Here is a 55,461-nt window from a genome sequence, read left to right on the forward strand (position 1 = left end):
GAGCGCCCAAAACGGGCCTGTCGCGGTGAAAATCATCCCGCTTTTGGCCTATTTTTGAGCAATTTTTCTGCATTATGAAAACCGAGTCGATTGGGCTGGAAAAGCGGATTCTGAAATCGGCTTGATCAGACCTTCCCTAGATCATGTAGGGCGCTTGTCAATAAAATTATTGCTTGAAATCAACCACTTACACGGTATACTAATATTCCATAAATGCTAATTTATGCTATATAAATCGCATTAGAGTTCACTTCAGACTCAGCATAAGGCGAGTGCTGTGGTGATTGAGCACAGACAATCACAGTCAAGGGGCCACCACTCAACACTTTCGTGGTGATTGAAATCGAAGTAGGCCCGCAGCAGCATCAATTTGCCAACTTTAGTTCCGATGCCTACCAGCATCGATTGAATAGGCGATTAAAATGGAACTAAAGTCGGCTAGAACTTATATAATCTAGATTAAGATGTGTCTGTTAGCTATTGAAATAAAAGCACATACCACATTGTGAAATTATCCGCGTTTAGTTCTGCGCACTCCTCCGGCGCTAGAATTCAAAAGCAAGCTTCGGGGTGCGCCCGGCCACGGCCGGCGCTATCGTGGCCCTACCCAAACGACCGGACCCGGATCATGACCCTCACATCACACACCGCACGCGGGAGGCAGCCAGCCGACCGACGCGAGGCGCGCGCCACGCTGGACGATCCGCGCTGGGCGCAGGTCTTGGCGCGCGACCCCAAAGCTGACGACCATTTCTTTTATTCCGTCGACACCACCGGCGTGTTCTGCCGGCCGTCCTGCGGCGCCCGCACGCCGCGCCCCGAACATGTCCGGTTTCACAATAGCGCGGCCGCCGCCCTGGCCGCCGGTTTCCGGCCTTGCCGGCGCTGTCGCCCGGACTTACCGCCTTTGGCCGACCGCCAGGCGGCCCTGGTGGCCGGGCTGTGCCGCCGGATCGAGGCCTCGGAATCCCCCCTCACACTGCAGGCGCTGGCCAAGTCCAGCAGTCTGAGCCCCCACTACTTGCATCGGGTCTTCAAGGCCGTCACGGGCCTCACGCCCAGGGCCTATGGCGCGAACTGTCGTGCGCGGCGACTGCGCGAGGCCCTGTCCCCAGGGCGAGCCGGACCCTCGGTGACCGAGGCGATCTACGAGGCCGGCTACCCGTCCGGCAGCCGTTTTTATGAGGAATCGGACCGGGTATTGGGCATGGCGCCGCGCACGTACCGGGCGGGGGGCGCAGGCGTGACGATCCGTTTTGCCATCGGCCAATGCAGCCTGGGGGCGATCCTGGTGGCCGCCACGGATCGCGGCCTGTGCGCCATTCTGATCGGCGACGAGCCCGAGCCGCTGCTGCGCGACCTCGAGGACATGTTCCCCCGCGCCGATCTGCTGGGTGGCGACGCCGATTTTGAGCATCTGGTGGCGCGCGTGGTCGGGTTCGTCGAGGCGCCGCGCCTGGGCCTGGATCTGCCGCTGGATATCCAAGGGACGGTGTTCCAGCAGCGGGTCTGGGCCGCGCTGCGGGACATTCCGCCGGGATGCACGCTCAGCTATGCGGATCTGGCCCGCAAAATCGGCATGCCCGCCGCCGTGCGCGCCGCCGCCCGGGCCTGCGCGAGCAATCGCCTGGCGGTGGCGATTCCCTGCCATCGGGTTTTGCGCCAGGATGGGGGGCTGGCGGGCTATCGCTGGGGCGTGGACCGCAAACGCATCCTGCTGGAACGCGAACACGAGGAGGATGCCGCGTGAAAGGCCGTCGATTGTCATGCACCTTGCGCCTGCCGCCGGATTTTCGCGCCCAGGAGGTGCTGGCATTCCATCGGCGTGATCGCGAAGGCCTGGCCGAACGGGTCGAGGGCGACTGCATGCGCAAGGGCCTGGTCTGGCATGGTGAACCGGCTTGCCTGTCGCTGCGCCTCGCGGGCGGACGGGCGACGGCCGAATTGGCCGTGGACGGCGATGTTCACGGGTCCGCGGACGAATCCGCGCGGTTCGCGGCCATGCTGCGCCGCTTGCTGGGCCTGGACCAGGATATCGACGCCTTCGAGGCCCTATACCTCAGCCATCCCCTGATCGGCCCCCTGCTCGCGCCGCGGCGAGGTTTGCGCGTGCCCATGGCGGCCACGCCGTTCGAGGCGCTGACCTGGGCAATCACCGGCCAACAGATCAGCGTGGCGGTGGCCATTTCCCTGCGCCGCAAGCTCGTGCGGGCGGTCGACATCCGCCACTCCTCGGGCCTGTGGTGCCATCCTGATGCCACCGCGGCCGCCGCGCTGGACGAGGATATCCTGCGGGCCGCGAGTTTTTCGGCGGCCAAGGCTCGGACCTTGTCGACCTTGTCCCGTGCCGTCGCCGACGGCTCGCTACCGTTGGAAGACTGGCTGCGGGACCTGCCGATCGAGGCGATTCGCAGCGGCCTCCTGGCGATCAAGGGCATCGGCCCCTGGACCGTGGATTACGCGCTGCTGCGCGGCTTTGGCTGGCTGGACGGGTCGCTGCACGGCGACGTCGCCGTGCGGCGCGGCATTCAGGCCTTGCTCGGTGCCCCCGAGCGCATTGGCGAAGCCCAAGCCCGCGAATGGCTGCTGCCGTTCGCCCCCTGGCGGGCGCTGCTGGCGGCGCATCTGTGGGCGGCACAGTCCGACGCGGGCTATTGAAGCGGTTCGTCGCCTCGTTTCGCGGCGCCACCCGCCGGCCGCCTCCGTCGTTCGCACATGAGAATCGGCCGGGCGCTAAATCTGCTCGAAGCGGTCGTAGTGCCGTTGCGTGCGGACGTCCTCGTGCGTGACCTCGTCCACGCGCGCCATGGGTGGCCCCTGAAGCAGCCATGACAGCATCCGGTCCAGGGCGTCGTGCTCGCCCTGCAACAGGGCCTCGACGCGCCCGTCGTCCAGATTGCGCACCCAGCCGCCCAGTCTGAGCAGATGGGCCTGGCGCACCGTCGCCGCGCGAAAGCCCACGCCTTGAACCTTGCCACGGACCAGAACAGAGAGCGTTTCGACCTCGAGATGGGAAGACAGCGATTTCATGGGCGACATTCTATCCGCTTTGGCGCTGGGCGCGCAGCCGCCCCTCCCTGCATCAAAATCTGGTCATGCAAAGGGTTTTGCGCGAAATCGGTCATAAGGACATTACCCAACAATCGTTCCCGGGCTTGGTCGCTCCACCTAGAATGACGCGAATCGATTCATTTCCCGCCGCGCAAGGCCCGAGGCAATCATGAGCGCCAGCATATCCCCCATTCGCAAACATACCATCGCCATCGTCGGCGCGGGAACAGGTGGGATCTCGGTCGCCGCACGCCTGCGGCGCGCGCGGCCCGATCTGGACATCGCGATCATCGATCCGGCGCTCAATCACGACTATCAGCCCGCATGGACCCTGGTCGGCGGCGGTGCCTATCGGGCCGAGGACACCCGCCGGCCGCTGCGCGACTGCCTGCCTCTGGGCGTCCACCACATCGCACAGGCCGTGACGGCGCTGCTGCCCGACGAGCGGCGAGCCGAACTGGCGGACGGCTCCGCGCTGAGCTACGAGTACCTCGTGGTCGCCGCCGGCATCCAGTTGAACTGGGACGCCATCGAAGGCCTGAGCGAGGCCCTGGGCAAGGATGGCGTCACCAGCAACTATCGCTATGACCTGGCCCCCTATACCTGGGAACTGGTGCAGCGGTTCCGGGGCGGCACGGCGGTGTTCACGCAGCCCGCGGGCGCGGTGAAATGCCCCGGCGCCCCGCAAAAGGCCCTGTATCTCGCCGCCGACCATTTCCGCCGCAATGGCATCGGGGCCGTCCGTCTGCAGTTCCGCACGGCGGGTGCCGCGGTGTTCGGCGTGCCCTTTTATGCCCAGGCCCTGGACAGGATCATGGCCTCCTATGGCGCCCAGCCGCATTTCGGACAAAACCTGATCCAGGTCCGCGGGCCGGAAAGGATCGCCATCTTCGAGTCGATGATCGATGGCCGTGTCGTGCGCGAAGAGGTGTCCTACGATCTGTTGCACGTGGTGCCGCCGCAGAGCGCGCCCGATTTCATTCGCCGCAGTCCGCTGGCCGATGCCAGCGGCTGGCTGGACGTCGACAGACACACGCTGCGGCATGTCCGTTATTCGAACGTGTTCGGCCTGGGGGACTGCACTTCGACGCCCAATAGCAAGACCGCCGCGGCCATCAAGGGCCAGGCTCCCGTCCTGGTCGGCAACCTGCTGCGGGCGCTGCGCGGCGCGGGCAACACCGAAAGTTACGACGGTTATGCCGCGTGCCCGCTGACGACATCGGTGGGCAAGGTCCTGCTGGCCGAGTTCACCTATGGCGGCGCGATCACGCCGAGTTTTCCCGTCGATCCGCGCGTTCCACGCCGTGTGTATTGGTGGCTGAAGCGCTCGTTCATGCCGTGGTTCTACTGGAACATCCTGCTCAAGGGTCGCAGCCTGCCCGTCACGCACCGCGGCCGGGATTTTCCGGTCGGCATACCCTCCTCCATCCAACCCTGAGCGCCGCTGCCCGCGCGCGCAGGTGGTATCGTATGACGATCATTTCCCAATTTCCCAGAAGAAAGGACGTCGCGACATGGGCAGCATCGCATTGGTGACCGGCGCATCGGCCGGCTTCGGCACGGCCATATCCCGGAAGTTCGTCGAACTCGGCTATACGGTGATTGGCGCCGCCCGGCGCGCCGACAGACTCGAGGCGCTGCGCGCTGAGCTCGGCGCCGCGTTCCATCCGCTCGAACTGGATGTCAGCGACACCGGGTCGGTCGACCGCGCTTTCGAGTGGATTCAGGCCGGCTTTCCCCATCTCGACCTGCTGGTGAACAACGCGGGCCTGGCGCTGGGCGTGGCGCCCGCCCAGGAAGCGCGGATGGAGGACTGGGAGCGCATGATCGCGACCAACGTCCTGGGCCTGTCCCGAGTGACGCGAAAGGCCCTGCCAGGCATGGTCGAGCGCGACAGCGGTCACATCATCAACATCGGCTCGGTGGCTGGCAATTACGCGTATCCGGGCGGCAATGTCTACGGCGCCACCAAGGCCTTCGTGCGACAGCTCAGCCTGAACCTGCGCGCCGATCTGTGGGGGACACGGGTGCGTGTCACCAATATCGAGCCGGGGCTGTGCGGCGGCACCGAGTTCTCGGTCGTTCGCCTCGAAGGCGATGCCGAGCGCGCGGCCGCCGTCTACGAGGGCGTACAGTCCATCAGCGCCGAGGACATCGCCGAAACCGTGGCCTGGGCGGCGCTGCGCCCCGCGCACGTGAACATCAACAGCATCGAGCTGATGCCCGTGGCCCAGAGCTTTGCCGGGATGAAGATCCACCGGCAGAGCTGAAAAGACCCGACCCTCTCGGACGGGGGACGGGACGACGGTCGGCTTCAGCCTTTGAGCAGCATCACGGTCAGCGAGATCGGCTCGATGTTGCTCGTCCCTTTAAAAGGCCCGTCGTAGGCTGAAATCAGGAATAGCGTGGCGCCGAACCCCAGGGAAAACAGGCCCATCGACACGTACATCGGACGCTTGTGGGCCATGTGCAGCTCGGCCATCACGCAGGCCGAGACGAACAACAGCATCAGGACCGCGAACCACTTGGTGATGCTGACATGCTGGTGCGAGACGATCAGGCGCTGGTTGCGCGCCCGCTCGATCTCGAGGACGTAGCGCCGCAGCTCCTGGGCGGCGCGGCGCTGGCTGAATTCCTGAACGCTGCCTTCAACACTCACCGAGGTGACGACCAGGGCTTCGAGGAGGCTTTCGGCCGTATCGCTCGCCTGGCCTCTGGCCATCAGGGGCCATTCCTCCTCAACAACCTCGCGGATGTAGCGGTTGATGTCGGACAGGACCGCCTCGCGGGCCTCAGGGGCGAGGAAGCGCGCGATGCGCAAGGTGTCCGAGACCGCGATCGCCTCTTGTTCGACCGCATTGCGCCCCTTGGCATCGGTCTGCCAGACGTCGGCCGCGACAAAGGCGATCACCATTCCCGTAGGCAGCAAAATGCCCGAGAGCATGGTGCTGACGAGGTTCGCCCCGTGGCGCTCGGGCCAGATCCTGCGCAGCAGCCGCATCAGGCCAATCGAGCAGGCACCGATGACGCCAACCTCGACGACCGAGAGGACAAAGAGCGCCCAATCGGGCAGTTGATAAACGAACTCGAATAAAGGCATGGCTGGTCTCTCTTGACGCCCATGCGCCCTAAAGAATTTCCTGGATTCTCTCGAGGGGGCGGCACAGGCGAGTGCCCTTTTCGGTGACGACGAACGGGCGGTTCAGGAGCACTGGGTGCTGTTCGATCGCGGCCAGCAATTGCTCGTCGGACAGCGCGGGGGCGTCCAGGCCGAGGTCCTGGTAGACGGGCTCCTTGGCGCGCATGGCCTCGCGCACCGTGAGGCCGGCGGCGCGGATCAGCGCGCGCAGCTCATCCCCCACAGGCGGGGTCTTGAGATACTCGATGATTTCGACGGGCTGGCCACTGGATTCGATGGCCTGCAGGGCGCTGCGCGACGTGCCGCAACGTGGGTTGTGGTAGATTTTGATCATCTGGGTGGTCACTGGCATCTCGCATGACGGGATGCGTCATTATCCACGATCATTCCAGATTGATGAACAAGGAATATCCCTCCATGATGGATCACTATGACTGGACGACGCCCGATGGGCACAGGATCACGCCGATCACTCCCGATCAGGGGGGCGCCGAGCCGCGAGGCCGCGCGCCGGCCCCTGTTCGGCCAGAGCACCGGGAGCACGCAATGAAGGCACCGCATCGGTTCGCCGCGCGGGGGCGCGGCATCCTGGGTGCGGCGGCCTGCGCGCTGCTGCTCGCGGCCTGCGCGACGCCCAGCGACCGGATCTCGTTGATCCCCTCCGAGCTCGACCAGCAGACCAGCAAGGACGGCCTGTTCACGCAAAAGGTCGCATGGACCCATACCCGCCCGGGCTGCAAGGGCGAGTGTCCCAAGCTGGTCGTCGACTCGCTGGCCTTTCCGGGGCATCGCATGCTGACCGAGCTGGTCGACCACGCGCTGGTGACCATGACGTGGCTGGATCAGGACGAGCCCGTCCCCTACTTCACCATTGCCGAGTACGAGCCCTATTTCTGGAAGACCGCCGGTCCGCGCGACGAGACCTGGCTGCAGGCGCGTACGCGTTACCGCAATCGGCACATCACCGTCGTCGAGCTGAATGCGGGCCAGTATCGCACCGGCATGGCCCACGGAATCTCGGGGATCCAGTTTCTGAATTGGGACAATGACACGCGCAAGGCGCTTGCGTTGGACGACCTGCTGGCGCCGGGCGCGCGTCCCGCCTTCGATGAGGCCTTGCGCCGGGCGCATGCCCGTTGGCTGCAGGACAATCCAGCCGCACGCGAGGATCCCCAGAACTACAGCCGCCTCTGGCCGTTTCGTGCCACGGACAATGTCGCCATCACCGACCTGGGAGTCGTGGCCAAGTACCAGTCCTACCAGATCGCGCCCTATTCGTCGGGTCACCCAGAGCTGCTGATCCCCTACGCCGAGTTGCGGGGCATCCTGCGCCCACGCTACCTGCCGGCCGCCTGAGCGGCCAGGCGGGCGTGCGAGCGCCCTCCCCTTATTGGCCCGCCGGCGTGTCCTCGAAGCGGTCCAGGTCGAAGTAGCGGGAAAAAGAACTCTTGTCCTCTGCCCGCGGCTTGGAGGATTTGGCCGGCGGCTTCGCGGCGGCGGACGTGGCGGCATCGCCCGACTGGCGGCGCGCGGCGGCCTCCTGGTCCAGGGTCTGGAGCTTGGCGGCCAGCGCGCTGTGCTTGCCCCTGAGCGCCCAGTCCGCCGCCGTCTCACGCTGGGTATTGAACATGGTGGCGTCCGCCCCATGCTCGAGCAGCAGGCGCACCATGGGTTCGTTGCCCGACAGGGCGGCCATCATCAGGGGTGTGGTGCCGTCCGGTCCCGGCGCGTTGACGATGGCGCCCCGCTGGATCAGCAGGCGTGCGGTGTCCATCCGCGCCTTGGAGGCGGCGTAGTGCAAGGGTGTCCAGCCCAGGCGGTTGACCTGCGCGCCTGCGTCGATCAGCCCGGCCGCCCGCTCGGTCTGGCCCAGGATGCACAAGTACATCAAGGGTGTTTCATCGTAGGCGTTGGGTTGATCGATTTCGACCCCGCGCGCGATGCGCAAGAGATCGAATACCTTCCACGATTGGTCGCGAGCCGCTTGCGTCAGGGCCGGATTGCCGATGGCATTGAGGGCCGCGGGGTCGGTGCCCCGCTGCAGCATGGTCTGCACGGTCGAGAGATCGTCGCGGCGGATGGCCGACCACCAGTCGGCCGTCGGTTGGGCCGCGCGTGCCGCCCAGCCGATGGCCAGCAGGCACAACAGGAGGCTCCACGCCGCCAAAGATGAAATGCGATGGGGTGTTGGCGCGCTGCGCGCCTGTGTCTTGGTCATGAGAGCTCCTCGCAATCAAGTCGTGCGCCCAATTTTGCTGAACAAGGCAAAGAAATTATCGGTGCTCGCCTGGGCGATCGTGCTCGCCGGCACGCCACGCAGTTGAGCGATCTTCTCGGCCACGTGCACCACCTTGGACGGGTCGTTCTGCTTGCCGCGATACGGCACAGGGGCCAGGTAGGGGGAATCCGTCTCGATCAGCATGCGATCGAGCGGCACCTTGCGCGCCACGTCCTGCAAGGCGGTGGCGCTCTTGAAGGTCACGATGCCCGAGAATGAAATATAAAACCCCAGCGCCATGGCCGCCTGCGCCACCTCCCAGGATTCCGTGAAACAGTGCATGACACCCGTGTGGGCGCCCTCCTCGCGCATGAGGCGCAAGGTGTCCTCGGCCGCCGAGCGGGTGTGGATGATCAGTGGCAGCCCGGTCTCGAGGCTGGCGCGGATATGGGTGCGAAAACGGTCCCGCTGCCAGTCCAGGGGCTCGGCCAGGCGGTAATAGTCCAGGCCCGTTTCGCCGATGGCGACGACCTTGGGATGCGCCGCCCGCTCGAGCAGGTCCTGCAGGCTCGGCTCGGCCCCGTCGTCGTCCTCGGCGTCGTTGTCGGGGTGTACGCCCACCGAGGCGTGGAGGTTGGGCCGATCCTCGACCAGGGCCATCAGGCCGGGCCAATCCCGCAGGTTCACGCTGACGACCAGTGCGTGGCCAACGTCGGCGGCGCGCATGTCGTCCAGGATCGAGGGCAGACGGCCCGCCAGGTCGGGAAAATTCAAATGGCAGTGCGAATCGACATACATGGGAAGGTTCCGTGCATCAGGCGCCAATCGGGGCGGGGGCGCAGGCCTTGAGCAGCAGGGCCACCGCGTGATCGGCGAGGAAACGGGGGTTGAGCGCATGGCCCGAGAGCCGGCGCTGGCGGGCGAGCCAGTGCGCCGCCTCGGCGAGGCGGCGGGCATCCAGACGTGCGGCCAAGGGCTCGATGCGGGCCGCCTGGGCTGGAAAATACCGTGAAGGGCCGCCACCCGCCCTCAAGGCCAGGTCGACCAGCAGGCGCTGGAAGCCATCGACCCAGTCGGCGATCTCCTCGTCGGCGAGCGCATCGGCGAGATCGCCCGCCGTGCCGCGCCCTTCGCACAGCGCGAGGAAGCTCTCGAGCCAGGCCGGACAGGCCGGTCCGCCGGCGCGCGCGCGTTCGAGCGCCCGCAAAGGCGCCCCGCCGCAGGCCGACAGCCAGGCGTCGGCCGGCTCGACCCCCTGCGACTCGAGCCAGGCCCGCGCCGCGCCAGCGTCGGGCACCGGCAGCGGAAATCGGCGGCAGCGCGACACCAGCGTGGGCAACAGGCGGTCGGGCGCCTGGCCAGCCAGCAGGAATATGGTGTGCTCGGGAGGCTCTTCGAGGATTTTGAGAAGGGTATTGGCCGAGATGACGTTCAGGGCCTCGGCCGGGTACAAGACCGCCACGCGCCACCCGCCCCGGTGAGTCGCGGTGTTGAACCAGGGCAACAGTCCGCGGACCTGCTCGACACGAATCTCGCGCGAGGGTTGTTTTTTCTTGCCTTCGGCGGAGGGTTCGGCATCGGCGCCCCAGCCTTCGGCGAGCGCGGTCGCCTCGGGCCGGATCCGCCGCAGATCGGGATGATTGCCCGCAACCACCCAGCCGCAGGCCTGACAGGCGCCGCAGGCCAGACCGTCAGTGGGTGTCTCGCACAATAGCGCAGCCGCGCCGGCCAGGGCGAATTCGATCTGGCCCACGCCGCGCAGCCCGTGGATCAGCCACGCGTGGGCGTAGCGTTCGCGGTCGGCCAGCCACGCGCGCGCCGCCGTCACCTGCCAGGGCAGGAATCCACCGTCATGGCTCGGCGTGTTCACAAGCCCCCCGGGTCGCGGCCGTGCGATGCCAGCAGTGCGCGCAGCTCAGCGGCCAGGACGCCGCGGGTGTGGTCGATGCTCTGGGTCGAGTCGATAACCGTAAAGCGTTCGGGATGCGCGGCGACGCGTGCATGGTAGGCGGCGCGAGTACGCTCGAAGAAGGCGGCGCCCTCGCGCTCGAACCGGTCCGGCGCATCGCGCCCCTCGTCCAGGCGCTGGCGCGCGACCGCCAGCGGAACGTCGAACAGAAAGGTGCGATCGGGGGCGAACTCCCCCTGAACCCAGGCTTCGAGCGCCGCGATCGGGGCCGGCCCCAGGCCGCGCCCACCTCCTTGGTAAGCGTAGGTCGCGTCGGTGAAGCGGTCGCACAGCACCCACTGGCCACGCTCGAGCGCCGGCAGGATCACGGTGCGCAGGTGCTCGTTGCGGGCGGCGAACATCAGCAGGGTTTCGGTGCGCAAGTCCATGGGCTCGCGCAGCACCAGCTCGCGCAGGGCCTCGCCCAGCGCGGTGCCGCCGGGCTCGCGCGTGCAGACCAGTTCGATTCCCGCGCGGCGCAGGGCATCGGCCATCCATTGGACATGCGTGCTCTTGCCCGCGCCGTCCAGGCCTTCCAGCGTCAAGAAGCAGGCATTGCGGCGGTCGTCGCTCATTTGCGTTTCAGAATATATGTGCCCACGGCCCGGTTGTGGGCGGACAGATTGGTGGAAAACTCGCTGGTGCCATCGCCGCGCGACACGAAGTACAGGTAATCATGGCTTTCGGGATGCAGGGTCGCCGCCAGGGCCGCCTTGCCGGGGCTGGCGATCGGCGTCGGGGGCAGCCCGGGGCGGGTATAGGTGTTCCAGGGCGTGTCGCGTTCGAGGTCTTTTTTTCGGATTTTTCCCTGGTAGGCGTCCGCCATGCCGTAGATCACCGTGGGATCGGTCTGCAGCGGCATCCCCAGGCGCAGGCGGTTGACGAACACGCCCGCGATCCGGCCGCGATCGGCATCGTGTCCGGTTTCCTTTTCGACGATCGAGGCAAGGATCAGGGCCTCGTAGGGTGTGCTCAGGGGCAGGCCCGGGTCGCGCCCCGCCCAGGCGCGGTCGAGGGCTTGGCGGCCGGCCAGCACGGCCCGGCGCAGGATGTCGAAATCGCTGGTGCCCGGCGAAAAGACATAGGTATCTGGATAGAACAGCCCCTCGAGGGATTTCTCGTCCAGATCAAGCCGGTGCAGCAGGTCGGCGTCCGAGACCCCGTCCAGGGTCTGACGCACGTTGGGATCAGTGCGCAGGGCCGCCCGGATCTGGGCGTAGGTCCACCCCTCGGGGAAGGTCAGCCGGACTTGCGTCATGTCGCCGTTGGCCATGCGCTCGAGCAGGCGCCAGGGCGTGTCCCCACGGCGCGCCTCATAGGCGCCCGCCTTGAGCTGCTTGTCCAGGCCGCTTAGGCGGGCCAGCGCCACGAAGGCGTCGGACTGGATCTCGATGCCCGCGTCCCGCATGGTCTGAGCGATCTGGCGCGGCGTGCTGCCCGAATCCACGACGTAATCGGCCACCTCGCCCGCCATGGGCACCGCCTGGCGCCAGCCCCAGTAGGCCGATCCGAGCAGGCCCGCGGCAATCGCCGCCAGCAACAGGACCAGTCCCCAGAGGAACACGCGTTTGATGGTTCTCATGGGCGCCAGTTTAACCGAGCCCACCGGAGGCGATGCGCGGAATTGCAGTCATGCCCCGCCCACGCGTCCGGGTTCGCATGCGGTCTCGCGGCGGGACGGCTATCATGGGAACTGTATCGCCCATCCCATGTGTTCAATGAGTGAAATATCGATGTCCGAGTTATCCCGCCCGGCCTGCTCCCGACTGGACGACCTTGCGATTCTCGCCCTCGAGGGGCCCGACGCCGAGGCGTTCCTGCACAGCCAGATCACCAATGCCGTCCAGGGCCTGCCCGATGACCACGCGCGGCTCGCCGCCTACTGCTCGGCGCAAGGCCGCATGCTGGTCAATCTGGTGGTGTGGCGCGCGGGGCCCGAGGCCTTTCGCCTGATGCTGGCACGCGATCTGGCCGAGACCGTCGCGCGGCGCCTGAGCATGTTCGTGTTGCGCGCCAAGGTGCGCATTTGGCGCGAGGACGGGCTTCATGTCCACGGCTGCACAGACTCGGACGACGCCCCCGTCATGGCCCCTTGGATGCGCTGCCAGGACGCCGATGGCGACTGGATTGCCGCACCCTCGCATGACGCCCGGGCCCGGGCCTGGCGGGTGTCCGATCGGCCCCTGAGCGTCGATCCGGACGGCGGCGCATGGCATGCGGCCGACCTGGCGGCGGGCCTGCCCTGGATCCGCGCGGCCACCCAGGATCTGTTCCTGCCGACCGCGCTCGACATGGATTTGAACGGCGGCATCGACTTCGGCAAAGGCTGCTACCCAGGCCAGGAGGTCATCGCACGGGCGCATTACCGGGGCGCGGTCAAGCGGCGCATGGCCTATGGCACCGCAACCTGGCCCGAGGGGCATCCCCTGCCCCAGCCGGGCGACGACCTGTTCGAGGCCGGCGGCGGCGAACGGCCCGTGGGGCGCGTGATTGATCTGGCGAGGGTCGCGGACACTGTCCACGCCGCCGTCGAAATCACCTTGTCGGACTGGCCGGCGACGCGTTATGCCCTGGCCTCGCCCGGCGGGCCCGCGCTGAGTCTCGTGCCGCCACGGGCCGCGGCGCCCGCCTGATCAGCGCTCGTAGAGCTTGAGCACGCTCGAGAAGTCCAGGCCGCCATGCCCCTGGGCGCTGAGCATGGCGTACAGGTTGCGCGCCAGCCCGCCCAAGGGCGTGGCGCTACGGCTCTGGACAGAAGCCTCGGTGGCCAGGCCCAGGTCCTTGAGCATCAGATCGACCCCGAACCCGCCGCTGTAGCCCTTGGAGGCCGGCGCGTGCTCCATGACACCGGGCCAGGGGTTGTAGAGCTCGGTCGCCCAATTTCGACCCGAGCTCTTGGCGATGATGTCCGACAGCACCTTGGGATCAAGGCCGTTCGCAACCCCCAGGGCCAGCGCCTCGGCGGTGCCCGCCATCAGGATGCCCAGCAGCATGTTGTTGCAGATCTTGGCCACCTGCCCCGCCCCCGCCGCTCCCGCATGAAAGATGTTTTTGCCCATGGCCCGCAGGTAGGGCTGCGCAGCCTCCAGGTCGGTGGCGGCACCGCCCACGATGAAGGTCAGCGTGCCGGCCACCGCGCCGGCCGTGCCGCCCGAGACCGGCGCATCCAGCATCCGGATGCCCACGGCGATGGCCGCCGCCGAAACCTTGCGCGCCGACTCGGGCGCAATGGTGCTGCACTCGAGCACCAGCGTGCCCCGGGCGATTGCGCCGAGCAGGCCTTCTTTGCCGAGATACAGGCCCTCGACGTGGCGGCTGGCGGGCAGCATCGTGATCACGAGCTCGGCACCGCGCACCGCGTCGGCAGCGCTGGCCGAGGCCTCGGCGCCGGCCCCGGCAAGGGCCTGCACCGCCGCCGGCACCAGGTCGAATACCTTGAGACGGTGGCCCGCCTCGAGCAGGTTCGACGCCATGGGCGCGCCCATGTGGCCCAGGCCGATGAATGCGATATGGCTGCTCATGCGTGATCTCCTTGGGGTTTAGTGCGTGCGCGGCGGCCGCCGGTGCCCGAGGCTTGGTTCAGGCCTGGAGGTCGGCCAGCGGATGCGGTTGGCCCTCGGGCCATGGGCGGCGAAAAAATCGCTCGACCCACCGTGCATCGGCTTGTTCGTGGGTGGCGGGCCGCCATCGCGGCGATTTGTCCTTGTCGATCAGCAGGGCCCGGATGCCTTCCTGGAAATCGTCCTCGGCCGTGCAATGCAGCGAGATGATGTATTCCTCGCGAAACACATCGGCAAGCGACAGTGGCCGCATCCGCTCGATCAGTGTGTGGCTCAGCCGCGCCGAGCCTGGCGAGCCGGCGGCAAACGTCGCGGCTGCGCGGGCGAGCCACGGGTCCTCGTGGCCAGTCCAGGCCCGGATCCCGGCGCAAACTTCGGCGAAGTCCGCGCGATCGCAGGCGGCCCGGATCGCATCGAAATGGATTTGCAAGGGCCCCGGGACCAACGGCTCGGGATCGGGCAAGCCGTCGATGAGGCGATCGACCTGACCCGCACGCGCCTCGACATCCGTGCTCCAGGAGGTGGCGGCCAGGGCGGCGCGCAGGGCCTCCAGGCCCGTGGACCGGCAGGCGCGATCGGCCAACCCCAGGCGCAGGCAGTCCGACGCGCCCAGTTGCGCCCCCGTGAGCGCGAGAAAGACGCCGATTCCACGCGGCAGGTGACTGAGCATCCAGGTGCCCGCCACGTCCGGATACAGGCCGATGGCGACCTCGGGCATGGCGAAACGCGTGGTCTCGGTCACGATGCGGTGGCTCGCACCCATCATCAGGCCGACGCCCCCGCCCATCACGATCCCATTGCCCCAGCAGAGCAAGGGCTTGCGATAGCGGTGGATGAGGAAATCGAGACGGTACTCCACCTCGAAGAAGCGCCGGGCATAGGGGTTGCCCCAGGCCTCGCCGCTCTTGTTCTCGAGCATGGCGCGATACAGGCTGTGCAGGTCGCCGCCGGCGCAGAACGCCTTGCCGCCCGCGCCGTCGAGCAGGACGGCCGCGATGCTTGGATCGTCCTGCCAGGCCCGCAGGCGCGCATCGAGCTGCTCGCACATGGCCAGCGACACGCCGTTGAGTGTCTGCGGGCTGTTCAGGGTCGCCAAACCGATGCGATGGTTGCTGGCGGCTTCGAGTTCCTCGAACACGATGAGGTCGTTCATCTGAGATCGGCTCCGTTCTCGAGCACCTGGCGGGCAACGATCAGGCGCATGATTTCATTGGTGCCCTCGAGAATCTGGTGCACGCGCGTGTCGCGCACCAGGCGCTCGAGGGGATAGTCCTTGAGGTACCCATAGCCGCCGAGGATCTGCTGGGCATCCAAGCAGCATTGGAAGCATAGATCGGTCGCCAGGCGCTTGGCCATGGCGCAATAGGACGAGGCCTGGGGGTCGTCCGCGTCCAGCCGGGCCGCCGCCAGGCGGACCATCTGGCGCGACGCCACGATATGGGTCAGCACGTCCGCCAGCTTGAACTGGAGTGCCTGGAAATCGGCCAAGGGGCGGCCGAACTGGCGGCGTTCGCCCATGTGGCGGCGCGCCGCCTCGTAGGCGCCTTGGGCCGCGCCCACCGAACAGGTCGCGATATTGATGCGCCCGCCGTCGAGGCCCCGCATGGCGAGCTTGAAGCCTTCGCCCTCGGCGCCCAGGCGGTTTTCGGCGGGGATGCGCACGTCGTCGAAAGCGATCGGCCGGGTGGACTGGCTGTTCCAGCCCATTTTGTGTTCCTTGCGACCGTACCGGATGCCCGGCGTGTCGGCGGGCACGGCAAAGGCCGAAATGCCGCGCGCGCCCGGCCCCCCCGTGCGCGCCATGACGACCAGCAGGTCGGTGTCGCCGGCCCCTGAAATAAAGGCCTTGGCGCCATCAATGGCGTAGCCCCCGCCCTCGCGCCGCGCCCGCGTGGACAACGCCGCCGCATCCGAGCCCGCGTTGGGTTCTGTCAGGCAATAGGAAGCGAGCTTTTCGCCCGTGGCGAGCAGCGGCCCCCAATGGTCGCGCACCGCGGGCTGCGCCCACTGGCCGACCATCCAGGTGGCCATATTGTGGATGGTGATGAAGGCCGTGGTAGAGGGATCGACGGCCGCCATTTCCTCAAACACCAGAGTGGCATCCAGCCGGGGCAGGCCCAGCCCGCCGATGGATTCCGAGGCATACAGGCCGCAGAACCCGAGCTCGCCCGCCTTGGCGAAGGCGGCTCGCGGAAAGACGCCGTGCTCGTCCCAGTACGCCGCATTCGGGGCCAGCTCACCCTGGGCGAACTCGCGCGCGGCTTGCGCAAAAGCGTGTTGTTCCTCGCTGAGGCGAAAATCCATGTCGCGGGTCTCCGGATCGACAGGCCCTAAACTGTAACACCGGGACACGCCAGACCCCAAGCCCTCCTGGGCGCGCGTATCCGGGCACTCAGTCTCGCGACGAGCGACCGGCCGGCGCCCCGGCGTCCGCGGCTTTGTGGTCGGCGCGGCGGCGGCGGGACTCCAGGGGATCGAATACCAGCGGGCGATAGATTTCGATCCGGTCGCCGGCGCGCAAGGCGCGTTCGGGCGCGCAGAGCTCGCCATAAATGCCGACCGGGGGCATCGGATCGGCGTACTCGGGATGATGCCGCGCGAAACCGCTACGCGCGATGGCCTGCGCCACGGTCGCGCCGGGCGGTAGATCGAGGTCTTCGCGCCAAAGGCCGGTTGGCGCCGCGAACACGAGGCTGACACGCATGGCGCTCAGGCCCCGTAGACCACGCGCGCGCGCTGCGTGAACGAATCGATGAAACTCGTGGCGATCCGGTTGAACACCGGGCCGATGACGGCCTCGAGGGCGCGGCTCGCGAATGCGTACTCCATGGTGTAGAGAACCTTGCAGCCCTCCCCTCCCAAGGCCCGAAAGGCCCAGTGCCCGGTCAGATTGGAGAACGGGCCATCGACCAGGTGAAAAACGATGCGATCGGGGAATTCGTGCTCGTTGCGGGTGGTGAAGCTCTGGCGTATCCCCGCGAAGCTGATGCGCAGGGTCGCCTGCATGCCCTCGTCATTGCGCCACTGCACCTCGGCACCAGCGCACCAGGGCATGAACTCGGGATATCGGGCGACATCCGCCACCAGGTCGAACATCTGCTCGGGGCGATAGGGAACCAGGACTGAACGCTGTACGGTATGCATCGATAAACAGGAGGGATGGGATAGAATTGAAGGATTTTAGCGGCCCTGGCCCGATGGACTCATGAGCATTGTAGATAATCGCAAGGCGACCCACGACTATTTCATCGAAGATCGCTTCGAGGCGGGGCTCGTGCTCGAGGGTTGGGAGGTCAAGGCGATCCGCGCCGGGCACGTGCAGCTCAAGGAAAGCTACGTCATCGTGCGCAATGGCGAGCTCTGGATCATCGGCATGCACATCAGCCCCCTGCCCACCGCTTCGACGCACATCCACCCCAACGCCACCCGCACCCGCAAGCTGCTGCTCAAGGCCGACGAAATCAGCAAGCTCATCGGCAAGGTCGAGCAGCGCGGCTACACCCTGGTGCCCTTGAACCTGCACTACAAAAATGGCCGCATCAAACTCGATTTCGGACTGGGACGCGGTAAAAAGCTCCATGATAAGCGGGACTCGGCGCGTGACAAGGACTGGGCGCGTGAAAAAGAACGCCTCATGAAGCACGACACCCGGCGCGGCCGGGCCGACTGAGCCGCCGGCAGCGCGTCGCGCGCGGCGCGCGCGCCTCAAGCCTGCCGCAGGCGCCGCGCCAGGTGCTCGCCCAGCCGGTGCGCCAGCGCCATGATGGTCAGGGTCAGGTGCTTGTCGGGCAGCACCGGCACCACGCCACCGTCGCAGACGTACAGGTTCTCGAGCCCATGAGCCTTCAGGTCGGCGTCCACGACGCCATCGCGCGCGCTGCCGGACATGGCGGTCGTGCCGGCGTAATGGATGCCCGTGCCGCTGTTGTCGCGTGTGGTGTGGTAGAGCGTCGCGGAGGCGCGGCGCAGCACCTTGCGCCCCCAGGCCATCATGGCGTCCATCTGCTGGTGCGCGCGCGCCGGCACGGAAAAATCGATATCGACCTGCGCAATCCCCCAGGCGTCGAGCGAGTCTCCCGGCCTCACCCGATTGCCGGGCAGAGGCTCCCCCGCACAGAACAGCCCCAGCGTCATATAGCTGTGGAACATGGCGCGCGCGAGCCGGTCCTTCAGTCCCGCGCCCAGATGACGCATCGAGCCCAGATAGTGCGGCGTCGTGGGGATGCCGTGAATCGCGTGGCCAATGAAGGGGAACTCCGAACCATCAGGCAGGCGCCCGCGTGACAGCAGGATCAGCAGATCACCGTAGCCGATATCGTAGTCGCGGCGCTTGCCCCAGAGCTTGTAGAGCGAAGTGGACAGCACGACTTTGGGATTGTCCTGCAGGCGCCGGCCCACTTGGTCCTCGTGGTTCGCCAGGCCCTGCGGGCATCGTTCGTTGGCCGAATTGAACAGGATGCGCGGCGTCTCAACCGCGCCGGCCGCCAGCACGACGCACCGGGCGCGGACCCGGTGGCGCTCGCCGGTGGCGACGTCCAGGTATTCCACCGCGGTCACGCGCCGGCCATCGTCGTCGATCAGCAGGCGCACGACCTTGGCGCCGGTGCGCAGGCGATAGTTGGATCGGCACGCGATCGAGGGCAGCAGTCTGACGGAGAACTTGTAGACCGCACCCACCGGACAGCCCGAAGTACAGATGCCGGTCGAGATACAGCTATGCGGCGTACCCTCGCGCGTGTTGATCGCCTTGCGATTGGGAATCGCGTGTGAATGGGGTTCGCCCAGGGCGCGCACCGTCTCGACGATGATCCGGTCCGCGGGCCGCAGCGGCTTGGGCGGCACGTAGTGCCCGTCGGGCAGTTCGGGAAGGCCCTCGCGAGTCCCGCAGACCGTGATCAGTTCCTCGACGGCATCATAATGCGGCTCGAGCGTGGCGTAGTCGATGGGCCAGCCGCGCAGGTCTTCCGGCGAAAAACGCACGCTCACCCCGTTCCACAGGTTTTGCAGGCCGTTGAGCGCGAGGACCTGGAAATGCTGGAATCCACCCGGGCGTCTTGCGGTCGATCCGGTCCGGCCATCCGCAAACAGCGGGTGGATGAACAGGCTGTCATGGGGGTCGTTGGGCCAGACCGTTTTCGGTCCGATGCCCAGCGTCTCGCCGCCATCGGGAGGCATGACACGGCTGAACTGATCGTCGGGCAGCGCCGGTCCCTGCTCGAGGGACATCACATCGATGCCGGCGCCGGCCAGCGTATGGGCGAGAATGCCGCCGCCGGCGCCGGTGCCGACGATGCAGACTTCGCAATCGAACTCAGCCATGGTTTGGCTCCTCGGCATTCGGTCCTTCGCCGACCGAAGCGAGGAATGCCGGCGAGGCGTAGCGCACGTGCTCGAGGAACATCGTCAGTACCCGCCCCTCCGCGCCCAGTGCGTGGCGGCTCAATTCGGATTGGCCGACACGCAGCCAGATGGCGTGCAGGGCCACCCGCACCTGGTGGTTGTCGTAAGCCAGCGCGGCGACGCGCGCGGCCATGGGTAGCAAGTCCTCTCGATAGGGGCTCATCCCGATCAGGGCCTGAACCAGCCCCTCGGCCCGTTCACGCGGCAGGGCGAGGCTGGCCTCGACCGCCCGCATATCCGGCGCCGGCGCGGTCATGCCGGGACGCAGCAGGCGCAGGGCTTGTCCCGAGGCGAGGTGGGCCTCGATGGCCTCCAGCGGCACGCCATTGGTCTCGGGGACATAGCGCCGCGTAAAAAACAGGCCGACGAAACAGACCAGCGCATAGAAGGCGAAGACGCCCCCCAGCCCGAAGGCCGCGACCAGTATCGGGAACGAGAATACGACAACGAAATTCAGCCCCCAGTTGGCCAGCGTGGCCATGCTCATGCCCAGGGCGCGGATATGCCGTGGATACACCTCGGACATCATCACGTAGGGCAAAGGTCCCAGGCTGGCCGCGAACGCCGCGATGTAGGCGATCAGTCCGACCACGGCGATGAGGTCGAGCCACTGCGCCTCGGTCCAGGCGCCCAGCGCGATCAGCGCCAGGCTCGCCGCGGCGCCGCCAAAGCCGATGAACAGCAGCGGCTTGCGGCCGATGCGGTCGATCAGCGCCATGCCGACGAGCGTCATGAGGACGTTGACTACGCCGATGCCCATGGTGGCCAGGACCTGGGTGCCGTGCGAGTCGAATCCAGCTTCTCTGAAGACGGTGGGCGCATAGTAGATGACCGCGTTGATGCCGCTGAACTGCTGCAGCGCGAACAAGCCGACGCCGACAATCAGCGCCGGGCGTACGCCCTGGGCGAGAAGGTCGCGCCACTGCGCGCCCTTCTCGCTCCGGACGGACTGGTCGGCCGCCATGATCTGCCCGAGTTCGCGCTCGATTTCAGGGTCGCCGGACACTGCGCCATGCAGCCGCGCCAGCGCCTCGCGGGCCGCCTCGGGGCCGCGTCGGCTCGCCAGCCAGCGCGGCGTGTCGGACAGAAACAGCATTCCCGCGAACAGGGCCAGGCCCGGGACGGCACCCAGCAGGAACATGGTGCGCCAGTCGTCGTCGAATGCGTAGTTCACGACATAAGCGCCCAATATGCCCAGGGTGACCGCCAATTGGTAGATCGACACCAGCATGCCGCGCTGGCGCGCGGGCGCGCTTTCGGCGATATACAGGGGCGCCACCAGCGCCGCCACGCCCACCGCGAAACCCAGTATCAGCCGCGCGGCGCTCAGCATCCAGACCGCCGTGATCTGGCTGGAGGCCACTGCGCCGAGGACGAACAGCACGGCCGCGGCGATCAGCGAGGTCCGCCGCCCGTAGCGCTCGGCGCTCCAGCCGGCGGCGAGCGCGCCGAACAAGGCCCCGAGCGGGACGGCGGCCGTCATGAAACCCTCCGCGCTCGGGGTGATGGTGAACGCTTCGCGCAGATAGCCAAGCGCGCCGGCGATGACGCCTTCGTCGAAGCCAAAAAGAATCCCCGCCAGGCCGGCGATGATGGCGACGACGTAAATCATGACAGGACCCCGGCCGCGACCTTGCGCATGGCGGTGGAGATGTCCTCCACGTCCTCATCCGAAAGGCTGGAGGCGATGGTTAGCAGCGCGCCGTTCGCATGCAGCGCATCACAGCCCGGCAACACCCCGGCGCGGTAGTCGTAATCCTTGGCGAAGGCGTTGGCGGGATGTGTCCAGGGATGCCCGTCGCGGCTGTTCGACCGGCGGTTCACCAGGCTCGGAATATTCGAGTACCAGTGCAGGCCCCATTCACGCATGGTCAGGCAGGCCAGGCTGCCCGCCGGACCTGCGATGCCCTCGGCGCGCAGCGCACTGACGAAGCGCGCGGCCAGCGCTTCGTCGGGCAGGCTCATCAGCAGGAAGGGACCGGTGTCGCCCCCCGGGTCGAGGATGCGCCGGAACGCCAGTCCGGGCGTGCCTTCGAGGGCCTCGCGGATGCGCCATTTGGCCGAGCGCATGGCACTGGTGACACGCGGCAGCTTGCGTAGCTGCGCCAGGGCCATGGCGCCGGTGAGTTCATGCATGCGCGCGCCCACTCCCCAGAGCTGGATGTTCGGGTCGTTGGTGTCGAGCCGCCCCGCCGATGTGCGTGGATAGCCGAGATCGTGCAGGGCCACGATTCGTCGAAACAATGTATCGTCTTGGCAGACGACCATGCCGCCCTCTCCCGAGGTCATGTTCTTGTTGAGCTGAAAGCTGAAAATCCCGATATCGCCAAAGCGCCCGACCGACGTGCCGTTGAAGCTCGCCCCGGCGGCCTGGGCGCAGTCCTCGATCAAGGCCAGCCCACGGTCTCGGCAGAATCTCGCGATGCGATCGATGCGGCCGGGCGCGCCGCTCATGTGGACACACAGGACCGCGCGCGTGTGCGGCCCGATCTTGCGCTCGAGGTCCTCGGGGTCCAGGCAGAACGTGTCGTCAATGTCGACCAGGCGCGGGATGGCGCCAGCGCGCACGATCGCCGAGACGCAGCTCACCCACAGATAGCCCGGCACCATGACCTCATCGCCTGGCCCGATCTCGAGCGCGGACATGGCGATGCTCAGCGCGGCCGTGCCCGAGGACACGCCCAAGGCGTGCCGATGCCCGAACGCGGTTTTCCATTCGTTCTCGAAGGTGTCCACCATCCCCTGGAGGTCGGGGCCGTAGAAGCGGAAGGGGCTGCGGGCGAGGATCACGCGCTCGACAAGCTCGCGTTCCTCCTCGCCGATCCAGTGCGTGCCGGGCAACTCCCAGGGCAGTGGCCGAGTACGCACGGGGGTGCCGCCATCGATCGCCAGGCGGCCATCGTCCAGACGGGTGTCTTTGCTTGCTGTATCTGCGCTGCGCATGGAAAGCTCCTCGGGATGAGTCTAGTCCGGCGGCGTGCCACTCTGTACAGCTTACGAAAGACCCGTCGTGAGACACCGACTCCAGTGGGTTTTGTAGCGTGAGTTTGTAGCGAAGAAACAAATTTAAGTATAATTTAGTCTAGTTGTAAAGATTTTTTATCACGCACGGACCACTTGTAGACCCCTTGGTTTCGCGCCACTCTTGCGCCAGCCAGAATCTCATTTCCGCGAGTACTCGCCATGCCGAATCCCACGCTGCGGATCGCCTTTCTGGTCTCGTGCGCAGGCGTGCTCTTTGGCTACGGCATCACTTCCATCGCGGGCGTGCTCGATACGCTCAGCCCCCTGTTTTCACTGGATCTGCGCGAAACCCAATTCCTGGTGTTCGTGCTGGTGGCCGCCTGTTTTGCGGGTGCGGCCGCAGCCGGGCCCGTCTCGCTGCGCTGGGGCCGCCGGCCGGCCATGGCCGCGGCCACGCTGGCATCCGCTTGCGCCTATGGGTTTCTGCTCAGCGCCCCGACGCTGACGGGATTGATCGCGGCACGCGTATTGGCGGGCCTGTCGATCGGGCTGTATTCCATGGTTGTGCCGATGTATGCGGCCGAGACCGCCCAGGCCGCGCGGCGAGGCGCCGTGGTGGCCTTGTTCCAGCTCGCCATCACGGGTGGCATCCTGCTGTCCTACGGCCTGGGGCTGTGGCTGGACGCCGCTGATCAATGGTCTCTAGTGCTGGGCGCCGGCCTGGCACCGAGCGCGCTGGCGGCGCTTGGACTGGCGGCCTTGCCCGAAAGCCCGCGCTGGCTGGCCGCGCGTGGGCGCCGCGAGGAGGCGGCGCGCGCCGCCGCGCGCCTGGGCCTGGCGGGCGAATGGCTGGCCGCAGCCGAACCGGCGACAGCGATCCGCCCCGGGCTGCGCCAGGGACGCGTGCTGGGAGTGCTGATTCTCTGCAGCGCGCTGTTCATCCTCCAGAACCTCAGTGGAATCGACGGCATCCTCTATTACGCGCCACAGATTTTCAAGGGCCTGGGCTTCTCGGCCGGCAGCGCGGCGCTGGGCGCCACATTCGGCCTCGGGCTGGCGAACTTCCTGGCCACGCTCGCCAGCGTGGTGCTGGTCGATCGCCTCGGACGCCGCCGGCTGTGGATCGGCGGTTCGGCCGTCATGGCCGTCGGGCTGGCGGCGGTCATCTTCGCCGCTCGTGACGGCTCGCCATGGCTCGGGCTGGTGGGCCTGTGTCTCTATATCCTCGCCTTCGCGGTCAGCCTGGGTCCCCTGCCCTACGTCCTCATGTCGGAACTGTTTCCCAGCGCCTTGCGGGAAAAAGGCATCGCCGCCGCCTCGGCCGTCAGTTGGCTGTTCAATGCCTTGATCGCCCTGACCTTTCTGTCCATCGTCGAAACCGTGGGCCTGGATGGCGCCATGCTGCTGTTTTTGGTGGTCTGCCTGCTATCCCTGCTGCTGGGAATCCGGTTTTTGCCGGAAACCCGGCACGTGTCGCTCGAGGCCATCGAATCGCGGGTGCTCGAGGGCCTGCCGTTACGCGAGCTGGGCGTCGGCCAAGAGGCGTCCCGCGTGTGACGTCCGACTATTGCAGCACGAAGCCTTCGATCTCGAGCAGCCGCGCCTTACGATCCAGTCCGCCGCTGTAGCCGTTCAAGGCGCCACCGGCGGCCAGGACGCGATGACAGGGGATGATGATGCTGATGGGATTGTGGCCGACGGCGGCTCCAACCGCCCGGCCGTGACCCGTGCCCAGGCCCGCCATGCGGGCGAGTTCGCCATACGAGACGGTCTGGCCGAGGGGAATCTCGAGGAGCGCCTTCCAGACCGTTTTTTGGAACGGCGTGCCCTCGGGCGCCAGCGGGATGTCGAAAATCCGGCGCCTGCCATGCACATACTCAGACAGCTCGAGCCGGGTCTGGCGAAACACCGCCAGCGCGCTTTCGGGGGTGTCCGCTTGCCTGAGCTCGAGTGCTCCTCCGTCGAAATCGTCCGCCGTGACGTCGGTGGCGGCCAGCGCCTCGAACAGATCACCAGACGGGTCCCGACGCCGCACCTTGAACGTGCGCATGGGTCGCCCGTCGAGTTCGCCCGCGGCTGGATCGAAGTGCGCGGGCCGCATGGGCGCGGCCCCCGGCAGATCGGGGCAGTCCCGCTGACCGACGAAGTACAGGCCCAGCAGGCTGGCGCCGTCCGAGCGCAAGAGGACCGGGCCCAGCGGGGACGGGATCACGGCATGGAAATACATGTTGTGATTCTGATGGCAGCTCGCCGGCCCTGTCCGCATCAAGCGGCGGCGGCCGGGGTGTCGGCCAGGCGCTGCCAGGTGTCGACGACCGTGTCCGGATTCAACGACATCGACAGAATGCCCTCGTCCCGCAGCCACTGGGCCAGGTCCGGATGGTCGCTGGGGCCCTGCCCGCAGATGCCGACGTATTTTCCAGCCTTCAGGCAGGCCTGGATGGCGCGACGCAGCATGAACTGCACCGCCTCGTCGCGCTCGTCGAAATCGGCCGCCAGCAGCTCGAGCCCCGAATCGCGGTCCAGGCCCAGGGTGAGCTGAGTCATGTCGTTGGAACCGATCGAGAAGCCGTCGAAATACTGCAGGAACTGCTCGGCGAGGATGGCGTTGGAAGGCACCTCGCACATCATGATCAGGCGCAGGCCGTTTTCACCGCGCTTGAGGCCATGCGAGGCCAGCAGATCAACCACGCGTCGCGCCTGCCCGAGGGTACGCACGAACGGCACCATGATCTCGACATTGGTCAGCCCCATGTCATCGCGGACCTTCTTGAGGGCCTCGCATTCCATGCGGAAGCATTCTTCGAAATCCTTGGCGATATAGCGCGAGGCGCCGCGAAAGCCCAGCATCGGGTTTTCTTCCTCGGGCTCGTAGCGCGAGCCGCCGACGAGTTTGCGGTACTCGTTGGACTTGAAGTCCGACAGGCGCACGATGACCGGCTTCGGGTAGAAGGCCGCGCCGATGGTGGCCACACCCTCGGCGAGCTTCTCGACAAAGAAGGCGCGCGGGCTGGCGTAGCCGCGCGCGGCCGATTCCACGGCTTTTTTCAAGTCGCTGTCGACATTGGGATAGTCGAGCACGGCCTTGGGGTGCACGTTGATGTTGTTGTTGATGATGAACTCGAGACGGGCCAGGCCCACGCCGGCGTTGGGGATCTGCGAGAAATCGAAGGCGAGCTGCGGATTGCCGACATTCATCATGATCTTGACGCCGATCTCGGGCATCTGACCCCAGCGCACCTCCTCGATCTCGGTCTCGATCAGGCCGTCGTAGATCCGGCCTTCGTCGCCCTCGGCGCAGGACACGGTCACCTCGCGGCCGTTGGCCAGCACGTCGGTGGCGGTGGCGCAGCCGACCACGGCCGGAATGCCCAGTTCGCGCGCGATGATGGCGGCGTGGCACGTGCGTCCGCCGCGATTGGTGACGATGGCCGAGGCGATCTTCATGACGGGCTCCCAGTTGGGATCCGTCATATCGGTCACGAGGATGTCCCCCGGGCGGACCTGGTCCATTTCGGTAACGTCGGCGACCACCCGCACCGTCCCAGAGCCGATCTTTTGGCCGATCGCCCGGCCGGTGATCAGGACCTCGCCGGTGGCCTTGAGGCGGTAACGCTCCTGGATGTCATGGTGGCCTTGTTGGGACTTGACGGTCTCGGGGCGCGCCTGGAGGATGTAGAGCTTGCCATCGATGCCGTCGCGGCCCCACTCGATGTCCATGGGGCGCTGGTAGTGGGCCTCGATGATGGCGGCATAATGCGCGAGTTCGATGATCTCGTCGTCGGTCAGCGAGTAGCGGTTGCGCTCGGAGGCAGGCACCTCGGCGGTGCGTACCGCGTGCCCCGAGGCGCGCTGCTCGTCGAATTCCATTTTGATCAGCTTCGAGCCGATGCGCCGGCTGATGATGGGGTAGTGGCCCGAGGCGAGCATGGGCTTGAACACATAGAACTCGTCGGGGTTGACCGCGCCCTGGACCACGGTTTCACCCAGGCCGTAGGACGAGGTGATGAACACGACGTCCTTGAAGCCCGACTCGGTATCCAGGGTGAACATCACGCCGGCGCTGCCCTTGTCCGAACGGACCATGCGCTGGATCCCGGCCGAGAGGGCGACCTCGGCATGGGCGTAGCCCTTGTGCACACGGTACGAGATGGCACGGTCGTTGTACAAGGAGGCGAACACGTGGCGGATCTTGTCGAGAACCTCGTCGATGCCGACCACGTTCAGGTAGGTTTCCTGCTGGCCGGCGAACGAGGCGTCGGGCAGATCCTCAGCGGTGGCCGACGAGCGTACGGCGAACGAACCCTTGCCGTCGGCGTCCAGCGCCGCGAATGCCGTGCGGATGGCGTGCTCGAAATCGGCCGGAAACGGGGTGTCGATGACCCATTGGCGAATCTCGGCACCGGCCTCGGCGAGCTCGCGCACGTCGTCCGCATTGAGCACATCCAGGCGTTGATTGATGCGCGCATCCAGCCCGGTCGATCCCAGGAAGTCGCGAAAGGCATCGGCCGTGGTCGCGAATCCGCCCGGCACCCGGACCCCGGTGCCGGCGAGCTGGCTGATCATTTCACCCAATGATGCGTTCTTGCCTCCTACCGAGTCCACGTCCGTCATGCGGAGCTGCTCGAAAGATACGACGTACGACATAGAGTCACCTTTAAAGATAGAGAAAGCGTGTTTGCCCGGCGCACACAGGTTTTGGATCGCTGGCGGCGATGTTTTGTGCCATGCAGTATGTGCGCCCGGCAAACCAGCCTTGCTTGCTGGTCGGGTGACTGTTAATCTTTGCGGATTGTACCGTTTCTGATGCCTAGTAGCTTAAATTCATGGCCGAATCCCCAATCGAACGCACCGTCTTCATCGTCTCCGACAGCACTGGAATCACGGCGGAAACTTTCAGTCACGCCGTGCTTTCACAGTTCGAGCAGGTCCGGTTCGAGGCCGTGCGGCTGCCCTTCATCGACTCGATCGAAAAGGCCGATGCTGCGGCGCAACGTATCGCCCAAAAAGCCAGCCAGGACGCCCTGCCGCCGCTGGTCTTCAGCACGCTGGTCGATTCCGAGATCGCGGACCGCATCCGCGGAGAGCCCTGCGTGTTCCTGGACCTGTTCGGCGCCTTCGTCCAGCACCTCGAGGAAGCCCTCGGCATGAAGTCCAGCCGCTCGATCGGGCGCTCGCACACCAACGGGCTTTCCAAACAGTACAACAAGCGAATCGAGGCCATCAATTTCAGCCTGGCCCACGACGACGGCCAGTTCGTCGACGGCCTCGAGCAGGCTGACGTGATCCTGGTGGGCGTCTCGCGCTGCGGCAAGACTCCGACGAGCCTGTACCTGGCCATGCAGTACGCGGTCAAGGCGGCCAACTTCCCCCTGATTCCCGAGGATTTCGACCGCGGCGCCCTGCCCCACACGCTCCATCCTTATCGCCGGAAGTTGTTTGGCCTGTCGATCCATCCCGAGCGCCTGGCCGAGGTGCGCAACGAGCGCCGGCCCAACAGTACCTATGCGTCGCTGCGCCAATGCCGCCAGGAGGTCGCCGACGCCGAGCGCCTGATGCGCATGGAAAACATCCCCTGGCTGTCCACCACCACGCGCTCGATCGAAGAGATCTCGACCAAGATTCTCGACGAAGTGGGCCTCGACCGCCTGACCTACTAGCGGGCACGGGGGCCGCTCAAGCGCCGTAGCCGAACAGGCGGGGCAGCCAGAGCGACAGGCTCGGGAAAAAGATCAGGAATCCCAGGCAGACCACCAGCCCGAACAGAAAGGGCAGCACCTCACGCACGATGTCGCGCAATGGCACCTCGGCGATCCGCGTCATGATAAAGAGCAGCAAGCCGTAAGGCGGGGTGACCAGCCCGAGCATGATGTTGACGATGCAGACGACGCCGAAATACACCAGGTCGATGCCCAACGCATTGGCCGTCGGGATGAGCACCGGCAGAATGACCAATATGATCGTCGTCCCCTCGAGTATGCAACCCAGCAGCAACAGGATCACATTGACGAGAATCAGGAAGCCGATGGGCGAGAGGTCCCAGCCGGTCAAGAAAACCCGGAGCGCTTCCGGGATGTTCTCGATCGTCACCACGTAATTGAAGACCAGGGCCCCCGCGATCAGCATGCCGATGGAGGCGCTGGTGCGCGCGCTCGCCAGCACGGAATGATAGAACTCGGAGAAAGTCACGCTGCGGTAGAGGCCGGCGGCGATGAGCAAGGCGTAGCCCGCCGCGACCGCGGCGGCCTCGGTGGGCGTCGTGATGCCCGAATAGATGCCGCCCAGGAGCACCACCGGCATCATCAGTGCCGGAAAAGCCTCCACCGTGATGCGCGGCAACTCGCGCAAGGGTGTCGGCGGCTCGACTGGGAACTGCCTGTGCCTGGCCTGATAAGCCACCTGTACCATCAGGAACAGCGTCATCAGCAGCCCCGGCACCACGCCCGCGAGAAACAGGTAGCCGATCGATGTATCCGAGACGAATGCGTAGATGATCATCGGAATCGAAGGTGGGATGATCGGCCCGATCACCGCGGTCACCGCGGTCAGGGCCGCCGCATAGCTCGGCGGGTAGCGGTCGCCGTCGGTCATCAGTTTTTGCATGACCTTCCCAGACCCCGCGGCATCGGCGATCGCCGAACCCGACATGCCGGCGAAAATCAGGCTCTGCAGGACATTGACCTGCGCCAGACCGCCGCGAAACCGGCCGACGAGCGCATTGCAAAATTTCAGCAGCCGGTCGGTCATCGAGCCGATGTTCATCAACTCCGCGGCCAGTATGAACAAGGGCACCGCCAGAATGATGTAATTGGACATCATTCCATTCAAGAATTGCTCGGCAGCCGTCCCCATGTCGAGGCCGGCCAGCCCGAGGTATAAAATCGAGCCTGCAATCATCGCGTGCCCGACCGGCAGGCCGAGAAACGCGAGGGCGGTGATGGCAAATAGCGATATGGAAAAGGGGCTCGCAAAGTTCATACGCCGGACCCCGCCTTGGTGGGGTCGTAGGCATCGCGATCGTGGCCTCTGAGCACACGCCACGACAGCCAGATATAGCGGACGATGATGCCGATCACGAACAGGATGTAGATCGAATAGAGCCAGTCCAGGCGGATATTGAGATAGGAGCTCTTTTCGACCTTCATGAAGGTCACATAGTCGACCACGGCCGGAAAGGAAATGCCGTAGAGCAGAATGATCGAGACCGCGGTGATCAGGAACATCGCGCTGCGAACCCTGGGCCCCGCCATGGACAGGATCAGGTCAAAGCGCATTTCCTCTTCTTCCCTGACGACAAAGGCCGCTCCCCAGAGCACGATCCATATCCACAGCGCCGAACTGAGTTCGCTCGACCAGCCGCTGGGCCAGCTCAGGATATAGCGAAAGAACACCTGAACGAGAAAAGCGAAGAACATCGTCGCCAGCATGAGGGCGAGGACATTTTCAGCGCGGCGGTAGAGCCAGCCGCCTATGGAGTACACAATTGGGGGCATCTCTGGCCATTCCTGGAATGATGAAGGAAACAGGAGCCGCTGGCCGATGATTCATCGGCCAGCGGAACCCAGGGACATGCCGTGTATCAGAGGGCGTTGATCTTGTCGATCATGCCGGGGATCCATTCCTTGGAAAGGTCGGACGCCAGGTAGGCCTTCTGGACGTGCGTGCGGAAGGCATCGAGGTCGGGCGTATAGAGCTTCAAGCCCTTGCTAGCGAAGGAATCCGCGAGCTCTTTTTCGCGCGCCAAGTGCCGTTGCGTCGAGAAGTCGATGGCCGAATCGGCCGCGGCCTGGACCTTGGCCTGGACATCGGGGCTCATGCCGTTCCAGACTTTCATGGATACCGTGAGCAAGTCGAACGCCACGAGGTGCGAGGACAGGACGATCTGGCTCATGACCTCGTAGAATTTCATGTTTTCGACGTTCGGCAGGGGGTTGTCCTGGGCGTCGATCGCACCCGTTTGCAAGCCCGTGTACACCTCGGCGTACGCCATCGGTGTCGGGTCGGCCCCCAGCGCCTTGCCGAGGAACTGCCAGGCGTCGCCGGCGGGCATGCGCAGCTTGATCCCTTTGAGATCGGCGGGCGTCATGATTTTCTTGTCAGGCTTGAGGCCGAGCTGGCGCACCCCGTAATAGGTCGGCCCCAGGACCTTGACGTTGAGCTTTTCCTCGGACATTTTTTTCAGCTCGGCGGCCTCGGGGCTGCGGAAGAACTTGTTGACGTGCGCAGCGTCGCGAAATAGATAACCCGCCGTCACGATGGACCATGCCGGTAACTGCTTGGACATGTCCTGCGGCGCGACGTTACTCATTTCGAGATTGCCGCGCTGCAGGGCGACGAGCTCGGTGCCCTGCTTGAACAGTGTGCCGCCGTAATACCCTTCGAAGACGAAATCGTCTTTGACCCCGTCAGCGAATTTTTTCATCATTTGCGCGCGGATGTCCTGATCCGAGAACACCGCCGAAAAGCGGAGTTTCGGTTTGTCCTTGGCCATGGCCGGCAGGGCGGCCGCCGCCGCAAAGAGTCCGGTACCGATTAGAACCTGGCGACGCTTGATACTTGGTGTCATGTCTTCCTCCTGAGGCGAGAGATTGGCGTGTCGAAATCCAATGTGTTTGGCATCCGCCTTGGAACCCGTGCCGGCGTATTAACCAAACGGTACATCAAGTTCGCTCAGTGTATATCATGCAAGCCGAAAAAAATCGGAAACTCTGGTTACCCCTAATGTGAATACCGTCAGGCGGGCCGGCGCGCGAGACTTAGCCGCTGGCGCCGCTGTTCGAACAGACATACCGCCGCCGCCGCGGCCACGTTCAGGGACTCCACCGCATCGGCCTGCGGGATCCGCACCCTCAGGGTCGCGGCGCCGGCCAAGGCCGGATCGACCCCCGCGCCTTCGTTGCCGAAAACCCAGGCGCAGGGCGCGCGCAGGTCCAGGGCATACAAGTCGCGAGCCGAATCCAGCGTCGCGACTGCCAGTGGAATGTCCAGTCGATCGAGAGCGGCGTGCAAATCCACGCCTTCGTGAATTTGCAGTGAAAAATGAGCACCCTGCCCCCCGCGCAGGGCCTTGGCAGACCAGGCCGCAGCGCATCCCGGCGACAAATGGGCCACGCGCAAGCCGGCCGCCGCCGCGGTGCGCAACAAGGCCCCCAGGTTTCCCGGGTCCTGGACCCGGTCGAGCCAGAGGCAGGATTCGGCCATGCGCGCGGGCGGCTGCGGGCGCGGTGGTTCGACCAGCAGGAACAATCCCGGCGGGCCATGCGCGAGCGGCGACAGGGCTTGTGCCAGGGCGGCCTCGAGCGTGACATGGCGTTCGGCGACGCCCATGAGCCAGCGGCCATCGGCGGTGCCCGCCGCCCGCTCGTCCAGGATGGCCAGCGGTGCGGCTCCGTAACGCTCGACCCAGGCGCGGCACAGGTGCTCGCCCTCGAGCAGGACGCGCGACTCCGCGCGCGCGGCGCGCCCTTGGGCCAGCCGCAGCCACAGGCGGTAATCCGGGTTGTCGCGCGAGGCGATGTGGCGCGGGGCGGCGGCGCGCGTCATGCGTCCACCAGGCTGCGACGCACGGGCGCGAAACTGCGCCGGTGTTCCGGACACGGGCCGTATTCGGCCAGCCGGGCCAGGTGCAAGGCGGTGCCGTAGCCCTTGTGACGGTCGAAGGCGTACAGCGGATAGCGCCGATGCAATTCGAGGCACCAGGCGTCGCGCGCCGTCTTGGCCAGGATCGAGGCCGCCGCGATCGAGGGTTCGCTCGCATCGCCGCCGATCAGGGCGCGCGCCACGCACGGCAAGCCCGTGGGCAGGCGGTTGCCGTCCACCAGGATCAGGCCGGGCACGATGTCCAGGCCCCGGCAGGCCGCCCGCATGGCCGCCAGCGTCGCCTGCAGGATATTGATGCGGTCGATCTCGGCGGCCTCGGTCCACGTAATGCGCCAGGCCAGGGCTTGCACCTTGATCTGAGCGGCCAGGACTTCGCGGCGCGCGGCAGTGAGTTTCTTGGAGTCGTCCAGGCCGGCGATAGGCCGGTGCGCATCGAGGATCACGGCAGCGGCGAACACCGGCCCTGCGAGCGGCCCGCGCCCGGCCTCGTCCACGCCCGCCACGAGCAACTCGTCGCCGGGCATGGGATCGAACAAGTCAGGCTGGCCGGCCACCGCAGACCTCCAGGATCGCCTGGGCGGCCAGGCCTCGCGTATCTCGGCGTAACGACTCGTGGATTTCAAGGAAGCGGCGTGCGACCGCCTCGCTGTGGCCCCGATCGCTCAGCGCCCGCCAGGTGTGCTCGGCCAGCGCCTCGGGTGTGGCGGCCTCCTGCAAGAGTTCCGGCGCGACGAAATCCCGCGCCAGTACGTTGGGCAGGCCGACCCAGGGCACGCTCGGCGCGTCCTGACCGGACTTCCAGGCCATGATGCGTCGCATCCACGGCGAAATCACGTAAGAGATGACCAGCGGACGCTTGAACAGGGCCGCCTCCAGGGTAGCCGTGCCGCTGGCGGCCAGCACGGCGTCCGCCGCCTCCATGACATGCCAGGCGACCGGCCAGGCAACCGTCTGCGAGTCCGCCGCCCCGCCGCCCGGCACGGCATCGAGCACCCGGCAGGCGGGCAGCGGATGGGCGCGCAGCACCGCCTCGAACTGGGTGCGGCGCTGGGGATTGACCATGGGGACGAGGACCAGCAGCTCTGGATCCTCGCGCGTCAGGCGCCGCGCCGCCTCGAGGAAACGCGGGGCCAGCAGGCGAATCTCGGACTCGCGGCTGCCGGGCAGCAGACCCAATACGCGGCGGCCGGGCTCGATGCCCAGGCGACGCCGGGCCGCCTCGCGGTCGGGGCGCAGCGGGATGAGCTCGGCCAGCGGATGGCCGACGTAGGTCACGGGTACACCATGTTCGCGATAGATCTCGACCTCGAAGGGAAACAGCACCAGCATGTGCGAGACCGCGCGCCGGATCGCATGGATGCGCTCGAAGCGCCAAGCCCATATCGAAGGGCCGACGAAATGCACGGTCGGGATGCCCGCCGACCGCAGTTGCCCTTCGAGGTGCAGGTTGAAATCGGGCGCGTCCACCCCGACAAACACGTCGGGGCGCTGCGCCAGCAGGCGGGCGCGGGTATCGCGGTAGGTCTGGATGAGGCGCGGCGCGCGCCGCAAGGCGTCCACGTAGCCGAACACCGACAAGGCGTCCATGGGATGCCAGGCCTCGAACCCGGCGCGCGCCATGGCCGGCCCGCCAATGCCCATCAGGCGCGCATCCGCTTCCCGTTCCCGTACACCCTCGATCATGCGGGCGGCCAGCAGGTCGCCGGATGGCTCCCCAGCCACCACGCCGACGCGCACGGTCATGGCGCCCTCATGGGCGCACGATGCCCCGGCTGGACTCGGCGAGAAAATCCAGCAGGGCCTGGATGGCCTGGGCCTCGCCGGGCTGGGTGGATTGCAATTCGCCCAGCGCGTCGATGGCCTGTTCGACATTGAGCTTGCGCCGATAGAGGATCTTGTAGGCTTCTTTGAGTGCGAGGACGTCGGCCGGCGTGAAGCCGCGCCGCCCCAGCCCCTCGGAATTGATGCCCACGGGACGGAAAGGGTCGCCTGCGCCGATCATGTAGGGCGGCACGTCCTGGCGCACCGAGCTCGTGCCACCGATCATGGCGTGCGCGCCAATGCGCACGAACTGGTGCACGGCCGACAGGCCGCCGAGGATGGCCCAGTCGCCGATGTGGATGTGTCCTGCGAGCTGGACGCTGTTGGCGATCACCACATGGTTGCCGACCTGGCAGTCATGGGCGATGTGGACGTAGGCCATGATCCAGTTGTCATCGCCCAGGCGCGTGGTGCCGACGTCCTGCTGGGTGCCCAGATTGACGGTCACATACTCGCGAAAGGTATTGCCCGCGCCGATCTCGAGATGCGTGGGCTCGCCTTGGTATTTCTTGTCCTGCGGAATGCCGCCGATCGAGCAGAAGCGGTAGAAATGGTTGTTCGTGCCGATGGTGGTGCGTCCGTCGATCACGCAATGCGGGCCGACGCGGGTGCCCTCGGCAATCCGCACGTGCTCGCCGATGATGCTGTAGGGACCGACGCTGACGTCGTCGTCCAGTTCGGCGCCCGGCGCGATGATGGCCGTGGGGTGGATCTGGACCCCCATTATTCCTCCAGGATGCGGACGGCGCACATGATCTTGGCTTCGGCCGCAATCTGGTCGCCCACCTTGGCCACGGCGGTGTACTTGCAGATCGAGCGGCTGAGCTTGTCGGCCGAAACCTCCAGGCGGAGCTGGTCCCCTGGAACCACCGGCCGCCGGAAACGCGCGCCGTCCACACCCACCAGGTAGTAGGCGATCTTGGTGCTGGCCAGATTGGGAGCCCCGGCGTCGGCGAACGAGAACAGCGCCGCGGCCTGCGCGAGGGCCTCGATGATGAGGACGCCGGGCATCACGGGATGGTGCGCGAAATGCCCCTGGAAAAAGGGCTCGTTGTAGGTGACGTTCTTGATCGCCACGATACTCTTGCCAGGGTCCATCTCGAGCACGCGATCGACCAGCAGCATCGGCTGTCGATGCGGCAAGCGCTCCATGATGTCTTTGATATCAAGTTCCATCTATTTTTGTCCTGCTAACGATACGAAAGCGTCCATGCCCATGATCCGCGCGATAGTCAGCCCTGGCCTTGGCGCTCGATGGCCCGCAACCGCTTGCGCAGCTGCGCCAGTTGCCCGATCACCGCCGCGTTGCGCTGCCATTCGGCGTGTCCGGCGGCGGGAAACACCCCGGTGTACCGACCCGGCTCGAGGATATCGCCGGTCACGGCGGTGCCGCCTGAAATATGTACGTCGTCGCCCAGGGTCAAGTGGCCCGCGAACATCGCCGCGCCGCCAATGACACAGCGCTTGCCCATCGTGGTCGATCCAGCGACGCCCACGCATGCGGCCATGGCGGTGTGGTCGCCGATGTGGCAATTATGGCCGATCATGATCTGGTTATCGAGCTTGACGCCGTTGCCCAGAACCGTGTCCTCGATGGCGCCACGGTCCACGGTCGTATTGGCGCCGATCTCGATGTCATCGCCCAACAGAACCCCGCCCAACTGCGCGATCTTGGACCAGGCGCCGGTGTCTTTGCCGGGATCCGGCGCGAATCCGAAGCCATCGGCTCCCAGGACCACGCCCGCGTGCAGGATGGCACGGTCGCCGACGCGTACGCCATGGTAGAGCGTCACGCGAGCATGCAGGATGCCGTCGCGGCCGATCACGCATCCCGGCCCGATCACGCACCCTGCCCCGATGCGCGTGCCGGCGCCGATGCGCACGCCCGCCTCGATCACAGCGAGCGGCCCGACGCTGGCCCCGGGCGCAATCTCGGCATCCTCGGCAATGACCGCCGATGGGTGGATACCCTTGGGCAGCCCCTGCTGGCGCCGCTGATCGAACCATTGGGCGAGCAGCGCATACATCAGGTAAGGTTGGCTGCACAGGACGGCAGTCCATGCCGGCGCTGGGCCGGCGGCGCGGACCGCCTCCCAGTCCTGCGGGCGCAGGATCACGGCGGCCGCCCGCGAGCCGGCGAGTTGATCGGCCAGCTTGGGATTCGAGAGAAAGCTGATTTCCAGGGGGCCGGCCCCCGACAAGGAACCGATGCCGGCGATCCGGATGTCACGCCCGCCGCCAGATTCGCCCAGCGACCAGTCCAGCCCTACGATACTAGCCGCGTTGAGGAGCTCGGGCAGGTCGGGCGCCTGATCCGGCGCGAGCAAAACCGGCATCGCAAATCAGCCGCCCAGCGCCTGGATGACCTGGTCGGTGATGTCGACGCGAGGGCTGACCGTGACGGCGTCCTGGATGATGAGATCGTAATCTTGCTGCTCGGCTATTTTCTTGATTGCCGCGTCCGCCTTTTCGACGATGGCGGAAAATTCCTCGTTGCGCCGGCGGTTGAAGTCCTCTTGGAATTCACGACGCTTGCGCTGCAGGTCGGAATCCAGGTCGGCGAGCTGGCGTTGGCGCTTGATGCGCTCGCTCTCGGACAGCACGGGAGCATCCTTGTCGAGCTTCTGGGCCTGTGCCCGCAGATTGTTGGCGAGCTTTTGCAGTTCATCGTCACGGCGTTTGAACTCGGACTCGATCTTGGCCTGTGCTGCCTTGGCCGGCTTGGAATCGCGCAGGATGCGCTCGGTGCTGACAAAGCCGATCTTGGTTCCCTGCGCATAGGACGGGGCGACGAATAAGGCCCCGAGCCCCAGCACGGCGGCGACGGCGAGCGTCCGGTGGCCGCGCACGGCGCGTTCAGTCAACCCTGAAAAATTCAAACCTGAAAGGAACATGATGAAGGATCTACCTTGCGAGTGATGCGAATGTGAAAGAGTTATTGTGCCATCAAACAGTGGGAATCAGAAACCGGTCCCGATCTGGAACTGGAACACCTGTTTCTGGTCGCCTTCCTTGGCGTTCAGGGGCCTGGCCACCGACAATTGCAGCGGACCCAGGGGGGATTCCCAGGACAGGCCCAGGCCGGCGGAATATTTCCAGCCGCAGGGATCCTCGACATTGTTGCCGATTCCCCTGGCGCAGTCGGAGCCGTCGGTGGTCGTGACCTGGCCGATGTCCGAGAACATGAACCAGCGCAGGGTGCGGTCGCGCGAGGCGCCGGGGAACGGCAAATAGAGCTGGACATTGGCGTACATGCGCCGCGAACCGCCGAGGTATGTATCCGTGAGCGTGTCGCGTGGGCCCAGGGACGCGCCCTCGTAGCCGCGCACCGAACCGATGCCGCCGGCGTACATGTTCTTGATCACCGGGAAGCTCTTGCCGCCGTAGGCCTTGGCCCAATCGATCTGGCCGTTCACGGCGAACGTGTAGGCACGGCCCAGCGGCCAGTAGTACTGCTGCTGGCCTGAGAGCTTGTAGTAGCGCAGGTCCATCGTCGAGAAATCGGCCGACAGACGCGTATAGCTGCCCTTGTTGGGCGCGACCGCGCTGTCGCGGGTATCTTTTGCCCAGCCCATGGTGAAGATGCCCGCGTTGGTGGTTTCGCCGTATTCGTCGACGAAATCCTGGTAGGCCTGTGGCGCGGGATTGTCGCCCGTGCGGCGAATGTCCTTGAGCGAGTTGCGCTCGAGCGTGAAGCCGGCGAACACCCGGTCGAATTCCGAAATCGGCACCCCGAAATTCAGGCCCAGCCCCATGGACTCGATCTTGTACCAGCCCAGCGAGTCGCTGTCCGAGGCATCGTAAGGCGTGATGCGGCGATAGTACAGCGAGGTGGTTTTGCTGATGCCGTCCTTGGTCCAGTACGGATTTGTGTGGCTGATGACGGCGGCGCGATTGGACTTGCTGGTATTTAGCTGCAGCGACAGCGAATTGCCGCTGCCAAAGACGTTGTCCTGGCTGATGCCTGCCGAAAGCATGAGTTTTTCGGTCGAGCCGTAGCCCACGCCGAGGTTGATCATGCCGGTGGGCTTTTCCTTGACGTCCACATTGACGTCGACCTGGTCCGGCGATCCGGGCACCGGCGTGGTATCGACGTTGACCTCGCTGAAATAGCCCAGCCGGTCGATGCGATCGCGCGAGGTCTTGATGTTGCCCGCGTCGTACCAGGCGGCCTCCTGCTGGCGCATCTCGCGGCGCACCACCTCGTCACGCGTGCGCGTGTTGCCACCCACCTGAATCCGGCGTACGTACACCCGCCGGCCCGGGTCGACATAGAAGGTCAGCTTGGCCACGTGGTTTTCGCGATCGAGCTCCGGATTCGGGTTGGCGTTGGCGAATGCATAGCCCAGGCCGCCCAAATAATCGGTAATGGACTTGGCGACGGCATTGGTCTTGACGGCGGAGAAGACCTCGCCTTCCTTGATGGTCACCAGGGGCTGGAGCTTGTCGTCGAGCCCCAGGAGATCGCCCGCCAACTGAACAGTGCCCAGGGTGTAGGGCTCGCCCTCATGGACGGTCATGGTGATGTAGATTTCGCGCCGGTCCGGCGAGATGGTGACCTGGGGCGGCTCCATGGTGAACTCGAGGTAGCCGCGGTCCAGATAGTACGAGCGGATGCGCTCGACGTCGCCCTCGAGCTTTTCGCGCGAATATTTGTCGGAGCCCGTATACCAGGTCATCATGCCCGAAGTCGTGAGCTCCATCTGGTCGCTGAGCGTGCCCGAGGAAAACGCCTTGTTGCCGATGAAGTCGATGCGTGCGATCTTGGCCACATCGCCCTCGAAGATATCGAAGCTCACGCCCACGCGATTGCGCGGCAGCGGCGTGATGATGGGGTTGACCTCGACCCCGTACTTGCCCTTGGACAGGTACTGCTGCTTGAGCTCGAAGACGGCGCGCTCGAGCATGGCCTGGTCAAAGATCCTGCCCTGGCCGAAGCCGACCTGCGAGAGGGACTTGGTCAGCGCCTTGGCATCGAACTCGCGCATGCCGTTGAAGGTGATCGACGCGATCGTCGCGCGCTCGTCGACGGTCACGACCAGCACATTGCCCTGCGCATCGATTTTGACGTCGTTGAAGAACCCGGTGGCGTAGAGCTTCTGGATGGCCTCGCCGGCCTGCTCCTCGGTGAAGGTCTGGCCGATCTTGACCGGTAGATATGTGAAGATCGTGCCCGGATCGACGCGCTCTATTCCTTTGATCTGGATATCGCGCACCACGAAGGGGGTAAAGGCGGCGGCGATGGCCGGGGTCATCAAGGCAGCCAGGACGAGCGGCAAAACGTATTTTGCGGAACGAGACTTTGGTCGAAACGACATCCTGGTGAATCCTTGGTCAGCCGTGAAAGGGACAACGCATGAGCGATGCGGGATTGTAAGTCACAACGACTCTAACTGAAAAGGCGGACTAGATCATTGAAAAAAGCCAACGACATCAAACCGAACAGCAAGGCGATGCCGATACGCTGGCCGGCCTCGCGCGCCCGCTCGGAGACCGCCCGCCCGCGGATCGCCTCGATCAGATAGAACAACAGGTGCCCGCCGTCGAGCATGGGGATCGGCAGGAGGTTCAATACGCCGATGCTGATGCTGATCAGGGCAAGGAATCCGATGTAGGGCTCCAGCCCCAGGCGCGCGGTCTGGCCCGCATAGTCCGCAATCGTCACCGGCCCGCTGACGTTCCTGAGCGATGCCTCGCCGATGAGCATGCGGCCCATCATGCGCAGGCTGAACCCGGTCATCTCCACGGTGCGCGCCACCCCCTGCCACAGGCTGTCCACCGGCCCCAGCCGACGCTCGACCATGGGCCGCTCGCCCTGCACCAGGACACCGATCCGGCCAATGGCGGCCCCCTGCCCGTCTTGCGCCGGGCGGGGCGTGACCTCCAGCGTGAGCTCGGCGTCGTCGCGGCGCACGCGCAACGACAGCGCCTCGCCGGGATGGGCACTGATGACTTCGATCATGGTCGCCACGCTGGGATGTTCCACCCCGCCGATGGCTTCCACCAAGTCACCGGCGCGCAGGCCCGCCTGTTCGGCGGCGCCGCCGGGGGTCAGCTCGCCGAGCCGGGGCCGTGCGTCGGCCAGCGCCAGGCCGGCCGCGGCCAAGGGGTCCGGGCCGTCCGGCGCCACGTCGCCAGCCTGTGTGTGCAGGCGCAGCCCGCGCGGCGGCCCGCCATCGGCCGGACGCACGGAGAGGGTGATCTCGCCCCCCCGGACGATCGGGCCGAGCAGGCGCCAGCGCGCGTCGTTCCATGAGTGCACCGGCGTGCCGTCGACCTCGAGCAACTCGTCTCCGTCCGCAACCCCGGCCTGCGCCGCGGGGGTGCCCGCGGCGGGCGCCGACAGAATCGCCGCGGGCTCGAGCGTTCCCATCACGCCCAGGCCCGTGTACAGCAGCACCGCCAGCAGGAGGTTTGCCAGCGGACCGGCAAGAACGACTGCACTGCGTTGGGCGAGGCTCTTGCGGTTGAAGGCTTCGTGGCTCGCGCTCTCGTCGGCACCGGGGGGCGGATCGTCGAGCATCTTGACGTAGCCGCCCAGCGGAATGGCCGACAAGGCCCATTGCGTGCCGCGGCGGTCTGTGCGCTGCCAGAGGATCCGGCCAAAGCCTACGGAAAAGCGCAGCACCTTGACGCCGCAGCGCCGTGCCACCCAATAGTGGCCGAACTCGTGAAAAGTCACCAACAAGCCCAGGGCGAAGGCGAAGGCAAGCAGGGTCAGCGCCATGTCGAGTCCGCCGTCAATCTGTGGCGTGGCACAGGTCGGCGGCCATGCGCCGCGTCTGGGCGTCCAGGGCCAGAATGTCGTCCAGGGAGCCCGGATCGCCGCCGGAGCGCGTAACGGAATCATCCAGGCAACGTTCGATGATGTCGGGGATCTGCGTGTAGCGGATGCGGCCGTTCAGAAAGCCGTCGACCGCGATCTCGTTGGCCGCGTTCAGCGCAATGCACGCGGCCTGCCCGCTGCCCAGGGCGTCGAGTGACAGACGCAGGCAGGGGAAGCGCAGCAGGTCGGGTTCCTCGAAATCCAGGCGCCCGAGCCGAGAAAGTTCGAGCAGGCCGACGCCGCTGTCGATGCGCTCGGGAAAGCCCAGGCCATAGGCGATCGGCGTGCGCATGTCGGGCTGGCCGAGCTGTGCCAGAATGGATCCGTCCTCGTACTCGACCATGGAATGGACTACGCTTTGCGGGTGGATCACCACCTGGATACGCTGCAAAGGCATGGAAAACAACCAGTGCGCCTCGATGACCTCCAGGCCTTTGTTGAGCATGGTGGCCGAGTCCACTGAGATCTTGCGGCCCATGCGCCAATTCGGGTGCGCGCAGGCCTGTTCGGGCGTGACCCCCTCGAGCTGATCCAAAGCGACGCGACGAAACGGCCCCCCCGAGGCGGTCAGCAACAGGCGGCGCACGCCGGGCGCGGGGTCCGCGGGGGCGTGCGCCCGCGCCGCGCCGCGCGGCAGGCACTGGAAAATCGCATTGTGCTCGCTGTCGATGGGCAACAGCTCGGCGCCGGCCTCGCGCACGGCGCGCATGAACAGATTGCCCGCCGCCACGAGGGCCTCTTTGTTGGCCAGCAGCACCCGCTTGCCGGCGCGGGCCGCGGCCAGCGCGCCCGGCAGGCCCGCCGCGCCCACGATGGCCGCCATGACCGCGGTCACCTCGGGATCGGCCGCCGTGTCGGCGAGCGCCTGGGCGCCCTGACGCAGCTCGGGCGGTCTGCGACCGGCGGGCCAGGCCGCCATGAAGCGCGCGCGGGCGGCATCATCGGGCACCACCACCACGCGAGCACCCGTCCGCCAAGCCTGCTCGGCCAGGGCCTCGATGCGGCTGTGGGCGCTGAGGGCATAGACCTGGAAGCGATCCGGATGGCGCGCGACGACGTCCAGCGTGCTGACGCCGATCGAGCCGGTCGAGCCCAGAATACAAAGTCGGTGCATGGCGTGCATGGTCAATTGATCAGGAACAGCAAGGCGATTGCCGTCACGGGCAGAACGGCATCTATCCGATCGTACACCCCGCCGTGCCCCGGCAGCAGGCGGCTGGAGTCCTTGACTCCGGCGCGCCGCTTGAGCAGTGACTCGAACAGGTCGCCAATGATGGACCAGGCGGCCAGCAGAACGCCGGCCGCCAGCACCCAGGCCGTCGAACCGAGCTCGAGCAGGCGCGCGCCGTAGCTCTCCGGCCACCACCAGGCGGTGACCAGCAGCCAGGCGGTCGCCGCCGCCACGCCGCCGCCGGCGCCCTCCCAGGTCTTGCCGGGGCTCACCCGCGGCGCGAGCTTGTGGCGGCCGAACGCGCGCCCGGTGAAATACGCCGCGATGTCGGCGCACCAGATCAGGGCCAGCAAGCTCACCAGGCACTGGGCTCCGAAATCCAGGTAGATCCTGGCGAGTGCATACCAGACCGCGAACAGCGCCAGCACGGCACAGCCGGCGAGGACCCGAGGGCCGAACGGCGGCAGCGGCCGGGCGCACAGCACCATCAGCGTCGCCGGCAGCACCCAGAACAGGGCGGCCAGGGGGACCAGTGCGCGCTCGAACAACGGCGCCCACGGCGGGGCCTGGTCTGGATGAAATTGCAGCCAGGAGGCCGACAGGCCCAGCATCAGCAGGACGCACAGTGCCGGGATCAGCCGGCGCGGCCAGGCTGAGGGCAGCACCAGTCGGATCCATTCCCACAGGGCGCAGCCCGCGGCCACGGCCAACAAGATCATCAGCGGCCAGGGTCCAGGCGCGGCAAGCACGCCGGCCAGAACGGCCAGCAGAATGATCGCGGTGAGGATGCGCTGTCCGAGCATTCGGTTTCCTAGCGCAGGCTCACGCCAGCGGTCCGGCGCCGCCAGCCTTGCAGGCACGGGCATGCGCGCGGCGACGCGCGTGCTGATGATCAGTCCCTCGTTTCATTCGTTCGCGACTCCTGGGCGTGAACAAGGCCCTACTGCGGCACCCTGAGCTGCTCGCTGGTGCGCCCGAACCGGCGCTCGCGGCCCCGGTACCATTCGAAGGCCTCGTCGAGCGCAGCGGCATTGAAGTCCGGCCAATATGTCCGGGTGAAATACAACTCAGTATAGGCGAGCTGCCAGATCATGAAATTCGAGATCCGCTGCTCGCCGCCGGTGCGGATGAACAGATCGGGCTCGGGGGCATAGGCCATCGACAGATAGGGGGCGAGCGCCGACTCGTCGAGTGCGTCCGGGCGCTCGGCGAGTTCGGGACGCGCCGCCAGCAGGCGGCGCGTAGCCTGCAGGATGTCCCAGCGCCCGCCGTAGTTCGCCGCAATCGTGAGCGTGAGGGTCGACAGGTGCTCGGTGCGACGCTCGGCGTCATGGATGAGCGCCCGCAGATGTTCGTCGAAGGCGCCGAGGTCGCCGACCACGCGCAGGCGCACGCCCTGCTCGACCAGTTTGTCGACCTCTTTCTCGAGGGCCTGCACGAACAGCCGCATGAGCAGGGAAACCTCCTGCTGGGGCCGCCGCCAGTTCTCGGAGCTGAAGGCGAACAGCGTGAGGTAGCGCACCCCGCGCTGGCCGCAGGCCTCGACCGTGCGCCGTACCGCCTGGACGCCGCGCATGTGGCCCGCGGTCCGCGGCATCAGGCGCTGCTTGGCCCAACGTCCGTTACCGTCCATGATGATGGCCACGTGCACGGGCACTTCCCCAGTCTCTGGAATGGCTTGCGTGGTGCTCGACGGGAATATCTTCATGGCCAGGGTCGGGGCGCCGAAGGCGTCAGACCGTCATGATCTCGGCTTCTTTTTGGCTGACGAGCTTGTCGAGCTCGGCAACATAGCGGTCGGTGAGCTTTTGCACCTCGTCCTGGCTGCGGCGCTCGTCGTCCTCGGAGATTTCCTTGTCCTTGACGAGCTTCTTGAGGGCCTCGTTGGCCTCGCGGCGCAGGTTGCGCACGGCGACCTTGGCATCCTCGCCCTCGCCGCGCACGACCTTGGTGAGATCGCGGCGCCGCTCCTCGGTGAGCGCGGGCATCGGCACGCGGATGTTGTCGCCCATGGCGATCGGGTTGAGCCCGAGATCGGACTCGCGGATCGCCTTTTCGACCGCACCCGCCATCGGCTTTTCCCAGACCTGGACGCTGATGGTGCGCGCATCGATCAAATTCACATTGGCCACCTGGCTGATGGGCACCGGTGACCCGTAGTACTCGACCAGCACGTGATCGAGGATCCCGGTATGGGCGCGCCCCGTGCGAATCTTGGACAAGCCGGCCTTGAACGCGTCGATGGTCTTGGCCATGCGCGCATCGGCGGAACTACGGATTTCGGATAAGCTCATGATGACTCCTTAGACCTGGACCAGGGTGCCTTCGTCCTCGCCGCAGACGACTCGCCGCAGCGCCCCCGGTTTATTGATCGAAAAGACCCTGATGGGCAGCTTCTGGTCGCGGCACAGCGCGAACGCCGTGGCGTCCATGACCTCGAGGCGCCGGACGATCGCCTCGTCGAAGCTGATGCTCGAGTAGCGCGTGGCGCTGGGGTCCTTGTTGGGGTCGGCGCTGTAGATGCCGTCCACCTTGGTGGCCTTCAGGACGACCTCGGCGCCGATCTCGGCGCCGCGCAGGGCCGCCGCGGTATCGGTGGTAAAGAACGGGTTGCCCGTGCCGGCGGCAAAGACCACGACCTTGCCCTCTTCGAGGTAGCGCAAGGCCTTGGGACGGATGTAGCGTTCCACCACCTGATCGATGTTGAGGGCGGACTGGACCCGCGTCTCGACGCCGTGATTCTTGAGGGCGTCCTGCAGGGCCAGACCGTTCATGACGGTCGCCAGCATCCCCATGTAGTCGGCCGTCGCGCGGTCCATGCCTTGCGCGCCCGGCGCCACGCCGCGAAAGATATTGCCGCCGCCGATCACCACCGCGAGCTGCACGCCCAGCGACACGATGCCATGGATTTCCTCGGTTATGCGCAAAATGGTGGCGCGATTGATGCCGTAGGGGTCGCTGCCCATCAGGGCTTCGCCAGAAAGCTTGAGCAGCACGCGCCGATAGGCGGGATTCGACATGGACCTGGTTCCCGGAAAAATGAATTGAAAGGATGCGCTTTGCAGTGCCGCGCCCCGGGAACCCGCCGCCGGTTCGAGCGTGACGGGCTCGCGTGCTGGGCGCGATACTGGACCGATATGGCATCGCGCGGGCCGCGCGATGCCATCGTACCTGAAATTGACGCGGATCAGGAGCCGCTGGCGGCAGCAGCCACTTCGGCAGCGAAATCGGTCGATTTCTTTTCGATGCCTTCGCCGACCACGAACAAGGCATAGCGATTGATGCGCGCGCCTTTTTCCTTGAGCATCTGCTCGACGGACTGTTTGTCGTTCTTGACGAAGGGCTGCGACAGCAGCGTGACTTCTTTGAGGTACTTTTGCACCGCGCCTTCGACCATCTTGGTGACGATCTCGGCGGGCTTGCCAGATTCGGCGGCCTTTTGCTCGGCCACGGAACGCTCGGCGGCGATGTCCTCGGGGGATACGCCGCTGGCGTCCAGGGCGCGCGGCTTGGTGGCCGCGATGTGCATCGCCACGTCCTTGCCCGTATCGTCGCCGCCGGCGAAGTCGACCAGCACGCCGATCTTGCCGCCGTGAACATAGCTCGACAGGCCGTCGCCGGTTTCGAACCGCTGGAAGCGGCGCACCGAAATGTTTTCGCCGATCTTGCCGATCAGGGCCGAGCGCGTGGATTCGACCGTGCCCTCGCCCATCGCCAGGGCGTTCAGCGCCTGGACGTCGGCCGGGGCGCGTTCCGCCGCCAGCGCTGCGAGCTGGTTCACGAAACCGATGAAATCCTCGTTCTTGGCCACGAAATCGGTCTCGCAGTTGACCTCGATCACGGCGCCGACCTTGGCGCCGGCGGCGATGTGCACGCCGATCAGTCCCTCGGCGGTCACGCGGCTGGCGGCCTTGCTGGCCTTGCTGCCGAGCTTGACGCGCAGCAGTTCCTCGGCACGCGCCATGTCGCCGTCGGCCTCGGTCAGGGCCTTCTTGCATTCCATCATGGGGGCATCGGTCTTTTCACGCAGTTCCTTGACCATCGATGCGGTGATTTGTGCCATTTGCGATTCTCCGTATAGCTTATTCTTGATCCTGATCCTGCTCGATCTCGACGAATTCCTCGCCTTGGGCGAGCTCTTCGACCAGGCCGTTGATACTCTGCTCGCGGCCGGCCTGCACGGCATCGGCCATGCCGCGGGCATACAGGGCGATCGCCTTGGCGGAGTCGTCGTTGCCGGGAATCACGTGATCAATACCCTCGGGCGAGTGGTTGGTGTCGACGACGCCCACCACGGGAATCCCCAGGGTGCGGGCCTCGGCGACGGCGATCTTGTGGTAGCCCACGTCAATGACGAACAGGGCGTCGGGCAAGGTGTTCATGTCCTTGATGCCGCCGATCGACTTGTTGAGCTTATCGAGCTCGCGCTCGAACATCAGGGCTTCTTTCTTGGTCATGTGCTCGGTGGCGCCTTCGGCCTGCTGAGCTTCCATGTCCTTGAGGCGCTTGATCGAGGTCTTGACAGTCTTGAAGTTGGTCATCATGCCGCCCAGCCAGCGGCTGTCGACGTAAGGCATGCCGCAGCGCTGGGCTTCGGCGGCGACCAGCTCGCGCGCCGCGCGCTTGGTGCCCACGAACAGGATGCTGCCGCCGCGCGCCGCAACCTGGCGGACGAACTGGCTGGCCTCGAGGTATTTCTCGACGGTTTTTTCCAGATTGACGATGTGGATCTTGTTGCGCTGGCCAAAGATGTACTCGGCCATCTTGGGGTTCCAGTAACGGGTCTGGTGGCCAAAGTGCACACCGGCTTCCAGCATTTCGCGCATGAGGGACATAGGATTCTCCTGAGGGTTGGGTCCTGTACATGGCCAGTATCCGGGACTAACATGGACGAGTCGGCTCGCCCCTGCCCGGGCACCCTTGGGTGGCCATGCACGCGATTTTCTTCGAGCCCTGCCCTAGGCCCAATCCTTCTAAGCCCATCCTTTCGGGCCTATCCTTGAACCCAAACCAAAGGCAAAGCAACTCGAAGTAAGCCTATAATTCTACTATTCTTTCCACATCAACAGCAAGTTCCCCATGAGCAAACCCATCACAGACCCCGCCGAACTCGATCAAATGCGCGCCGCCTGCCAGGCGGCGGCCAGCGTGCTCGATTACCTGGCACCACATGTGCGCGCCGGGGTCACGACGGGGGACCTGGACCGCCTGTGCCTGGATTACATCGCCAACGAGCTGCGCGTCGAGTCCGCCACGGTGGGCTACGCCCCGCCCGGCTACCCCCCTTTTCCGGGCTCGATCTGCACCTCGGTCAACCACGTGATCTGCCACGGCATCCCCGGCGACAAAGTCCTCAAGAACGGCGACATCATGAACATTGACGTCACCGTGATCAAGGACGGCTGGTTTGGCGACACCAGCCGCATGTACTGCGTGGGCGAGCCCTCCATCCTGGCGCGCCGCCTGATCGACAACACGTACGAATGCATGTGGCTGGGCATCGAGCAGGTGCGTCCGGGCGCGACGCTGGGCGACATCGGCCACGCCATCCAAAAACACGCCGAGGCTGCGGGCTTTTCGGTGGTGCGCGAATACTGCGGCCACGGCGTGGGGCGCAAGTTCCACCAAGACCCGCAGGTCCTGCACTATGGCAAACAAGGTACCGGACTGCGCCTCGAGCCCGGCATGATCTTCACCATCGAACCCATGATCAATGCGGGCCGGCGCGAGATTCGCACTCTGGCCGATGGCTGGACGGTCGTCACGCGCGACCACAGCCTCTCGGCACAATGGGAACACAGCATTCTGGTGACCGACGCCGGTTACGAGGTCCTCACCGTGTCGCCGGGCATGCCGCAGCCGCCCGCGTTCGCCAAGGCGGCTCAAGCCGCATGAATCCCGGGCACGTGGGGCTTGTCGCCCTGCGCGCACGCCACACCGAGTTGCGCGCGCAGGCCGTCGCGGCCTACCGCAAGCACCTGCGCGCCGAAGCCCTGCTGAGTGCCTTGCGGCGCATCGCCGACGAGCTGCTGGACGAGCTCACGCGGCTCTTTCCGATCCCCGAAGGGGCGGCGCTCGCCGCCGTGGGCGGCTACGGGCGCGGCGAGCTCTATCCGCACTCCGACATCGACATCCTGATCCTGCTCGAACGCGCGCCCGACGCGCCCGAACGCGACCGGATCGAGGCGCTGATCGCTGCCATGTGGGACGTCGGGCTCGAGCCCGGCCACAGCGTGCGCACGCTCGAGGAATGCCGAGACGAGGCCGCGGGCGACATCACCGTGCAGACCTCCCTGCTGGAGGCGCGTCGGCTCACCGGCAGCAAGACCCTGTTTGGCCGCCTGCAGGACCAGATGCACGCCGATCTGGATCCCCAGGCATTTTTCCTTGCCAAGCGTGCCGAAATGCAGCAGCGCCACGCGCGACACCAGGACACGCCCTACGCCCTGGAGCCCAACTGCAAGGAGGCCCCGGGCGGCCTGCGTGACTTGCAGGTACTGCTGTGGCTGGCGCGCGCCGCGGGGCTGGGGTCGAGCTGGCCGCAAGTGGCCCGCACCGACCTGCTGACCGCGGCCGAGTTCCGGGCACTGCGCCGCGCCGAGCTGGCCTTCAAGCGCCTGCGCGTGGAGTTGCATCTGCTGACGGGCCGGCGTGAGGATCGCGTGCTCTTTGATCTGCAGCCACAACTGGCAACGCTCTACGGTTTCGAACCACAGGCCAACCGCCTGGCCAGCGAACTGCTGATGCAGCGCTACTACTGGGCCGCCCGCGTGGTCTGCCAGATGAACCGGCTGCTGATGCAGAGTCTCGAGGAAACCATCTTCCCCCAACCTCCCGCGGCCGCCCAAGCCATCGACGAGCACTTCTGCGTCCGCCGCCAGCGACTGTGCCTGGTGCGCGAGGACGGCTTCGAGCGCAATCCTGCCCTGCTGCTGCGCGTCTTTCTCGTGATGCAGGAGCACCCCGAGCTGCAAGGCATGTCGGCAAGCCTGCTGCGCGCGATCTGGCATGCGCGGCGCCTGATTGACAAACAGTTCCGCGAAAACCCGGTCAATCGCCACCAATTCATCCAGATCCTCAGGCAGCCCCGCGGCATCGTGCACGCGCTGCGCGACATGACGATGCTCAACATCCTGCCGCGCTACCTGCCCGTATTTCGGCGCATCGTGGGGCAGATGCAGCACGATCTGTTCCACGTCTACACGGTGGACCAGCATATTTTGACGGTCGTGCGCAACCTGCGCCGCTTCACCATGCCCGAGCATGCGCAGGAATACCCCTTGGCGAGCCAGCTTATTGCCGATCTGGACCGGCACTGGTTGCTGTATATCGCGGCGCTGTTTCACGATATCGCCAAGGGCCGCGGCGGCGATCACTCGGCCCTGGGGGCCTCCGAGGTGCGCAAGTTCGCCATCGCCCATAGCTTGGGCTCAGAGGACACGAACCTGCTGGAATTCCTCGTGCGCGAGCACTTGACCATGTCCCAGGTGGCCCAAAAACGCGACCTGAGCGACCCCCAGGTGATCCACGACTTCGCCATCCGCGTGGGTTCGCAGCGCGCCCTGGCGGCGCTGTACCTGTTGACCGTGGCCGACATCCGCGGCACCAGCCCCAAGGTCTGGAACGCCTGGAAGGGCAAGCTGCTCGAGAGCCTGTACCACCAGACCCTGGCGGCACTGGGGGGCGAGCGGCCGGACACCCATACCATCCTGACCCAGCGCAAGGAAGCCGCGGCGGCCGAGATCCGGCGCATGGGCCTGCGCGACGAGAGCCGGGACGCATTCTGGTCTCAGCTCGATGTCGCCTATTTCCTGCGCCACGACGCCAACGAAATCGCCTGGCACACGCGACACCTGTACCACCGCGGCGAAGGCGCCGAGCCGGTGGTGAAGGCCCGCGTGGTCGGCCAGAACGAAGCGCTGCAGATTCTCGCCTACGCGCCGGACCGCGACGACCTGTTCGTGACGATCTGCGCGTATTTCGACACCCACGGACTGAGCGTGCAGGACGCGCGCATCCACACCACACACCAGGGCTGGGCGCTGGACAGTTTCATCGTCCTGCTGCCCGACCACGAAAAGGACTACCGCTCGCATGCCACGCTGGTCGAGCACGAGCTGCGCGATGAGTTGGCCGGCGCCGGGATCCGGCGCCCGGGGCGCCGGGCGGCCGGGATGCCGGGGTCACGCCGCTCGCGCGCATTTCCCATCATGCCCAGCGTCACCCTGCAGGCCGACGAGAATCATCGCAGCTGGCGCCTGCAGGTGACCACGGCCGATCGCGTCGGCCTGCTGCACGATCTGGCTCAAGTCTTTGCCCGGCATGGAATCGACCTCAAGATGGCCAAGATCATGACACTGGGCGATCGGGTCGAGGACATTTTCATTCTCGAGGGCGAGGCACTGGACCTTCCGCGGGGCCAGATGCGGTTCGAGCGCGATGTGTTGGACGTGCTGGGCGGCCAGGCGCCCCGGGCCGTGCCCGAGGTATAGTTTCTCCACATTCGAAATTGCTTCTCAGGCCGAAATGAAAACATTCTCCACCGAGCATATTCTGCGCAGCATCGCCTTGCTGTGCCTCGCGGGCGTGGGCGTCGCCCTGGTCTCGCAATACGGGTTCGACATGCAGCCCTGCGCCTGGTGCGTGCTGCAGCGCCTGATCCTGTTGGCGATCGCGGCCGTCTGCGGCCTGGCGACGGCGGGCTGGCGCTCGGCCCGCATCCACGTCCTCGGCGCCGCGCTCGCGGCTATCCTGGCGGTCTGCGGGATGCTGGCCGCCTGGTATCAATATACGGTCGCGGCGCACATGTTTTCCTGCGACCAGACCTTCGCCGACAAATTCGTCGCCGGCAGCGGACTGGACGCCGCCCTGCCCTGGTTGTTCGGGATTTACGCGAGTTGCATGGACGCGCGCGTCAGCGTGCTGGGAATCGAGTATGCGCTCTGGGCCCTGGGCCTGTTCGCCTTATGCCTGGCGCTGGCGGTATGGGTCCTGCTACGGGCCCGCAGCCGATAGCGCGGCATTGCGCCCGGTCAAAGGCGGCCCGCTGGATCATGCCTCGTCGCCGTCGGCGGCCATCGCGCCTGAGCGCACCGCTCCGCCGCGACTGAGGCTCAACCGCTCGAGGTAGGCGGCATCGATGTCGCCGGTGATGTATTCGCCGTTGAAGCACGAGGACTCGAACCGGCGCATCGCCGGATTCAAGTCGCGCAGGGACTGTTCAAGATCCTCGAGCGCCTGGTAGACCAGTCCATCGGCACCGATCTCGCGGGCCACCTGCTCGGTGTCGCGACCCGTGGCGATCAACTCGGCCTGAGTCGGCATATCGATGCCGTAGACGTTCGGGTAGCGCACCGCTGGGGCCGCCGAGGCGAAGAACACCTTGCGCGCGCCGGCGGCGCGCGCCATGTCGACGATTTCCCGGCTGGTGGTGCCTCGCACGATGGAGTCATCCACCAGCAGGACGTTCTTGCCGCGGAATTCGAGGTCGATGGCGCTGAGCTTCTGGCGCACGGATTTCTTGCGCACGGCCTGGCCGGGCATGATGAAGGTGCGGCCCACGTAGCGGTTCTTGATGAAACCCTCGCGATAACAAAGGTTCAGCCGCGCCGCGAGCTGCATGGCCGAAGGCCGCGAGGAATCGGGAATCGGCATGACGACGTCGATATCGCCCAGCCGCAGAGACTTGGCCACGTTGTCGGCCAGGTATTCCCCCATGTGCAGGCGGGCGTCATAGATCGAGACGCCGTCCATCACTGAATCGGGGCGGGCAAAGTACACGTACTCGAACACGCAGGGCGTGTGCTCGCGATCGTCCCCGGCGCAGCCCTGCCTGCTGAGGCGGCCATCCTCGGTGATGACGACGGCCTCGCCCGGGGCGACGTCGCGCACCAGATTGAAGCCGCAGCCGGTGAGGGCCACGGATTCGGAGGCCAGCATCCATTCCGTCCCTGCCCCGCCGTCGTGGCGGCCCAGGCACAAGGGCCGGATGCCGTGAGGGTCCCGGAACGCGACCAGGCCGAAGCTTGAGATATGCGCGATCACCGCATACGCCCCCTTGGCTCGCCGGTGCACGGCGCGCACCGCCTCGAACACCGCGTGCTCGTCCAGGGTCACACCGTTGGATGCCTGCTGCAGCTCGTGCGCGAAGACGTTGAGTAGCACCTCGGAATCGGAATTGGTGTTGATGTGCCGCCGGTCGTGCTTGAACAGCGCCTCGCGCAATTCGCGCCAGTTGGTCAGGTTGCCGTTGTGCACGAAGGTGATGCCGAACGGCGCGTTCACATAAAAGGGCTGCGCCTCGTCCACGCTGGCGCTCGAGCCCGCCGTCGGGTAGCGCACCTGTCCCAGTCCGCTGTTGCCGGGCAGCGAACGCATGTTACGCGTGCGAAAGACATCGCGCACCAGGCCATGCGCCTTGTGCATGCTGAAGAACTGCTCGTGGGCGGTGGCGATGCCCGCCGCGTCCTGGCCGCGATGCTGCAGCAGCAGCAAGCTGTCATAGATCAGTTGGTTGACCGGACTCTGCCCCATCACGCCCACGATTCCGCACATGTTCCGTCTTTCGCCTCAGTAGGGAAGCCACTGTGCCAGGGATGGCGGCAGCAGCGATTTGATTTGCTGGAACCCCCGCACGGCGGCCGCTGACGTCCGCGCCTCCTGCCACCAGGGTTCGCGCGGCAGTTCGGTGTATCCCGCCAAGCCCACGAGCGCGAGGACGATGAGCAGCCCGCGCACGGTGCCAAAAACGGCTCCCAGGCCATGGTCGGCCGGCGTCAAGCCGGTGCGATCCAGCAGCGCGCCCAAGGCGATGTTCAGCAGGCCGATGAGCATCAGGGCGATGAGAAACATCGCGCCGTATGCGGCAATCGTGCGCAACAGGCCGTTCTCGATGTATTGCACCAGCCAGCCCGACAGGCCGGGCCCCCACCAGATCGATGAAATGAAAGCGACGACATAGGCGATCAGGGACAGGATTTCGCGCACGAAGCCGCGCATCAGGCCGATCAACGCCGACAGCACCAGTACGGCGATCGCGATGTAGTCGAAGCTGGTCACTTGCCGGAGATCAGGCCGTTCTGGTAGCCCAGCGCCCGCAGCCGCGTCTGGGCCGCCTGGGCCGCCTCATGAGTCGGGAAGGGTCCGACACGCAGCCGGTAGACGGTCTTGTCGCCGGACTGGCCCCGCTCGACATAGGCATTGGTCACCCCGGATTCGATCAGGCCGTCGCGCCGCTGGCGGGCGTCCTGCTCGGTCGTGTAGGCGGCCACCTGCAGGATAAAGCTGCCTTGGGCCTTGGGGGGATTGACGGGCCGCTGGGCCTTGCCACCGGTGTCTGCCGGCATCTTGCCGGCGAGCAGGGCCAAGGCGACCGAGCCATCGTCGGTGCGTTCGCTGCCCGGACCGGGTTTGGGCGGCGGCGCGGCGGGCCGCGCCTCGGATGCGGCCGGAGGCCGTGACGCCTCGGCGATCTTGTCGGCCTCCTGGGCCGGCTGCCCGGCGGGCTCGGTGGATTCAGGGGGTGTGGCGGGCTCGGCGGGCGTCTGGGCCTGGGTGGCCTCAGTGGCCGGCGCGGTCTCGGCGGCATCCCCTTCGGTGGCCTGGCCAGCGTCGGCCGACAAATCCTGGCCGGGGGCGGTGACCAGGCCAGAGGAGCTTGCCGGCACGACGATGGGTTCGCGCGGCTCCAGCTCGGGCGGTGCATCAAACAGCGGCGGCACGACGATGACGGCCGCCAGCACCAGGGCCAGGGCGCCGATCAGGCGACGCCTCGCCTTGTTGCGTAGTTCCTTGAGTTGGGCTTCGCTGGAGCCTGCGCCACGGGCTGAAGTCCGTCGCTCGGAGGCTGAATCCGTGGCTTTCCGAAAAAACATTGCGCTGAAACCCGTCTGGAGCGGGCCGGCCAGGGGCACCGCCCGATGATTAAATGACGTCTCTGCCCTCGAGCCTGAGGGCCTCGAGCACCGGGCCGACGGTGGCGAACGACCCGAACACGAGAATTCTATCATTGTCGGTCGCCAGCTTTCGAGCGTCGGCAAAGGCTTGTACCGGATCTTCAAATGTCGTCACAGTCACGTCATGCGCCGGTACCGCCGGGCGCGGCGCAGCCCGTACGCCAGGCTTCCTGGCGCCGGCGGCCTGGCGGCCGACCTCCACCGCCCCCGCGATGAAGGGATCCGCGGGCGCCTCCGCCTGCGTCAGGCGGCGGACGATGGTGGCAAGTTCCTGCGCGGTGGTGCCGCGGGGACCGCCCAGCGTCACGCACATCCAGCGGTCGATGCGGCGTGAAATCCGCGACAGCGTGGCCTCGATGTCCTTGTCGTGCAGCATGCCCACCACGGCATAGGTGTGAGGATAGTGGCCCATGCTGTCGAGATTCTGGCCCAGCGCGGCGACCGCGTGCGGGTTGTGGGCAACATCCAGGATCGTCGCTGGCAGGCCCGGCAGAATCTGCATGCGCGCCGGCAGGCTGACGTGCAGCAAACCCTGGCGGACATCCTGCTGGGTGACCACCAGGCGAGGGTGCAGGGCCTCGAGCGCCGCGAGCGCTGCCGAGGCGTTGATGAGCTGGTTGGCGCCGCGCAAGGCCGGATATCCCAGGGCGCTGCGACGCTGGCTGCGCCCGCCATAGGCCCACTGCTGGCGATCGCCGGAATAATTGAAATCCTGACCGAAGCGCCACAGGTCGGCGCCGATCTGCCGGGCGTAGTCCAGCACGGTTTCGGGCGGCATGGGGTCGGCACAAATGGCGGGTGCGCCGGGACGGAACACATGGGCCTTTTCCAGCCCGATCGCCTCGCGAGTGTTCCCCAGGTATGCCATATGATCCAGGTCCACGCTGGTCAGGATGGCGCAGTCCGCATCGATGATGTTGACGGCGTCCAGGCGCCCACCCAGGCCAACCTCCAGGATCGCCACGTCCAGCCGCTCGGCCTGGAACAGCAGCAGCGCGGCCAGCGTCGTCACCTCGAAGTACGTCAGGGATGTCTCGCCGCGCGCAGCCTCGATACGCTCGAATTGCTCGACGATCCGCTCGTCGGTGGCAAACTCGCCATTGATGCGGATGCGCTCGTTGAAGCGCAGCAGGTGCGGCGAGGTATACGTGCCGACCCGGTATCCGGCATTGAGCAGGATGCTGTCGAGCATCGCGCAGGTGGATCCCTTGCCGTTGGTGCCCGCTACGGTGATCTTGATGCAATCGAGCGACAGGGACAACTGCTGCGCGACCACTCGAATCCGATCCAGCCCGAGATCGATGGCTTTGGGGTGCAGGGTTTCGAGATAGGCGAGCCAATCGGCGAGCGGTGCGCCCTGAGCGGGATGTAATGAGGACATGGCGGAAAAATCTTACGCAAAATAGGAGGAACGGCAGGTGCCGATATTAGCACCTACCGCCCTCATCCCGGCGGACATCCCTGGCGCCAGGCGAGCCTGAACGTCATACGGGCCGCCAGCCGCGGAGCGTCCGCGCTATCGCTTGCGCGCTGCGGGCACGTCCGTGCAATGGCCTTCGGCCACCTCGGCGGCCATGCCGATCGATTCACCCAGGGTGGGATGGGGGTGGATCGTCTTGCCGATATCCACCGCGTCCGCGCCCATCTCGATCGCCAGGGCGACCTCGCCGATCAGGTCGCCCGCATGGGTGCCGACGATGCCGCCGCCGAGGATGCGGCCGGATTGCGCATCGAACAGCAGCTTGGTGAAACCCTCGTCGCGGCCGTTGGCGATGGCGCGGCCCGAGGCCTGCCACGGGAACAAGCCCT

At 66.2% G+C, this 55,461-nt stretch carries 54 protein-coding genes (1 of these 54 only partly in view); 12 read left to right on the forward strand and 42 right to left on the reverse strand.

Features of this window, described 5'->3' with window-relative positions; translation table 11 throughout:
• The first annotated feature begins 628 nt into the window (after window positions 1–628).
• Together ada and ABS761_RS06280 are read left to right on the forward strand one after the other, a co-directional pair.
• The gene (ada, locus tag ABS761_RS06275) at window positions 629–1,750 is read left to right on the forward strand and encodes a bifunctional DNA-binding transcriptional regulator/O6-methylguanine-DNA methyltransferase Ada (protein WP_350407278.1); all 1,122 of its coding nucleotides are present in this window, start codon (window positions 629–631) and stop codon (window positions 1,748–1,750) included.
• Window positions 1,747–2,658, forward strand: a complete 912-nt coding sequence (locus tag ABS761_RS06280) for a DNA-3-methyladenine glycosylase family protein (protein ID WP_350407279.1) — start codon at window positions 1,747–1,749, stop codon at window positions 2,656–2,658. The genes ada and ABS761_RS06280 overlap by 4 nt, the downstream gene beginning before the upstream one ends.
• A 75-nt stretch (window positions 2,659–2,733) precedes the next feature.
• On the opposite strand, the gene ABS761_RS06285 is transcribed toward ABS761_RS06280, so the two are convergent.
• Window positions 2,734–3,030, reverse strand: coding sequence for an acylphosphatase (locus tag ABS761_RS06285; RefSeq protein WP_350407280.1), 297 nt, complete (start codon window positions 3,028–3,030; stop codon window positions 2,734–2,736).
• A 190-nt stretch (window positions 3,031–3,220) separates the two neighbouring features.
• Between ABS761_RS06285 and ABS761_RS06290 the strand changes: the two genes are divergently transcribed.
• Both ABS761_RS06290 and ABS761_RS06295 read left to right on the forward strand, forming a co-directional pair.
• The gene (locus ABS761_RS06290) at window positions 3,221–4,489 is read left to right on the forward strand and encodes an NAD(P)/FAD-dependent oxidoreductase (protein ID WP_350407281.1); all 1,269 of its coding nucleotides are present in this window, start codon (window positions 3,221–3,223) and stop codon (window positions 4,487–4,489) included.
• Between the two features lie 76 nt (window positions 4,490–4,565).
• The gene (locus ABS761_RS06295) at window positions 4,566–5,321 is read left to right on the forward strand and encodes an SDR family NAD(P)-dependent oxidoreductase (protein ID WP_350407282.1); all 756 of its coding nucleotides are present in this window, start codon (window positions 4,566–4,568) and stop codon (window positions 5,319–5,321) included.
• Window positions 5,322–5,365: 44 nt separating this feature from the next.
• Here the strand turns inward: ABS761_RS06295 and ABS761_RS06300 are convergent, their stop codons facing one another.
• Entirely contained in the window at window positions 5,366–6,151 is a 786-nt protein-coding gene (locus ABS761_RS06300; protein ID WP_350407283.1) for a bestrophin-like domain, read from the reverse strand.
• 28 nt (window positions 6,152–6,179) lie between these two features.
• Window positions 6,180–6,524, reverse strand: coding sequence for an arsenate reductase (glutaredoxin) (arsC, locus tag ABS761_RS06305; protein ID WP_350407489.1), 345 nt, complete (start codon window positions 6,522–6,524; stop codon window positions 6,180–6,182).
• A 212-nt stretch (window positions 6,525–6,736) separates the two neighbouring features.
• Between arsC and ABS761_RS06310 the strand changes: the two genes are divergently transcribed.
• Window positions 6,737–7,546: an RsiV family protein gene (locus ABS761_RS06310; RefSeq protein WP_350407284.1), complete on the forward strand. Its 810-nt coding sequence runs from the start codon at window positions 6,737–6,739 to the stop codon at window positions 7,544–7,546.
• A gap of 31 nt (window positions 7,547–7,577) precedes the next feature.
• On the opposite strand, the gene ABS761_RS06315 is transcribed toward ABS761_RS06310, so the two are convergent.
• The 5 genes from ABS761_RS06315 to mltG are packed head-to-tail and all read right to left on the reverse strand — an operon-like array spanning window position 7,578 to window position 11,938.
• Window positions 7,578–8,408 (reverse strand): ankyrin repeat domain-containing protein, encoded by an 831-nt coding sequence (locus ABS761_RS06315; protein WP_350407285.1) that lies wholly within the window; start codon window positions 8,406–8,408, stop codon window positions 7,578–7,580.
• Window positions 8,409–8,423: 15 nt separating this feature from the next.
• The gene (locus tag ABS761_RS06320; RefSeq protein WP_350407286.1) at window positions 8,424–9,206 is read right to left on the reverse strand and encodes a TatD family hydrolase; all 783 of its coding nucleotides are present in this window, start codon (window positions 9,204–9,206) and stop codon (window positions 8,424–8,426) included.
• Window positions 9,207–9,222: 16 nt separating this feature from the next.
• Window positions 9,223–10,278 carry a DNA polymerase III subunit delta' gene (holB, locus tag ABS761_RS06325; RefSeq protein ID WP_350407287.1) on the reverse strand — a complete coding sequence of 352 codons (1,056 nt, stop codon included), beginning with the start codon at window positions 10,276–10,278 and terminating at the stop codon, window positions 9,223–9,225.
• Window positions 10,275–10,931, reverse strand: a complete 657-nt coding sequence (tmk, locus tag ABS761_RS06330) for a dTMP kinase (protein ID WP_350407289.1) — start codon at window positions 10,929–10,931, stop codon at window positions 10,275–10,277. The genes holB and tmk overlap by 4 nt, the downstream gene beginning before the upstream one ends.
• Entirely contained in the window at window positions 10,928–11,938 is a 1,011-nt protein-coding gene (gene mltG / locus ABS761_RS06335) for an endolytic transglycosylase MltG (protein WP_350407290.1), read from the reverse strand. Before mltG ends, tmk begins: the two co-directional genes overlap by 4 nt.
• Before the next feature lie 151 nt (window positions 11,939–12,089).
• On the opposite strand from mltG, the gene ygfZ reads away from it, so the two are divergent.
• Window positions 12,090–12,989, forward strand: coding sequence for a CAF17-like 4Fe-4S cluster assembly/insertion protein YgfZ (gene ygfZ / locus ABS761_RS06340; RefSeq protein WP_350407291.1), 900 nt, complete (start codon window positions 12,090–12,092; stop codon window positions 12,987–12,989).
• Here the strand turns inward: ygfZ and mmsB are convergent, their stop codons facing one another.
• From mmsB to ABS761_RS06365, 5 genes are all read right to left on the reverse strand, one after another.
• Window positions 12,990–13,877, reverse strand: coding sequence for a 3-hydroxyisobutyrate dehydrogenase (mmsB, locus tag ABS761_RS06345; RefSeq protein WP_350407292.1), 888 nt, complete (start codon window positions 13,875–13,877; stop codon window positions 12,990–12,992). It lies immediately after the preceding gene.
• A gap of 58 nt (window positions 13,878–13,935) precedes the next feature.
• Window positions 13,936–15,069: an enoyl-CoA hydratase/isomerase family protein gene (locus ABS761_RS06350; RefSeq protein WP_350407293.1), complete on the reverse strand. Its 1,134-nt coding sequence runs from the start codon at window positions 15,067–15,069 to the stop codon at window positions 13,936–13,938.
• On the reverse strand, window positions 15,066–16,220 hold the full coding sequence (locus ABS761_RS06355) for an acyl-CoA dehydrogenase family protein (protein ID WP_350407294.1): 1,155 nt from the start codon (window positions 16,218–16,220) through the stop codon (window positions 15,066–15,068). The genes ABS761_RS06350 and ABS761_RS06355 overlap by 4 nt, the downstream gene beginning before the upstream one ends.
• A gap of 88 nt (window positions 16,221–16,308) precedes the next feature.
• Window positions 16,309–16,620, reverse strand: a complete 312-nt coding sequence (locus ABS761_RS06360) for an RnfH family protein (RefSeq protein WP_350407295.1) — start codon at window positions 16,618–16,620, stop codon at window positions 16,309–16,311.
• A 5-nt stretch (window positions 16,621–16,625) separates the two neighbouring features.
• Window positions 16,626–17,060 (reverse strand): type II toxin-antitoxin system RatA family toxin, encoded by a 435-nt coding sequence (locus tag ABS761_RS06365; RefSeq protein ID WP_350407296.1) that lies wholly within the window; start codon window positions 17,058–17,060, stop codon window positions 16,626–16,628.
• A gap of 61 nt (window positions 17,061–17,121) precedes the next feature.
• Here ABS761_RS06365 and smpB point away from each other — a divergent pair, with 61 nt between their 5' ends.
• Complete coding sequence (smpB, locus tag ABS761_RS06370) at window positions 17,122–17,586, forward strand: SsrA-binding protein SmpB (protein WP_350407298.1); 465 nt, start codon at window positions 17,122–17,124, stop codon at window positions 17,584–17,586.
• A gap of 35 nt (window positions 17,587–17,621) precedes the next feature.
• Here the strand turns inward: smpB and ABS761_RS06375 are convergent, their stop codons facing one another.
• From ABS761_RS06375 to ABS761_RS06385, 3 genes are read right to left on the reverse strand one after another with little or no spacing between them, the layout of a single operon-like run.
• The gene (locus ABS761_RS06375) at window positions 17,622–19,235 is read right to left on the reverse strand and encodes a GMC family oxidoreductase (RefSeq protein WP_350407299.1); all 1,614 of its coding nucleotides are present in this window, start codon (window positions 19,233–19,235) and stop codon (window positions 17,622–17,624) included.
• A complete protein-coding gene (locus tag ABS761_RS06380; protein WP_350407300.1) occupies window positions 19,228–20,928 on the reverse strand; it encodes a sugar porter family MFS transporter in 1,701 nt (566 codons plus the stop codon). The genes ABS761_RS06375 and ABS761_RS06380 overlap by 8 nt, the downstream gene beginning before the upstream one ends.
• Window positions 20,925–22,259, reverse strand: a complete 1,335-nt coding sequence (locus tag ABS761_RS06385) for a DegT/DnrJ/EryC1/StrS family aminotransferase (protein WP_350407301.1) — start codon at window positions 22,257–22,259, stop codon at window positions 20,925–20,927. Before ABS761_RS06385 ends, ABS761_RS06380 begins: the two co-directional genes overlap by 4 nt.
• Window positions 22,260–22,499: 240 nt before the next feature.
• Here ABS761_RS06385 and ABS761_RS06390 point away from each other — a divergent pair, with 240 nt between their 5' ends.
• Window positions 22,500–23,837, forward strand: a complete 1,338-nt coding sequence (locus ABS761_RS06390; RefSeq protein ID WP_350407302.1) for a sugar porter family MFS transporter — start codon at window positions 22,500–22,502, stop codon at window positions 23,835–23,837.
• A gap of 7 nt (window positions 23,838–23,844) precedes the next feature.
• Here the strand turns inward: ABS761_RS06390 and ABS761_RS06395 are convergent, their stop codons facing one another.
• Entirely contained in the window at window positions 23,845–24,507 is a 663-nt protein-coding gene (locus ABS761_RS06395; RefSeq protein ID WP_350407303.1) for a methylated-DNA--[protein]-cysteine S-methyltransferase, read from the reverse strand.
• Between the two features lie 38 nt (window positions 24,508–24,545).
• Window positions 24,546–26,927, reverse strand: a complete 2,382-nt coding sequence (gene ppsA, locus ABS761_RS06400; protein WP_350407304.1) for a phosphoenolpyruvate synthase — start codon at window positions 26,925–26,927, stop codon at window positions 24,546–24,548.
• 179 nt (window positions 26,928–27,106) lie between these two features.
• On the opposite strand from ppsA, the gene ppsR reads away from it, so the two are divergent.
• A complete protein-coding gene (gene ppsR, locus ABS761_RS06405; RefSeq protein WP_350407305.1) occupies window positions 27,107–27,940 on the forward strand; it encodes a posphoenolpyruvate synthetase regulatory kinase/phosphorylase PpsR in 834 nt (277 codons plus the stop codon).
• 16 nt (window positions 27,941–27,956) lie between these two features.
• Here ppsR and ABS761_RS06410 read toward each other — a convergent pair whose 3' ends face one another.
• From ABS761_RS06410 to rpsB, 19 genes are all read right to left on the reverse strand, one after another.
• Window positions 27,957–29,258: a TRAP transporter large permease gene (locus ABS761_RS06410; RefSeq protein WP_350407306.1), complete on the reverse strand. Its 1,302-nt coding sequence runs from the start codon at window positions 29,256–29,258 to the stop codon at window positions 27,957–27,959.
• A complete protein-coding gene (locus tag ABS761_RS06415; protein ID WP_350407307.1) occupies window positions 29,255–29,773 on the reverse strand; it encodes a TRAP transporter small permease in 519 nt (172 codons plus the stop codon). Before ABS761_RS06415 ends, ABS761_RS06410 begins: the two co-directional genes overlap by 4 nt.
• An 86-nt stretch (window positions 29,774–29,859) precedes the next feature.
• A complete protein-coding gene (gene dctP, locus ABS761_RS06420) occupies window positions 29,860–30,846 on the reverse strand; it encodes a TRAP transporter substrate-binding protein DctP (RefSeq protein ID WP_350407308.1) in 987 nt (328 codons plus the stop codon).
• 167 nt (window positions 30,847–31,013) lie between these two features.
• Window positions 31,014–31,823, reverse strand: a complete 810-nt coding sequence (locus ABS761_RS06425; protein WP_350407309.1) for a TrmH family RNA methyltransferase — start codon at window positions 31,821–31,823, stop codon at window positions 31,014–31,016.
• Window positions 31,820–32,404, reverse strand: coding sequence for a ribonuclease HII (gene rnhB / locus ABS761_RS06430; protein WP_350407491.1), 585 nt, complete (start codon window positions 32,402–32,404; stop codon window positions 31,820–31,822). Before rnhB ends, ABS761_RS06425 begins: the two co-directional genes overlap by 4 nt.
• 13 nt (window positions 32,405–32,417) lie before the next feature.
• The gene (gene lpxB / locus ABS761_RS06435; RefSeq protein WP_350407310.1) at window positions 32,418–33,623 is read right to left on the reverse strand and encodes a lipid-A-disaccharide synthase; all 1,206 of its coding nucleotides are present in this window, start codon (window positions 33,621–33,623) and stop codon (window positions 32,418–32,420) included.
• A 7-nt stretch (window positions 33,624–33,630) separates the two neighbouring features.
• Entirely contained in the window at window positions 33,631–34,425 is a 795-nt protein-coding gene (gene lpxA / locus ABS761_RS06440; protein WP_350407311.1) for an acyl-ACP--UDP-N-acetylglucosamine O-acyltransferase, read from the reverse strand.
• Complete coding sequence (fabZ, locus tag ABS761_RS06445; RefSeq protein WP_350407312.1) at window positions 34,425–34,877, reverse strand: 3-hydroxyacyl-ACP dehydratase FabZ; 453 nt, start codon at window positions 34,875–34,877, stop codon at window positions 34,425–34,427. Before fabZ ends, lpxA begins: the two co-directional genes overlap by 1 nt.
• Window positions 34,878–34,933: 56 nt before the next feature.
• A complete protein-coding gene (gene lpxD, locus ABS761_RS06450) occupies window positions 34,934–36,037 on the reverse strand; it encodes a UDP-3-O-(3-hydroxymyristoyl)glucosamine N-acyltransferase (protein ID WP_350407313.1) in 1,104 nt (367 codons plus the stop codon).
• Between the two features lie 6 nt (window positions 36,038–36,043).
• Window positions 36,044–36,595, reverse strand: a complete 552-nt coding sequence (locus ABS761_RS06455) for an OmpH/Skp family outer membrane protein (protein ID WP_350407314.1) — start codon at window positions 36,593–36,595, stop codon at window positions 36,044–36,046.
• A 66-nt stretch (window positions 36,596–36,661) separates the two neighbouring features.
• Window positions 36,662–39,019 (reverse strand): outer membrane protein assembly factor BamA, encoded by a 2,358-nt coding sequence (gene bamA, locus ABS761_RS06460; protein WP_350407315.1) that lies wholly within the window; start codon window positions 39,017–39,019, stop codon window positions 36,662–36,664.
• 71 nt (window positions 39,020–39,090) lie between these two features.
• Window positions 39,091–40,428 carry an RIP metalloprotease RseP gene (gene rseP, locus ABS761_RS06465; protein WP_350407316.1) on the reverse strand — a complete coding sequence of 446 codons (1,338 nt, stop codon included), beginning with the start codon at window positions 40,426–40,428 and terminating at the stop codon, window positions 39,091–39,093.
• Window positions 40,429–40,441: 13 nt separating this feature from the next.
• Window positions 40,442–41,650 carry a 1-deoxy-D-xylulose-5-phosphate reductoisomerase gene (locus ABS761_RS06470; protein ID WP_350407317.1) on the reverse strand — a complete coding sequence of 403 codons (1,209 nt, stop codon included), beginning with the start codon at window positions 41,648–41,650 and terminating at the stop codon, window positions 40,442–40,444.
• 2 nt (window positions 41,651–41,652) lie between these two features.
• Complete coding sequence (locus ABS761_RS06475; protein ID WP_350407319.1) at window positions 41,653–42,501, reverse strand: phosphatidate cytidylyltransferase; 849 nt, start codon at window positions 42,499–42,501, stop codon at window positions 41,653–41,655.
• Between the two features lie 137 nt (window positions 42,502–42,638).
• Entirely contained in the window at window positions 42,639–43,406 is a 768-nt protein-coding gene (gene uppS / locus ABS761_RS06480) for a polyprenyl diphosphate synthase (protein WP_350407320.1), read from the reverse strand.
• 25 nt (window positions 43,407–43,431) lie between these two features.
• Window positions 43,432–43,992, reverse strand: coding sequence for a ribosome recycling factor (frr, locus tag ABS761_RS06485; protein ID WP_350407321.1), 561 nt, complete (start codon window positions 43,990–43,992; stop codon window positions 43,432–43,434).
• A gap of 9 nt (window positions 43,993–44,001) precedes the next feature.
• The gene (pyrH, locus tag ABS761_RS06490) at window positions 44,002–44,718 is read right to left on the reverse strand and encodes a UMP kinase (RefSeq protein WP_350407322.1); all 717 of its coding nucleotides are present in this window, start codon (window positions 44,716–44,718) and stop codon (window positions 44,002–44,004) included.
• Window positions 44,719–44,885: 167 nt separating this feature from the next.
• On the reverse strand, window positions 44,886–45,761 hold the full coding sequence (tsf, locus tag ABS761_RS06495) for a translation elongation factor Ts (RefSeq protein ID WP_350407324.1): 876 nt from the start codon (window positions 45,759–45,761) through the stop codon (window positions 44,886–44,888).
• A gap of 19 nt (window positions 45,762–45,780) precedes the next feature.
• Window positions 45,781–46,533, reverse strand: coding sequence for a 30S ribosomal protein S2 (gene rpsB, locus ABS761_RS06500; RefSeq protein WP_350407325.1), 753 nt, complete (start codon window positions 46,531–46,533; stop codon window positions 45,781–45,783).
• Window positions 46,534–46,777: 244 nt separating this feature from the next.
• On the opposite strand from rpsB, the gene map reads away from it, so the two are divergent.
• The 3 genes from map to ABS761_RS06515 are packed head-to-tail and all read left to right on the forward strand — an operon-like array spanning window position 46,778 to window position 50,713.
• Entirely contained in the window at window positions 46,778–47,593 is an 816-nt protein-coding gene (gene map, locus ABS761_RS06505) for a type I methionyl aminopeptidase (RefSeq protein WP_350407326.1), read from the forward strand.
• A complete protein-coding gene (locus ABS761_RS06510; protein ID WP_350407327.1) occupies window positions 47,590–50,190 on the forward strand; it encodes a [protein-PII] uridylyltransferase in 2,601 nt (866 codons plus the stop codon). The genes map and ABS761_RS06510 overlap by 4 nt, the downstream gene beginning before the upstream one ends.
• A 34-nt stretch (window positions 50,191–50,224) precedes the next feature.
• On the forward strand, window positions 50,225–50,713 hold the full coding sequence (locus ABS761_RS06515) for a disulfide bond formation protein B (RefSeq protein WP_350407329.1): 489 nt from the start codon (window positions 50,225–50,227) through the stop codon (window positions 50,711–50,713).
• Window positions 50,714–50,749: 36 nt separating this feature from the next.
• Here the strand turns inward: ABS761_RS06515 and purF are convergent, their stop codons facing one another.
• From purF to lpdA, 5 genes are all read right to left on the reverse strand, one after another.
• Complete coding sequence (gene purF / locus ABS761_RS06520) at window positions 50,750–52,252, reverse strand: amidophosphoribosyltransferase (RefSeq protein ID WP_350407330.1); 1,503 nt, start codon at window positions 52,250–52,252, stop codon at window positions 50,750–50,752.
• Between the two features lie 15 nt (window positions 52,253–52,267).
• Window positions 52,268–52,756 (reverse strand): CvpA family protein, encoded by a 489-nt coding sequence (locus tag ABS761_RS06525; RefSeq protein ID WP_350407331.1) that lies wholly within the window; start codon window positions 52,754–52,756, stop codon window positions 52,268–52,270.
• Window positions 52,753–53,571 carry an SPOR domain-containing protein gene (locus ABS761_RS06530; RefSeq protein ID WP_350407333.1) on the reverse strand — a complete coding sequence of 273 codons (819 nt, stop codon included), beginning with the start codon at window positions 53,569–53,571 and terminating at the stop codon, window positions 52,753–52,755. Before ABS761_RS06530 ends, ABS761_RS06525 begins: the two co-directional genes overlap by 4 nt.
• Before the next feature lie 49 nt (window positions 53,572–53,620).
• Window positions 53,621–55,033: a bifunctional tetrahydrofolate synthase/dihydrofolate synthase gene (gene folC, locus ABS761_RS06535; RefSeq protein WP_350407334.1), complete on the reverse strand. Its 1,413-nt coding sequence runs from the start codon at window positions 55,031–55,033 to the stop codon at window positions 53,621–53,623.
• A gap of 135 nt (window positions 55,034–55,168) precedes the next feature.
• Window positions 55,169–55,461: the 3' end of a dihydrolipoyl dehydrogenase gene (gene lpdA / locus ABS761_RS06540; RefSeq protein WP_350407336.1), read on the reverse strand. The gene runs 1,456 nt beyond the window's last position; only the last 293 of its 1,749 coding nucleotides appear in the window; its start codon lies beyond the right edge, outside the window; its stop codon occupies window positions 55,169–55,171.

The sequence above is a fragment of the Castellaniella sp. GW247-6E4 genome (assembly GCF_040276065.1).
Taxonomy (GTDB): Bacteria; Pseudomonadota; Gammaproteobacteria; order Burkholderiales; family Burkholderiaceae_B; genus Castellaniella.

What these genes read in the sequence shown, in the direction of transcription:
- ABS761_RS06315 (WP_350407285.1), bottom strand. Translation starts at nt 8,408, where the DNA reads ATGACCAAGACACAGGCGCGCAGCGCGCCAACACCCCATCGCATTTCA.
- ABS761_RS06530 (WP_350407333.1), bottom strand. Translation starts at nt 53,571, where the DNA reads ATGTTTTTTCGGAAAGCCACGGATTCAGCCTCCGAGCGACGGACTTCA.
- ABS761_RS06425 (WP_350407309.1), bottom strand. Translation starts at nt 31,823, where the DNA reads ATGACGCGCGCCGCCGCCCCGCGCCACATCGCCTCGCGCGACAACCCG.
- arsC (WP_350407489.1), bottom strand. Translation starts at nt 6,524, where the DNA reads ATGATCAAAATCTACCACAACCCACGTTGCGGCACGTCGCGCAGCGCC.
- lpxD (WP_350407313.1), bottom strand. Translation starts at nt 36,037, where the DNA reads ATGCCGGTTTTGCTCGCGCCGGATCAGGCGCCCGACCTGCCCGAGCTC.
- ABS761_RS06300 (WP_350407283.1), bottom strand. Translation starts at nt 6,151, where the DNA reads ATGCCTTTATTCGAGTTCGTTTATCAACTGCCCGATTGGGCGCTCTTT.
- fabZ (WP_350407312.1), bottom strand. Translation starts at nt 34,877, where the DNA reads ATGGAACTTGATATCAAAGACATCATGGAGCGCTTGCCGCATCGACAG.
- ABS761_RS06455 (WP_350407314.1), bottom strand. Translation starts at nt 36,595, where the DNA reads ATGTTCCTTTCAGGTTTGAATTTTTCAGGGTTGACTGAACGCGCCGTG.
- ABS761_RS06375 (WP_350407299.1), bottom strand. Translation starts at nt 19,235, where the DNA reads ATGGCTGAGTTCGATTGCGAAGTCTGCATCGTCGGCACCGGCGCCGGC.
- lpxB (WP_350407310.1), bottom strand. Translation starts at nt 33,623, where the DNA reads ATGACCGTGCGCGTCGGCGTGGTGGCTGGGGAGCCATCCGGCGACCTG.
- bamA (WP_350407315.1), bottom strand. Translation starts at nt 39,019, where the DNA reads ATGTCGTTTCGACCAAAGTCTCGTTCCGCAAAATACGTTTTGCCGCTC.
- rseP (WP_350407316.1), bottom strand. Translation starts at nt 40,428, where the DNA reads ATGGCGCTGACCCTGCTTGCCTTCGCCTTCGCCCTGGGCTTGTTGGTG.
- frr (WP_350407321.1), bottom strand. Translation starts at nt 43,992, where the DNA reads ATGAGCTTATCCGAAATCCGTAGTTCCGCCGATGCGCGCATGGCCAAG.
- ABS761_RS06415 (WP_350407307.1), bottom strand. Translation starts at nt 29,773, where the DNA reads ATGCCCCCAATTGTGTACTCCATAGGCGGCTGGCTCTACCGCCGCGCT.
- tmk (WP_350407289.1), bottom strand. Translation starts at nt 10,931, where the DNA reads ATGAGCGACGACCGCCGCAATGCCTGCTTCTTGACGCTGGAAGGCCTG.
- ppsA (WP_350407304.1), bottom strand. Translation starts at nt 26,927, where the DNA reads ATGTCGTACGTCGTATCTTTCGAGCAGCTCCGCATGACGGACGTGGAC.
- mltG (WP_350407290.1), bottom strand. Translation starts at nt 11,938, where the DNA reads ATGAGAACCATCAAACGCGTGTTCCTCTGGGGACTGGTCCTGTTGCTG.
- ABS761_RS06475 (WP_350407319.1), bottom strand. Translation starts at nt 42,501, where the DNA reads ATGCTCGGACAGCGCATCCTCACCGCGATCATTCTGCTGGCCGTTCTG.
- ABS761_RS06470 (WP_350407317.1), bottom strand. Translation starts at nt 41,650, where the DNA reads ATGCACGCCATGCACCGACTTTGTATTCTGGGCTCGACCGGCTCGATC.
- ABS761_RS06385 (WP_350407301.1), bottom strand. Translation starts at nt 22,259, where the DNA reads ATGCGCAGCGCAGATACAGCAAGCAAAGACACCCGTCTGGACGATGGC.
- rpsB (WP_350407325.1), bottom strand. Translation starts at nt 46,533, where the DNA reads ATGTCCCTCATGCGCGAAATGCTGGAAGCCGGTGTGCACTTTGGCCAC.
- ygfZ (WP_350407291.1), top strand. Translation starts at nt 12,090, where the DNA reads ATGTCCGAGTTATCCCGCCCGGCCTGCTCCCGACTGGACGACCTTGCG.
- ppsR (WP_350407305.1), top strand. Translation starts at nt 27,107, where the DNA reads ATGGCCGAATCCCCAATCGAACGCACCGTCTTCATCGTCTCCGACAGC.
- dctP (WP_350407308.1), bottom strand. Translation starts at nt 30,846, where the DNA reads ATGACACCAAGTATCAAGCGTCGCCAGGTTCTAATCGGTACCGGACTC.
- ABS761_RS06285 (WP_350407280.1), bottom strand. Translation starts at nt 3,030, where the DNA reads ATGAAATCGCTGTCTTCCCATCTCGAGGTCGAAACGCTCTCTGTTCTG.
- ABS761_RS06350 (WP_350407293.1), bottom strand. Translation starts at nt 15,069, where the DNA reads ATGAACGACCTCATCGTGTTCGAGGAACTCGAAGCCGCCAGCAACCAT.
- ABS761_RS06510 (WP_350407327.1), top strand. Translation starts at nt 47,590, where the DNA reads ATGAATCCCGGGCACGTGGGGCTTGTCGCCCTGCGCGCACGCCACACC.
- ABS761_RS06360 (WP_350407295.1), bottom strand. Translation starts at nt 16,620, where the DNA reads ATGCGTGTCAGCCTCGTGTTCGCGGCGCCAACCGGCCTTTGGCGCGAA.
- ada (WP_350407278.1), top strand. Translation starts at nt 629, where the DNA reads ATGACCCTCACATCACACACCGCACGCGGGAGGCAGCCAGCCGACCGA.
- ABS761_RS06320 (WP_350407286.1), bottom strand. Translation starts at nt 9,206, where the DNA reads ATGTATGTCGATTCGCACTGCCATTTGAATTTTCCCGACCTGGCGGGC.
- rnhB (WP_350407491.1), bottom strand. Translation starts at nt 32,404, where the DNA reads ATGCCCGGCGACGAGTTGCTCGTGGCGGGCGTGGACGAGGCCGGGCGC.
- ABS761_RS06515 (WP_350407329.1), top strand. Translation starts at nt 50,225, where the DNA reads ATGAAAACATTCTCCACCGAGCATATTCTGCGCAGCATCGCCTTGCTG.
- ABS761_RS06390 (WP_350407302.1), top strand. Translation starts at nt 22,500, where the DNA reads ATGCCGAATCCCACGCTGCGGATCGCCTTTCTGGTCTCGTGCGCAGGC.
- ABS761_RS06355 (WP_350407294.1), bottom strand. Translation starts at nt 16,220, where the DNA reads ATGGATTTTCGCCTCAGCGAGGAACAACACGCTTTTGCGCAAGCCGCG.
- tsf (WP_350407324.1), bottom strand. Translation starts at nt 45,761, where the DNA reads ATGGCACAAATCACCGCATCGATGGTCAAGGAACTGCGTGAAAAGACC.
- smpB (WP_350407298.1), top strand. Translation starts at nt 17,122, where the DNA reads ATGAGCATTGTAGATAATCGCAAGGCGACCCACGACTATTTCATCGAA.
- purF (WP_350407330.1), bottom strand. Translation starts at nt 52,252, where the DNA reads ATGTGCGGAATCGTGGGCGTGATGGGGCAGAGTCCGGTCAACCAACTG.
- mmsB (WP_350407292.1), bottom strand. Translation starts at nt 13,877, where the DNA reads ATGAGCAGCCATATCGCATTCATCGGCCTGGGCCACATGGGCGCGCCC.
- folC (WP_350407334.1), bottom strand. Translation starts at nt 55,033, where the DNA reads ATGTCCTCATTACATCCCGCTCAGGGCGCACCGCTCGCCGATTGGCTC.
- ABS761_RS06290 (WP_350407281.1), top strand. Translation starts at nt 3,221, where the DNA reads ATGAGCGCCAGCATATCCCCCATTCGCAAACATACCATCGCCATCGTC.
- map (WP_350407326.1), top strand. Translation starts at nt 46,778, where the DNA reads ATGAGCAAACCCATCACAGACCCCGCCGAACTCGATCAAATGCGCGCC.
- ABS761_RS06365 (WP_350407296.1), bottom strand. Translation starts at nt 17,060, where the DNA reads ATGCATACCGTACAGCGTTCAGTCCTGGTTCCCTATCGCCCCGAGCAG.
- pyrH (WP_350407322.1), bottom strand. Translation starts at nt 44,718, where the DNA reads ATGTCGAATCCCGCCTATCGGCGCGTGCTGCTCAAGCTTTCTGGCGAA.
- ABS761_RS06395 (WP_350407303.1), bottom strand. Translation starts at nt 24,507, where the DNA reads ATGTATTTCCATGCCGTGATCCCGTCCCCGCTGGGCCCGGTCCTCTTG.
- uppS (WP_350407320.1), bottom strand. Translation starts at nt 43,406, where the DNA reads ATGAAGATATTCCCGTCGAGCACCACGCAAGCCATTCCAGAGACTGGG.
- ABS761_RS06380 (WP_350407300.1), bottom strand. Translation starts at nt 20,928, where the DNA reads ATGATTTACGTCGTCGCCATCATCGCCGGCCTGGCGGGGATTCTTTTT.
- ABS761_RS06410 (WP_350407306.1), bottom strand. Translation starts at nt 29,258, where the DNA reads ATGAACTTTGCGAGCCCCTTTTCCATATCGCTATTTGCCATCACCGCC.
- ABS761_RS06310 (WP_350407284.1), top strand. Translation starts at nt 6,737, where the DNA reads ATGAAGGCACCGCATCGGTTCGCCGCGCGGGGGCGCGGCATCCTGGGT.
- lpxA (WP_350407311.1), bottom strand. Translation starts at nt 34,425, where the DNA reads ATGGGGGTCCAGATCCACCCCACGGCCATCATCGCGCCGGGCGCCGAA.
- ABS761_RS06295 (WP_350407282.1), top strand. Translation starts at nt 4,566, where the DNA reads ATGGGCAGCATCGCATTGGTGACCGGCGCATCGGCCGGCTTCGGCACG.